This window comes from Mucilaginibacter pankratovii (assembly GCF_014773265.1).
GTDB lineage: Bacteria > Bacteroidota > Bacteroidia > Sphingobacteriales > Sphingobacteriaceae > Mucilaginibacter > Mucilaginibacter pankratovii.
Genome location: NZ_JACWMY010000002.1, coordinates 402801 through 460471, shown reverse-complemented (window position 1 = coordinate 460471; position 57671 = coordinate 402801). Strand labels below are relative to the sequence as shown.

The following is a 57671-nucleotide window of genomic DNA, read 5'->3' as shown; positions in this document are numbered from 1 at the left end:
GCTTATGACTTTGACGGTAAATACTTCATTTCGGGATCTATCCGCCGCGATGGTTTATCTGTATGGGCACCCGGCCATAAGTACCAAAACTTCCCCGCTGTTTCTGCAGGCTGGAAAATTGACAGAGAGGATTTCCTTAAAGGTGTTACCGCTATAACAGAATTAAAGTTACGTGGAGGATATGGCGTTACTGGCGTAAACGGTACCGCATTGGGCCCAAACCCTTACTTACAGCCTATATCCAGCAACCAGGCAACTTATCCTTTCGGCGGTTCACTTTCTGATCTGGGGAACGCTTCCTTCTACAGTGGCTTAACCAACCTTTCGCTCGCATGGGAAACTACCAAACAAACCAACGTTGGTGTAGATCTGGGGCTGTTTGATAACAAGATAACTCTATCTGCCGAGTTGTACAAAAGGAAAATGGACCGTTTGATCATCAACGTACCAACAGCACCAAGCCAGGGTTTTGGTGGTGCAGGAACGGTTGCAAACGTGGCATCTTTAGAAAACAAAGGTTTGGAGCTTACCATTGGGTATCATCAAAATAAAGGCGATTTTAAATGGGATGTTACCGGTTTATTAAGCGTTGTGAGGAATAAGGTGATAAATTTAAACAGTCCTAACGCTTCTATCGTAGCCGGCGGCGATGCGGATTTTGGTGGCGGTGGCCCTATTACCAACACTATCGCAGGGCAGTCTATTCAATCATTCTATGGCTATGTTGTAGAAGGTATCTTTCAAACGCCTGCCGAAGTAACCGCGCATGCAACACAACCAGGTGCTAAGCCCGGCGACTTGAAATTTAAAGACTTAAATGGGGACAAAATTATAAATGATGGCGACCGTACCTTCCTCGGAAGCTACCTGCCTAAATTCACGTACTCTTTAAACTATTCGGCGAGCTATAAAAACTTCGATCTGAGTATCTTTTTCCAGGGTGTACAAGGGAATAAAATATTCAACGCTGAAAGGATCATACTGGAAGGTATGCCACGTTTGTTTAATGCCGGCGTAAATGTTTTAAACGCCTGGACACCAACAAATACAAATACCAATATCCCAAGAGCCTCCAAAGGCGATCCTAACGGGAACGTCAGGCCATCCACCCGTTGGATAGAAGATGGCTCTTATCTGCGCCTAAAGAATGCAATGATAGGTTATAACGTGCCATCAAGCTGGCTTAAAGCAAAAACCAGCAATGGTTTAAGCAAATTAAGGTTGTACGTTTCCTCCCAAAACCTGTTAACGTTTACCAAGTATTCAGGTCTCGACCCGGAAGTTGGATCTAAAAACGGAACACTGACCAACGGAATTGACTACGGACAGTATCCAACGCCAAGATCATTCCAGTTCGGTATCCAGGCAACCTTTTAATCAGTATTCACTAATAATTTTATAAATTATGAAAAAGAAAAATCTTTATATCTGGTCTGCATCCACCATACTTTTGGTGATGGCCACCACTTACTCGTGCAAGAAAAGCGACCTTGATACCACTAACGTTAATGCGGTAACTACCGATCAGTACTATAAAAACGCAACCGAGCTTACCAAAGGCGTTAACGCTGTATATAAAGCCGTGCAGAGCATTAACCTTGTAAACAGGGAGTGGTTTTTTATACATGATCTGCGAAGCGATGAGGTATCGCCGGGTGGAAGCCAGTTAGAAGTACCCAGGGCGCAAATGTTAGCCGGAACTTTCGATCCGACGAACAGCGTGTTAAACTCTGTTTGGAATGGTTGGTATACGGTTATTTTCCGCGCAAATGTTGTTTTAGATAACGCCGGCAAAGTAACGGACGATGTGGCAATAAGAGACAGAAGAGTAGGCGAAGCAAAATTCCTGCGTGCATGGGCTTATTTCGATCTGGTAAGCCAATGGGGCGCTGTACCTTTACATACAACTACCATTAAAAGTCCAAACGAATTTAAGCCAAGGGCTGCGGTGGCAGATGTGTATGCACAAATTATTAAGGATCTGCAGGATGCTGCGGCTGTTCTACCGGGTAAATCGGGTACCGATAAAGGAAGAGCTACCAATGCCGCGGCCAACGCCTTGTTGGGCAGGGTATTGATGCAAAATGGCGATTATGGTGGTGCGAAAGCAGCTTTGTTGAAAATACCAACATCAGGTGCCGATGGATATTCACTAACCGCCCGTTTTCTTGATAATTTTGAAGAAGAAACAGAGTTTAACTCAGAGTCTATTTTCGAAATGGTGTATGTTGACAAAGGTGACAACGGCTTTAACTGGGGTGGTGATAGCCCTACCGAAGCGCAGTCGACTGTAAGGAACCAGGAATATAACCCGGTTGCCTGGAGGAATTTAATCCCATCCAATAAACTCTTAAACGAATTTGAAAACACAGCTACCGGTGCTGCTAAAACAGATCCGAGATACAAATTTTCATTTTATGAAACCGGAGATGCATACAACAATGGCGCCTCTGTTTTACTTGCAAGCGATCAAAACGGCGAATCTTCAACGGTGAACGGCGTAACAAAAAAGGTAGGTTTCCGCAAATTTATGATTATCTACAAAGAAGGCTTACCTGCTGCATCCTTCCATCCGGGTGGCAACAACCAACGCATTTTACGTTATGCTGAGGTATTGATTAACCTTGCCGAGTGCGAGAATGAATTGGGTAATATAGGCGCCGCCGCAAGCTACTTAAATATGGTAAGGGCGAGGGCGAGTGTTGCTATGCCGCCTTATCCAACAGCGCAATTTCGGGTTGCATCAAAAGCGGATGTAACAAAGGCCATTATGCACGAGAAAATGGTTGAGATGGCTGATGAAGAAGTAAGAAACGTTGATATAGTAAGGTGGAGGAAGAAAGGTTATTTCACTACCGATCCATTATCATATTTCAAAGCAAACAGAGATGAGCTATTACCTATCCCTACTGCAGAACTGGATAATAATCCTGAAGTAAACGGGCACCAAAATCCCGGTTATTAATTGATAAATTATTAAATTACAACCGGGAGCCATCATGGCTCCCGGTTTTTTTATATGCTAATTGTTGCACTATATGAAAAAAATTTACTTCTTCCTTATTTGTTGTTATTTAACAACCGGCTGCAAAAAACCTGCTATGTTCAACCAGGTGTCCTCTGCGCATTCGGGTATCCACTTTAATAATTTAATAACCGAAAACGATTCTATAAATCCCATAGATAACGCTTACATATATAACGGCGGCGGAGTAGGGGTGGGCGATTTTAACAACGATGGCTTAGCAGATCTTTATTTTACAGGAAATATGGTGTCTAATAAGCTCTACATAAACAAAGGCGATTTTAAGTTTGAAGATGTAACTATCCCGGCAGGCGTAACCGGATTGGGCCGTTGGGGAAGGGGCGTTGTTGTGGTTGATATTAATAACGATGGGCTGGCAGATATTTACGTTTGCAATTCCCTCGCCGGCGACGCTCAAAAACGACAAAATATACTATACGTTAACAAGGGCCTTAATAAGGAGGGCGTACCCATCTTCCGGGATGAAGCTAAAGCATATGGGCTTGATTTGCAATATCATTCAACCATGGCGAGTTTTTTTGATTACGACAACGATGGCGACCTGGATATGTATCTAACCGTAAACAGGCCCGAACCGTCAGAATATCCCAATAGTTTCCGGCCGGTTAGCAGGGATGGATCCGGCAGAAGCACAGGCAAGTTATATAGGAATGACTGGGATAAACAACTTGGGCACGCGGTGTACAAAGATGTTTCGCAGGCTGCAGGTATTACCATAGAAGGCTACGGGCACGGCGCTACTATTGCAGATATAAATTTGGATGGATGGAAGGATATTTACGTAACAAACGATTTCCTTTCGAGCAATATTTTATACATCAATAATCACGACGGCACCTTTACAGACCGGTCCAAAGAATATTTTAAACACACATCCTTTAACGCGATGGGGCAGGATATCCAGGATATTAATAACGATGGGCTGGCCGATGTATTTGAACTGGACATGAACCCGGCGGATAATTATCGCAAGAAAATGATGCTGATGCCAAACAGTTATCAAACCATCCAGAATTTTAACCATTATGGTTATCAATTACAATATGCACGCAATACGCTGCAGCTAAACCAGGGGCCAAGCATTGGTGAGCAAGATTCCATTGGAGCCCCTGCGTTCAGCGAGATTGGTTTTATGAGCGGGATAGCTCAAACAGATTGGAGCTGGACGCCTTTGATAGCTGATTTTGATAATGATGGCTACAAAGATATAATAGTGACAAATGGTTATCCAAGGGACGTAACAGACCATGACTTTATGGTTTACCGGTCTCAGCCTTATCTAAGCGCGTCCAAACAAGAAATCCTCAAACAGATACCCGAAGTTAAAATCCATAATTATGCTTTCAAAAATGGCAAGGGCTTACGTTTTTCCGACGAAAGCAGCAATTGGGGGCTTACCACGCCGTCATTTTCAAACGGCGCCGTTTATTGCGATTTAAATAACGACGGAAAGCTGGATTTGATTGCCAACAATATTAATGATGAGGCCTTTGTATATCAGAACACTGCCTCGGAGGATACTTATACCAATTTTTTTAATGTTAGGTTTAAAGGAGATAAGCAGAACCTGAATGGCCTTGGAGCAATGGTGCGAATTTATTACGGCAAGGGATTAACACAAGTTTATGAAAACAACCCATACCGCGGCTATTTATCCAGCATACAACCAATGGCACAATTCGGTTTGGGTAATTGTTCGGCGATAGATTCTGCTGTAGTAGTTTGGCCCAATGGCGCAAAGCAATTGCTCAAAAACGTTAAGGCAAACCAAACCTTAACGGTAAATATTGCAGATGCACACAATATAAATGATGGGGCGCGGCCGTTGAAAGTAACGAAACCAATATTTACCAACATCACATCGGCAAGCGGAATAAACTATGTGCAAAAAGATTCAGATCGGGTCGATTTTAACATTCAAAAGCTTTTGCCGCATAAACTATCAGGTTATAGCCCGGCTTTGGCAGCCGGCGATTTAAACGGAGACGGAACAGATGATATTGTAGTCGGCGGAAATTCTACTCAACCGGCGCAAATATTTCTTCAACAAAAAAATGGCAAATTCACACAAAAGCCCCTGGCGATCAATACCCCAAACGCTGGGTTCTATCAAGACGGCGGAGTGCTTTTATTTGACGCTAATGGAGATAACACGCTGGATATTTATATTGCCCGGGGCGGATATACCGCAAAACCAAATTCGGGCAATTATCAGGATAAACTATACATAAACAATGGCAAGGGTGAGTTTACGCTACAGTCATCTGCGCTGCCAGTAAATTTCACCAGCAAGCTTTGCGTAAGGGCGTTTGATTATAACCATGATGGAAAATTAGACCTTTTTGTATCGGGCCGTGTGGAACCATGGCGGTACCCCAAACCCGTTAGCAGTTTTATTTTAAGGAATGACAGCTATAACGGGAAAGTTAAATTTACAGATGTAACTGCTGAAATTGCCCCGGCGCTAAAGGATATTGGTTTGATTTGCGATGCGCTGTTCACCGATTTTGACGGAGACGGAAATTCCGACCTCTTACTCGCGGGCGAGTGGATGCCGCTCACCTTTTTAAAATATCAAAATGGCAAGTTTATAAACACCACAGCAACGAGTGGTGTGAATGGTATCCCTGGTTGGTGGAATTCAATCGTGGCGGGCGATTTCAGGCACACGGGGCGTACAGATTATATTGTGGGTAACGCTGGCTTGAATACACTTTACCAGGCAAGCACAAGGCAGCCCGTTTACATTACGGCAAAGGATTTTGATAAACGCGACAGGTACGATGCCTTCACGTCACTTTACCTTCCGGGGAAAGATGGCGTTATGCGTGAGTACCCCGCAAATGTGCGCGACGATGCCTTTAAGCAAATGATAAGCCTAAGAACCAAATTTACAAATTATCATAGCTATGCCGAGGCAACATTACAAGGCCTATTTACCGATGAACAGCTTAAGGGTGCCTTGCGGCTTAAAGCAACTGAACTTCGATCATGCTATTTTAGGAATGATGGTAACGGGAAATTCACAGCGATCCCTTTGCCCGAACAGGCACAGATATCTGCACTAAACGGTATGGCGGCAGATGATTTGGATGGGGATGGAAATACCGACCTGGTAATTAATGGCAATGATTTTTCTACCGACGTATCCATCGGCCAATCAGACGCTTTAAACGGAATGTTCTTGAAAGGCGATGGTAAAGGTGGTTTTTATCCGCTAAGGATAGCGCAAAGTGGTGTATACCTGCCGGGCGATGGAAAAGCGCTGATAAAACTTCGTGGGCCCGATAATAGCTATTTACTTGTAGCAAGTGAGCATACCGGCCCGTTAAAACTGTTTAAATTAAACACAAAAACAAAGCTGATAAATGTTTCGCCGCAAGATAAAAGCGCGGTGATAACAGACAAGAACGGCAAAATTACCCGCCAGGAATTTTATCATGGAGATTCCTTTCTGTCACAATCTGCAAGGTTTATTTCAATAAGTAACCATGTAAGCAGCGTGGCAATAACGGATAATAAAGGGAACGTGAGAAGAATGCAGTTTTAAAACCCAGCCTCCCGTATAGTTATTTAAGCGATCGGTTGTTTAAGCAGCATGCAACAATACTTGGTTATTTATCAATAAATTAATTGTCTGAACGTGAAATCATCCGTCTGTTACCGGCAGACGGATGATATCCGTCGGGGCGCAGCCTTTCCGTAAATTTTGATAATAGACCAATACTCGCCGTGTAATTAATTGTTTTCCAAAACTTTACTTTGTCCGAAAGTTGTTTTACTCACCAACTCATTACAAGAAATTGGATGAAATGAGAATGACAGATTTTCAACCCGCCATGATATCCTCAACTTTTTTTAGTACTCTGTTTATTTGATTTAATATGTAACTACCTTATTTGCAAACCATTGCAATGGTTTGCACATATGGTCTATATTTTTAATCATCCCTGCCCCATCCTTATTTCCTGGTTACCATAGTTTCAGCCTCCGGAATAACATCTCAACGCCGCGTTTTTTTGCGCTACTTTTTGAGCAATGTTCTACCACTATCAATTAAACCGACAATTAATTTATTTTTTGATTTAGTAAGCAGCTGAGCGCTGTTTAAAGTTTGATGCAATGGCAGAAATACATGCTAATGGATTGTGTTATAGGCCTTTTATATCACAATTAGGCAATCGATTGCAGGCTTATAATCAATGTTTTTGTATCCCTCATCAAAAGGTACGAGGGGTACAGGATATAAACAATACCAGGAAGAACTCAGCTACAAATATAACTACTTATGCATCAGGACCTTTCGCCGCCAACTAACCTATCCTTAATTCAATAATAATCTGCAATTATTTCACTTAAATTTTAAATTCATGAAAAGAACACTACTCACAAAATTCCTGATTTTTATCGGGATGACCTTATCAACTATGATGATAAGTCTGCCGGGCTTTTCCCAAACGGGGAAAATTACCGGCAAAGTTTCAGACAAGGGCGATGGAGGTCCACTGCCTGGCGTAACTGTTAAAATTAAGGGCACGATCGAGGCCGTAAGCACCAATATTGATGGGGTTTATTCCATCAATGCTGGTCAGGGAAGCACGTTGGTTTTCTCATTTATTGGTTACGATTCAAAAGAGATCGTAGTTCCGGCATCGGGCACAATTGACGTAGCCTTAACTAAAAACACGAATAACCTTAACGAAGTAGTAGTAATAGGATATGGTACCGCGCGCAAAAAGGAACTGGTAGGTGCTGTTGATGTGGTGTCTGCTAAGGATGCCGGTGCTAATACATCGCTAAGCCCTGCACAACTACTCATAGGAAAAGCCCCCGGCGTTCAGGTAGTGCCCACGAATGGTGTGCCGGGTTCAACTGCGAAAATTATTGTACGTGGCGTCGGTTCTTTTACTGATGTTAGCCCGCTGTACGTGGTTGATGGCATACAGGGTAATGAAGGGTTGTTCAATCAAATTAGCCCACAGGATATTGAGAATATTACCATATTAAAAGACGCAGCTTCCACGGCAATATATGGCGTTTCCGGTGCTAACGGTGTTGTGATCATTACAACAAAAAAAGGTAAATCTGGCGCCACCCAAGTATCGTTCACTTCGCAGGTAGGTTTTGCAACCATACCTAAAATGTTCGACCTGCTGAAAGCTGCTGATTATGTGAAGCTCCTAAAAGATATTGACGTTACCAACAACAACCAAACGCCTGCAAAGCTTAACACACCTTATGTTTTGGTTGACAGGACCGATTGGCAAAAGGAAATTTTTAAAACCGCATTATCAACGCAAAATAATGTAAGTATAAGCGGCGGAAGTGATAAGGTTATCTATAATTTTTCGGCAGGATATGTAACGCAGCAAGCTACGATTAAGGATTATCAATTAAAAAGGTTTACTAACCGGTTTACGTTAGAAGAAAAATTAGGCCGTTTTCGTTTCGGGCAAACCTTAAATTTGAGGTACTCCAAAACGGCGGGCCAGGTAGCAGGCATAGGTAACGCGCTTACATACGCACCTTATCAACCCATCTATGATGCTTCAATTCCGGGCGGTTACTCCATCCTTACCAACGTTGATGATGACAGCAATGCGGTAAACCCGTTATCAGACTTAGGCATAAAAACCCAAAGCGGCCATGAATTGGTATTGTTTCCACAAGTATTTGGCGAAGTGAAAATTATCGATGGTTTAACCTTCAGGTCACAAGCATCAGCACAATATGGCAGCAGTGTGAGTGATTCTTATAGTATACCCTATGTAACTGCCAATAAACTGGCTTTCGACCGGCAAGCAGGCCGTAGTTTTAACAACAACTCCAGTTACACCCTTGAAAATTATTTTTCCTATAATCATAACTTTGGTAAAAACAATGTTTCGTTAACAGCAGGTACAAGTTACAAAGGTGCGGGCAGCAGTAAATCTGTTGGTTTAACAGGTACTGGTATGCTAACGGATGAAGTAAGGGACATATCGGTAGCCACAAAAATTACCGCCGCCAGTTTTTCAGGTTATGCCAATGGAGCTGGCATAGAACAATCTTATTTCGGACGTTTGATCTATTCTTATGACGATAAGTATATTCTTTCAGCCAGTTTAAGGCGCGATGGGTCCTCCAACTTTCCCAAGGCAAACCGTTACGGTAATTTTCCCGGCGTGGGCTTAGCATGGCGTTTCAGTCAGGAAGATTTTATAAAATCAGCCCTGCCATTCATCAGCGATGGTAAACTTCGCGTGGGATGGGGGCGTACAGGTAATAACCGGATCTCTCTTACTGCGAGTGATGTTTATACCTTTAATGGATCGACTGCGGGAAACCTGGTGTATTCCTTCGGGCGTAATGAGCAATTTATTAGCGGCACAACACTAATTACTATCGGAAACGGATTATTGCACTGGGAAACAACAGACCAAACCGATGCCGGAATTGACCTGGCATTTCTTAACAACAGAATAACGTTTAGCGCCGATTACTACAATAGAAAAAGCAGCGGGTTATTGGTTGATATACCTGTGCCCCCAAGTTTAGGTATAGGAATAAATACAGGCGGTAGCAGCCAGACCGTTAACGCGGCAGATGCCCAAAATAAAGGTTTTGAATTTCAGTTAGGCTACCGTTCTGAGGTTAAAAATGACTTTAGCTATAACGTAAGTGTTAACGGTGCTTTTAACAGTAATAAAACAATATCGTTAGGCACTCAATCGCCAACGCCAATATTGCGGGGGGCCAGTGTGGCAAATACTTTAACCCAGCCGGGCACCCCTATCGGCGCATATTATGGTTATAGGGTTGATCACGTGGCCAAGGACCAGGCCGAAATTGATGCATTAAATGCAGCAGCATTGGCTAAAAGCGGCAATGCAAAATACCAGGACGGCTTACTCCCCGGCGACTTTATTTTTAAGGACCTGAACGGTGACGGGGTCGTTAACGACAAAGACCAGCAGTTTTTGGGAAGCCCAATTCCAAAGTTTATGTATGGCTTTAACCTGGGGGCTACTTACCACAATTTCGACCTGAATGTAGTACTATCGGGAGTGCAGGGTGTGCAAATTGCAAATGCGCTGAGAGCCACTTTGGAGTTTGCGCCAACGGGGCATAACGCCTCAACTGCCATACTAAACAGGTGGCAAAAGCCGGGCGATATTGCTATCCTTCCACGGGCCGGGCAGAATGGCAACGGATCTGGTAATTTGAGGTCATCAGATTTCTTTGTAGACAACGGAGCCTATCTACGCGCCCGTAACATTACCCTGGGGTATACTTTTACAAAAGCGGCTTTACGATCGTTTTCTGGTAATGTTTTAAGCAGACTGCGTATGTACGTTGCCGCGGAAAATTTATTTACCATAACCGGCTATAAAGGGTATGACCCCGAAATAGGCTCGGATGGGGGCGACCTTATTTTTAACCGCAATATTGATAATGGCCAGGTTCCGCAGCCGCGCACAATTTTATTCGGCATACAAGCAGGATTTTAAGTAACATTTTTAAAAATACAATGATGAAAAAATATATAAAATTCTTTATGACGGGAGCGTTGTTGGCTCTCTCAATAGGGTGTAAAAAAGATTTGAGTTTAATTAATAAAAGTGCGTACACTTCTGACACGTATTTCACCAGCGATGCTGCTTTAAACGAGGCCGTTGTGGCCACTTACGCGGGTTTGCTGCACAACGGTATGTGGGCACGCGAGTGGTATTTTACTTTTGATTTGCTTGGCTATGATGCCAAAAATAATCAGCCCCTGGTAGGTGATCTTCTGCAATTGGCCCAGTATAACTACGGTCCGGATCAGAATCAAATGGGGCAAATATGGTCGGCATTATATCAGATAATAGCGCGCGCCAATGTGGTTATTGATCGTGCGCAGGTATGGAAGCCGGATCCGAATAAACCTATAGAGGCAACGCATCAAACGCAATATATTGCCGAGACCAAATTCCTGCGGGCCTATGCTTATTTTCAATTAGTTAATTTGTATGGCCGGGTACCACTCCGTACCAAGTATATAACCTTGCCAACGCCTGCAGATATTAACCTTGGCAGATCGCCTGTTGCCGATGTATGGGCATTTATTGAAAAGGATTTGAAAGATGCTGAAGCTGGCCTTCCGGTTTCCTATTCTGCTTCTGAAAGCTACGGACGTGCTACACAAGGTGCTGCGGTGGCACTTTTGGGTAAATCTTATTTATATGAGAAAAAATGGGCATTGGCACAAACCGAACTTACTAAGTTAACCCAGGCGCCTTTTAGTTATTCGCTTGCGCCGGTTTATAATGATCTTTTTGATGATCCCAACCAGAATAATCCGGCTCTAAATCCTGAAACCATTTTCCAGGTGATGAACCAGAAATGGACAGACTGGGGCGTAGGTAACCAATATTACGTTTTCGGAGGCCAGGAAACCTGGGGAGGCAAAGCAACACACTCCGACCGTGCGCAGGAATACGGCTGGAATGATTGGAATAACGTACTTGTAACTACAACCGCTGTTAAGGCTTTTACCTATCCTAACCCAGTTACCCCTGCTGTGAATTACGTAGATCCCCGCGCAGCCTTCACCTTTTATGGCGATGCTGCAAGTGGCGGGCAAACACAGTATTGCCAGCAATGTACCCCCGGAGTGCCGCCTATAGCTTATCCCTATGCTTCAAAAGGGTACGCATGGCTTAAATATGAATATTATAACAAACAATCGTCTTTTGGCGGGCCGCAAAGCGGTATAAACGGCCAGGTAATACGCTATGCCGATGTATTGCTTATGCTGGCAGAAAGTTATATACAGCAGGGTAATACCGGTGCCGAGCCATTGGCCTTAATTAACAAGGTGCGCAGCAGGCCAAGTGTTAACGCTCTGCTTTATCCCTCGTTGGGTAGCCAGGCAAATGCAATGAGCATCTTAATGCGTGAAAGGCAGTTAGAGCTAACCGGCGAACAAAGCCGTTATTTTGACTTAATACGTTGGGGTATTGCAAAGCAAACAATAAATTCTGAAAGGCAAATTGAGGATGGTACACAGCCCTTTCAGGACAAAAACTTACTGTTTCCAATACCTTTAGCGGAAAAGAATGCTAATTCTGCAGTTGCTGCCGATATTTCGGGAGACTGGAATTAATATACAATAATGTAATTTATAAAGGGCCTGTGGCAGTAGTGTCGCAGGCCCTTTTTATTTAAAACTTATTATATACCTATTCAAAAACTTGTTTTCAGGTCATCCGCTTAAGAAAACGGCCAAACAACCTCGTGGCCTATATGGAAGTACTGATAAAGCAATGCCCATTAACGATCCCAAAAAGGCTGGTTATCATAATTAGGGATTTCAAAATCAATCATTTAACGTAGCTTTGGTAAGCCAATACCGATAATATTTATGAGACATCTAATCTTATTGCTTGCTTTATTGCTTACTGCTCCATTTATGCAAGCTCAACCTTCTCCTGTTAGGGTGAAAGAAGGGTTGTTACAGGGGACTACTGAAAATGGCCTGACCATTTATAAAGGCATTCCTTTTGCAATACCCCCGGTAGGAGAACTGCGCTGGCGCGCTCCGCGACCCGCTGCAAAATGGGATGATGTTCGGCAGGCTGATAAATTTGCTCCCGAACCTATGCAGGGTGGCAACCCCGTTTCTGGAAAAAGCGAAGATTGCCTGTATCTGAACGTTTGGACACCCGCAAGGTCGCCGGCGGACAAAATACCGGTGCTGGTGTGGATATATGGCGGTGCTTTTAACTTTGGGGGAACGGCTGAACCATCTTATAACGGAATGAAGCTGGCAAAAAAAGGTGTGGTGTTGGTAAGCATCGCCTACAGGGTAGGACAACTTGGATTTTTAGCGCACCCTGAACTTAGCGCCGAGAACCCTAATCATGTTTCGGGAAACTATGGTCTGCTGGACATGATCGCGGCCCTTAAATGGATCAGGGAGAACATCGCCGCTTTTGGCGGTGATCCTGATAAAGTTACAATTTTTGGTGAATCGGCAGGTGGTATAGCGGTAAGTATGTTATGCGCAAGCCCTTTGGCAAAAGGCCTTTTCCATGGTGCAATCTCTCAAAGCGGCGGTTCATTTGGGCCTACGCGTACTACAACATTTCCGGGCGAAAATATGAAAAGCTTGCCTTATGCGGAAGCCGCAGGTGCAGCGTATGTTAAAGACGCCGGCTTTACTTCGATTGCTGATTTGCGAAAGGTTGATGCAGATAAGCTACCAGCGATACGCGGATTAGCATGGCCTATTATAGACGGCTGGGTTATATCGGGCGACCAATATAAGCGCTACGAGGAAGGTAAATATAACGAAACCCCTGTCCTGGTAGGTTATAATTCCGATGAGGGTGCCAGTTTCTCACCTCCAAAAACTCCGGAAGATTATGTTGCCGCGGTAAAAGACCGATATGGCAAATTTGCTGATGAACTTATTAAAGTTTATCCTGCCGGCGCAGTTAATGTTGCAAAAACCGCCCGCGACCTAATGCGGGATGCCGCGTTTGGTTGGCATACCTGGAGTTGGGCAAGGTTACAGTCAAAGGGTAAATCGAAGGTTTTTTATTATTATTTTGATCAGCACCCTGATTATCCGGAGGGTTCGCCCCTTGCAGGATATGGATCGGCCCATGGGCAGGAAGTAGCTTATGTATTTGGGACACTTAATGCTTCAAGCCCGCAAACCACTAAAACAGACTTGTATATTTCAGATACGATGGGTACGTATTGGACAAATTTTGCGAAGTATGGCGACCCAAACGGTGCCGGAGAGCCTAAATGGCCCGCTTTTGACGATTCTCACCCTATTGTAATGTACTTCTCACAAACCGCACATACCGGCCCCGTACCGGGTGCCGCAGCGTTAAAGGTGTTGGATGGTTATTTCAAATGGAGGCGTTCGCCTGATGGCGAAACCGGGCTTAAATAAAAATCTGTATTATAAACTAATGTAAATGGCTTTATGTAATGTATCCGCTATTTTAAACTTTAACGGGTGCTGTTTAATAAAAAAATCATTTCTGAGCCCTTATAACACTCAGGGTTTGTTGCGTAATCCCTAAATAGGAAGCAATATGCCCAAGGGGGACCCGCAATAAAATATTTGAATAATTATCTGTCATCGACTTATAGCGTTGCTCCGCAGTTTGAAATTGCAACGAAAAAAGTTTGTCCGAAAATCGTTTTAAAGTCTCTATCGATACCATAAAAAAGAATCCTTTGAATACGTCGATATTGTTAAATAAATCATTAAATTCCTTAAAGTGTATAGTCCTTAATGTAGTGTCTTCAAGGACCTCCCTGCCATAAGGGTCTGTTTTATTAAAATAGTTACTCTCTAACGACATGGTAAAGGCATTTTCGTCAAAGAAGAAATGAGTGATATCTTTCCCGTCTTTGTTATAAAATGTCCGGATCATTCCTTTTTCAATAAAATGAACTTTTTGAGAACGGTTGCTGGGTTCTGCCAATATAGTCCCTTTGGAATAAAATTCCCGTTTGAAGGCGGCGTCAATTACGCTGCGTTCCTCTGCACTAAGCTTTATTTTAGTGTTTATATACCGGGTCAATTCCATATACTCTTTAAAGGGATCTTAACTAAGTAATTGAAAGGCAAATATACCATATATGTATAAGTTTATCTGTGCGTTTGCCCATGAGATTAAAAATGTCCAAGCCAGGTTCACCCCTTTACCCAGGGCACGGGAAATTTCGTCAATTTGAACATTTCGTGCCCTATTTATTCACTTTTGTACCCCTTCATCCACTTTTCCGGTCTATATTTTTGGCCAGCCCGATCAATAAACCTGATAGCATTTTAAAAAAAGAGATAGTAGTTTCTTTGTCTTCGGATAGGAAGCGAAAGTACCGGCATTTATGCAGGGACGGCTTTATCAGCTATCATTTTATAGCCGGGAACAAAATGTAATTTATTACCAATTAGATAAACCTATATTCATGTTGAATAAAACACAAGTGCTGAAGCAGGGTCGCTTCAAGCTAATGACCTCTTTGTTTTTGCTTTTCATAAGCATATCTGTAAAGGCATCTGTTATATCGTATAAAAAAGATGCAAACGGATTGCTATTTAAGCTGGATAAAGGCTTAATGTATATCGCCGTTTGTAAGGATGATATCATTGAAGTTAAATACACCACGTTTAACAGTTTCAGCAACAAATCCTCACTCATTGTCAATAAAAAATGGGGGCACACCGTTTTTGATGTACGGGACAATAAAGACCAGGTTGTTATCACAACTGCCAGGTTAAAAGTACTAATTAACAAAACCACCAATGCCATAACCTATGCCGACCTTAACGGCAAAGAGATTACTTCTGAGGATGAGAAAAGCATTACACCGGCTACCATTGCGGGCATAAACACCTGGAATATAAGCACCCGGTTCAATTCGCCAAAAAACGAGGCACTTTTTGGCCTGGGCTGCCACCCGGTTGATACGGGTGCCATCAACTACAAAGGCCGAAACCAGGATATGGCCATCAAGTACCTGACGGGCGCAATACCGGTATTATTATCTACCAGGGGTTATGGCCTGATGTGGGATAATTATTCGGCATCCAACTTTTATGGCGCTGAAGAAGGCAATACCAAATTCAAATATGTATCTGAAAGTGGGAGGGAGGTTGATTATTATTTTTTCTACGGCCCCGGTTTCGATCAGATCATCAATTCGTATCGCACGGCTACCGGCAAGGCCCCCATGTTTCCTAAATGGGCATTTGGGTTGTTCCAGTCGCAGGATAGGTATATGAGCCAGGACGAAGTGCTTTCTGTTAAAGATAAATACCGCAGTAATCATATTCCTGTAGATGTCATTGTGCAGGATTGGTATTATTGGGATCCATTCCCGATAGGGGTACACGTAATGAACCCGGCCCGTTATCCCGATCCTAAAAAGATGGTTGACGAATTACACAAGGCAAACATCCATGCAATGATATCCATTTGGCCCGTATTTGGTAAAGGAACAAGGAACTTTGACACTTTGAAAAAAATGGGTGGATTAACCAGTATTACCTGGGACAATGTTGTTACGCACACCTTCGATACCTATTATGATGCCCATAACCCCAAAGCGCGCGAATTATATTGGGACATGGCACGCGACAGCCTGGTTAAAAGATACGACTGGGATGCATGGTGGGTTGACCAATGCGAACCTGATAACGGCGCACTGTTAGATGAGCGGCGCAAAAGCGATTTCTGGACAGGGAAGGGGATCGATTACTTTAATACCTATGCATTACAGCATTCTACAGGCTTATATAAGGGCTGGCGCAGAGATATTCCGAATAAAAGGGCCTTTTTCTTACTCAGGCAATCCTTTGCAGGCGAGCAGCGAAATGCCGGCACACTTTGGTCATCCGATATCTCCTGTTCTTTTGAATCTTTTAAAGTACAGGTACCCCAGGGCATTAATGCCTGCACATCCGGTATACCCTACTGGACGTCGGATATCGGCGGATACCATTACAACTGGACCGCGCCGGATTGGTCGAAACCGGAATTCAGGGAGCTGTTTACCCGTTGGTTCCAGTTTGGTACCTTTTGCCCCATTATGCGGATCCACGGCAAGGGTGAGCGGGCGATATTTTCGAAAAACTGGGATGAAGATACCCGCGCCATACTTATGAAATTCGATAAACTTCGTTATCGCCTGCTTCCATATATATATTCTCTTGGAGCAAAAACCACCCTGGAAAATTATACTATGATGCGTTCGCTCGCATTTGACTTCCGGAATGATGCCAACGTTTATAAAATACCCGACCAGTACATGTTTGGCCCCGCATTTTTGGTGAACCCCGTGACAGCCAAAGGCGGAACAACAAGAAATGTTTATTTACCCGGGTCTGATTTATGGTATAATTTCTGGACGGGCGAAAAGCTATCAGGAGGTAAATATATTGATGCGGATGCACCAATAGACATGATGCCATTGTATGTGCGCGCCGGCTCTATCGTTCCAATGGGGCCTGACGTTGAATACGCTACACAGGTAAAAAATAAAGTTATTGAGTTGCGCATTTACCCGGGTGCCGATGGGCGGTTTACCTTTTATGAGGACGAAAATGACAACTACAATTATGAAAAAGGCATGTATACCACCTTTTCATTAACCTGGAACGACAAACAGAGAAAACTAAGTATTTCCGGTACCAAAGGGAGTTTCCCGGGTGCTTTGAGGCAACGTACATTCAACGTTGTTTTGGTTAATGGCAAGCACGGATCTGGGCCGTTGGAAGCTATTAAAACTGATAAAAGTGTAGTATATAACGGAAGTGCGGTAGTGGTGAAATTATAACATAACCACACTACAGGCATTATGGATGTACCCGGATGCAGCCGATTATCTGATTAGGCAACTCAGTAAATATGTTACATCCGTAATGCTGGCGCGTTCTCGTTGTAGGCTTTTCACAAGAAACCAATTTTACCTTCAATATGAGAAACTTAAACTATTTTTTCGGTATCGTCATCATGCTGGTGGCGTCGGGGTGCCGCAAACAGGAAATTGCCGCCCCGCCTGTTAAACCGTTAATTAAAACCGCGATCAGTAATTCATTAATGGCAACCAGCTATCCAAGCTACAACCTTTCACCACTTCCGCCCGATCAATCAGGAGTATCCAGTACGGCGGTTCAAATCGCATCAAGGATACAGTTAGGATTTAATATCGGCAACACAATGGAGGCCCCTAATGATGAACAGGGATGGGGAGCGCCCATGATCACCCAGGCGTTCGTCGACAAGGTAAAACAAAAGGGCTTTACAGCTATACGGATTCCTTGCCAATGGGATTATTCACATATCATAGATCCGGCAACCGAACAAATAGACCCGGCCTGGCTTAATCGTGTGCAGCAGGTAGTACAATACTGCGTTAACGACGGTTTGTATGTGATATTAAATATACATTGGGACGGCGGGTGGCTGCAGCAGAATTGTACAGTTGCACAACAGCCGGCCGTTAACGCCAAACAAAAGGCCCTTTGGGAACAAATTGCAACAAAATTGCGTGGTTTTGACGAACATTTGCTTTTTGCCAGTACTAATGAACCTGGCGTTGCGGATGCTACACAAATGAGCGTTCTACTTTCTTATCATCAAACTTTCATCGATGCGGTTAGGGTAACCGGTGGGCGTAACAGGTACAGGACTCTTGTTGTGCAAGGCCCTGATACTGATATTTCAAAAACAAACAATCTGATGAACACAATGCCTTCAGATTGGGTGGCCGATAAATTGATGGTTGAAGTTCATTACTACACCCCCTATAATTTCTGTTTGATGGAAGGAGATGCATCATGGGGAAACATGTTTTATTATTGGGGTTCGGGGTATCACTCCTCCACCGATCCTACCCGCAATGCAACCTATGGCGAAGAGGCTGACCTCAATGGATATTTTCAATCGATGAAAACGAAGTTTGTTGACCATGGCATCCCGGTTGTACTGGGAGAATTTGCGGCAGGGCGCAGATCTTCCCTTACGGGCGACGCCTATGATCTGCATGTTGCTTCCAGGGCGTACTGGTATAATTACCTCACGCACCAGGCATTGGCAAACGGTATCCTTCCATTTCTTTGGGACACAGGGTCGATCATCGACAGGTCAACATATGCAGTAAGCGATCAGCAGCAATTAGCCGCGCTTGTGCAAGGAACGCAAACTGCCGCATCCCCGGGAATTCAGGTTGGAAGTGTATATCAGATCTTCAATAGAAATAGTTTTAAAGCTTTAGAATTTGCCGGCTGGGGTGCTGCCAATCAAACATCGGCAGATCAATGGGATTACTTAGCAGGAGCAAACCAGCAATTTAAAGTGGAAGATGCCGGAGGGGGCTACTACAGGTTAACGCCTATGCATGCCAACGGAAAGTGTTTGGAAATGTATGGCTGGTTTGGTGCTAACGGTGGCCAGGCAGATCTGTGGGATTATACAGGTGGAAATAATCAAAAATGGCTCATTCAGGCCACCGACAATGGATACTATAAGATCATCAACGTAAATAGCGGAAAGGCCCTGGATGTTTCAGGATATTCGCTCCACAATGGTGGCACTGTATATCAATGGGATTACATGGGCGGCAAAAACCAGCAATGGGCTTTTGTAAAAATATAAAGATAATTTGCTAAAAGCTCGCTGCAAACCTGCTTTAACGGCATTTAAGCGTTCGTAAATAGTTAGTTGATTAAAATGCAAGTGAATGCGTTCCGGGTTGAGAGCCGGACGCATTTTTTATTTAATAACTCACCTGCTGAAGGCTTCGTATAAAATTGAAAAATGCATGCTTTATTAAGTACGAATGTGTAGTTATGTAACATTTATACTACCTTAGTGTACTGACTTTAAAAAGTTAACCTGGTGGATTTGTGCTTTCCAATGATATTCCGATGCAAATAAAATTTTATTATCTTCTTGCGGTTACGTTAATTTTTGCATGTAATAATTCGTTAGGGCAAAGCAGTCAGTACCGGTTTTCACAACTCGATGTAAGTAACGGGCTGTCACATAACCAGGTTAACTCCGTATTCAAAGATTCGGGGGGCTTTATCTGGTTTGGGACTGCATCTGGTCTTAATAGATTTGATGGTTATACGTTTAAGGTATTTAGGCATGATGTTAATAATAAAAACTCCATAAAAGGCGATTTTATATATAGGGTTTTTGAAGGCCCTAACAAAAAACTATGGATATCAACGCGTAGCGGGTTTTGTTTTTATGATCCTGATACAGAGCAGTTCAATGATGATATGTCATTGTTGTTGCGTCCTTTAAAACTTCCGGTTAATCTGTCGGTCACTAAAATAATGCAAACCAGTGCTGTGGATTTTTGGTTTTTGTCTCCAGACTCAGGTATCTACCGATATAATACCCTAAGTAAGCAAACAAAACACTATTACCATCACAATAGTTCCAACCCATCTTTATATTCAAATTCCATTACAGATATCACCGTTGATAGTAAACGTAATATATGGATAGTATACAGCAACGGCACAGTTGAAACGTTGGATATTAAGGCCGATAAAATCACCTACCACACAGATGTTTTTAGTAAGATAGCAAAGAGTAAAAACGGTCAGTACTCTTTAATTATCGACCGCGATAACGATCTTTGGTTTTACGGGTCATATGTTGAGTTGGGTGTATATTATTATAAGCCGTCAACAGATACTTTCCGGCATATTGATAAAGAATCGCCGGGGCCAAGGTTAAAGGCGAACCTCATCAACAATATCATACAGGCCGACGATGGGCGTATATGGATCGCTACCGACCATGGCGGTATCAGTGTGCTGGATAAAAAGAAATTTGAAATTACCACGCTGCTAAACCGGGAAGACGATGCCCAATCATTAAAGCAGAATAGTGTATCACTCTATAAGGATAACTTTGGTATTATTTGGGCTTTCACCTTTAAAAAGGGAATAAGTTATTATCATAAAAACATTATTAAATTTCCGCTTTACAAACACTTTGCCTCAGACCCCGGCAGCTTGAGTTTTGAAGATGTTGACAAATTTGTTGAAGACAAACTCGGAAATCTGTGGATTGGCACCAACGGAGGAGGCCTGATTTACTTTAACCGGAAAACGGGTAAGTTTACACAGTATAAGCACGATGCCGGGAACCCGAATAGCTTAAGTAATGACATTATTGTTGATTTATGTATTGATCATGACCAAAAATTATGGATCGGTACCTATTTTGGCGGCCTGGATTGTTTTGACGGGAAAACCTTTATCCATTACAAACACGATGACAAATCTGCCAACAGTATTGCTGATGATAGGGTATGGAGCATTCTGGAAGATTCTTCAAACCGTTTATGGATAGGGACCTTTGAGGGCGGCCTTGAGATTTTTGACCGATCGAAAAAAACATTTTATCATCCTTTTAAACAATCCGATATAAGGTCCCCAATGGTATCATCAATTTTTGAGGATAAAAAAGGGAATATATGGATTGGGGGATATTTGGGGGTAGATGTTATATTAAAAAATAACGGGCGGGTGATCCATTATACCTCAAATGGAGAAGCCCCCAATAGTTTAATAGATAATAACGTAAGCAGTATTAACGAGGATAGCCGCGGTTTAATGTGGATAGCTACAGCGGGCGGATTGAGTATTCTGAACCCTAAAACAAATACTTTCACCACATTGACAAAAAAAAACGGGCTTCCCGCTAATTCAATATTAAATATAGTGGAGGATAGCAAGGGAGCGATGTGGTTGAGCACGTCGAACGGACTAAGCCGCATTACCCTAACACCAATAGCTAAAGCTTTTACTTTTCACTTCGAAAACTTCGACGAAATGGATGGTTTGCAGGGCCGGGAATTTAATATAAACTCCGCTTTGAAAACACGCAACGGTGAACTGATATTTGGGGGTGGTAATGGCTTTAATATTTTTGATCCGGCAAGTATAGAACCCGTAACAAATAAGCTCCAACTGGTTTTTACCGATTTTCAACTGTTCAATAAAAGTGTAACAGCCAATGAGGACATTAACGGCCATGTAGTGCTGTCGAAAGCTATAGCTGTAACCCATGATATTACGCTTAATCACAGCGAAAATGTATTTTCTATAGAGTTTGCAGCCCTTGATTTTTTGAATCCCGGTAACGTTAAACATCAATATATGCTGCAGGGGTTCGACAAAGGATGGGTAAACGCAGATAACAGAATACGAAAGGCAAGCTATACCAACCTGGATCAGGGCGATTATGTTTTTAAGGTGCGGGCCTCTAATTCAGAGGGAGTGTGGAACCCGGATCAAATTTCGCTAAGGATCAAAGTACTGCCGCCATTTTGGGAATCTACGCTCGCTTATATCATTTACCTGGTACTGTTTCTTAGTATTCTTTTGCTTATACGGCGAAGAGGGATACAAAAAATAAGAAGAGAATTTGTAGCAGAAAAAGAAAAACAGGAAGCAAAACAAATAATTGAGCAGGAGCGCCAGGAAGTTAGGCGTATGCAGGAGCTCGATCAACTGAAAACCAAATTTTTAACAAATGTAAGTCACGAGTTCAGAACGCCGCTATCATTGATCATGGCGCCGGTAGATAAAATGCTTACCCGTGCCGACCCGGAACAGAACCAACAGCTGAACATGATACGAAAAAATGCCAGGCGATTATTAAACCTGGTAAACCAATTGCTGGATTTCCGTAAGATGGAAGTTCAGGAATTGAAATTGCACAGCAGACCAGGAGATATAATCAGGTTCATTAGCGAGGTGAGCCTGTCATTTACAGATATTGCCGAAGAAAAAAAGATCGATTTTGTATTTGATACTACCGTTGAATCGATGTTTACCAGCTTCGATCATGATAAGATAGAAAGGATATTGTTTAACCTGATATCCAACGCCTTTAAATTCACCTCTACCGGCGGCCAGGTGAGCGTACTGCTTAATGCAGAAAAGGGGGCATGTAGCGACGCCTGTCTGGAGATTAAAGTAATTGATACCGGGATAGGTATTCCGCTGGAAAAGCAAAGTAAAATTTTCGAGCGGTTTTTTCAGAACGATATTCCCGCATCGATGATCAACCAGGGCAGCGGCATAGGTCTTGCCATAACACGGGAGTTTGTGAAGATGCACGGAGGGGAAATAACTGTTGAAAGTGAGCCGGACCATGGCAGCAGTTTTATTATCAAACTGCCGGTAACTATTTCTGCCGACAAGCAAATTGTTACGTTGGTAGACGAAGAAGCAGACCATGAAAATCTGGCTGACGTTCTCCATCTTGAAAGTAAAGCTACTGCCAAACAGGAGCGTACAAACAAAATACCGGTCGTTCTTTTGGTGGAAGATAATGACGATTTTCGTTTTTATTTGAAAGATAATTTAAAGGACATATTTTTTTTAATCGAAGCCTCAAACGGCAGAGAAGGCTGGCAAAAAGCCCTTTCGCAACATCCGGATATCATTGTAAGCGATATCAGCATGCCGGAGATGACTGGAATTGAATTGTGCCAAAAATTAAAAAATGATAAACGCACATCGCACATACCCCTTATTTTGCTCACCGCCCTGACGGGTGAGGCAGAACAAGTGAAAGGTTTGGAAATTGGTGCGAATGATTACATGACAAAACCATTTAATTTCGAGATACTTCTTTCAAAGATCAAAAACATCCTTACACTACGGGATACCTATAAACGCACATACAAAAAGCAAATGGACGTGCAACTGCAGGAAATGCCATTGCAAAATGAAGATGAGAAACTGTTAAGGAGTATAGTTGAATATATAGAACTTAATATTGTAAACGATAGCCTGTCGGTAGAAGAATTAAGCCGCCAGATGAATATGAGCCGTGGGTCGCTTTATAATAAAGTGTTAATGCTTACCGGTAAATCACCCGTTGAATTTATCCGTTCCATAAGGCTGAAAAAAGCAGTATATCTGCTCGAGAACAGCCAGATGACCATTAGTCAGATCTGCTACGAAGTGGGCTTTAACACCCCCAAATATTTTACAAAATTATTTAAGGAAGAGTATAATACGCTTCCTTCTGCCTATATCACTTCTATTCGCCAAAAGAAACTATCCCAGGCGGAAGGCGGAGAGGGGTAACGTCCCGATGGTTTTGCAATAAAACACTCAGGGAAATGAGTAACAAAGGCGGCAAATATCTCAATATTTCTTCTGTCTAAAGCATCGCCACCGTGCTCCAAAAGGGACATCGCTTTTAAAACAGAACGACTAACAGTACGGATTTTGGCAATAATTTCAATTGCTTTTCAGGCTTGTTCGCGTTCGGCACGGGGCGCGAACAGCCCGAACAAGCCCGAACACGTGTGATTTTAAACGAATCTTTACTGAATATGCCTGTAAAAATGCTAAAAGCGATTTCCCACCGTGCCCCAAAAGGATAGTTTAAGGTAAGTTGGCCATTGGTTGTAGGTGCTGATTATTAGCAGATGGTACAAAGAAGCATAGTCCCCGGAAGTCTGCCTACTATATTATTTCTAAAATTTCCATAGCCATATAATGCATTAAAGGATATTGAATATGTATTTAATATCCTCATTTAAAGCTTATTGTGATTGATTGAACATTTGGTCTATATTTTTACTCAACTCTGCCACCCCTCCTTTTTTTAGTTATCATAGTTTCATCCCTTAGAATATAGGCTCAAAGTTGTCTGTTTAAGATTTGCTTATGAACTATGTTCTACCAATAACCAATTAGACCAACTGTTAATATTTTTTTGAATTAGGAGCCTGCGTTTGGCTGTATCTGAAGTTTTTTACTGCTCGTTCGGGCGGTTGTAAATGGGCACTTTAGGGTATTTGTTTATCCAAAAGGTATGATAACGAAAATAATTATGAATGAAATAAAACCAATTAATTACTAACCAACAAACAATGAACCAATTATCAAACCTTAAAATCCTTTTATAAGATGGATAAAAATTTACAAAAGAGAGTGAAATATCGAATTTCCTTAATTATCATGGGCATGTTCCTTTATATTTCGGCCCATGCACAAACCCTAAATATCACCGGAAAAGTAACAAGTACCGACGGTGGCCAGCCTATACCAGGTGTAAACGTTAGAATTAAGGGCACAACCATCGGAGCCGTAACCGGCGTTGATGGTAACTATTCTATAACGGCTGCCCCCGGAAACATACTTGTTTTTAGCTTTTTAGGTTTCTCCACCCAGGAGATAAACGTTAAACAAACCGGAACAATAGACGTTAAGCTGAGTTCAACCTCCAGCAACTTAAATGAAGTGGTTGTTACCGGTTACGCCCGCACGAGAAGAAAAGATGTTACCGGGTCGATAAGCTCGATATCGGGCGACGAACTCCGCAAATCTCAACCAACTACTTTTGACCAGGCCCTGCAGGGTAAGGTTGCCGGGGTTGTGGTTCAACAAGTGTCAGGTCAGCCTGGTGGTGGCGTATCCATTCAAATACGTGGTGTGTCGTCAATAAGTGGCTCTAATTCGCCGCTGTATGTTATAGATGGCGTTATTATTCCTCCGGTAAACGACCCGGGTAGTGGTTCCAATCCATTAAATACCATCAACCCTGCTGAAGTAGAATCAATAGATGTATTGAAAGATGCTTCGGCAACAGCCATATACGGTTCGCAGGCAACCAATGGCGTAGTTGTTATTACTACAAAAAGGGGCAAAGCCGGACCACCGCGGATAACTTATGATTTCTATGCCGGTTACCAGGAACTGGCCAAGCGACTCCCAACAATAGATTTGCAACAGCTTGCCACTTTCATTAACGCCCGGGCCGTTGCCTGGGGCTTCGATTCGAGGCCCGAATTTGCCAACCCCCAATATTTAGGTAAGGGTACCGACTGGCAAAAAGAATTATTCCGGAAAGCTCCGATGAACAGCCACACAATTACTGTAAGCGGCGGAGATGCCAGAACCCAATATTTGCTATCAACCTCGTTTTTTAACCAGCAGGGGATAGCCCTTGGGTCTGATTTTACCAGGTACTCGGTACGGTTGAACCTGGACAATAAAACCACCAATTGGCTAAAAATAGGAACCAGCCTTCAATTGGCCCACGTTGACGAAAATGTATCTTCAACTAACGGTAATGTAATTAGGGCCGCGTTAGACAATACCCCCGATATCCCGGTAACAAACGCCGACGGCTCCTGGGGTGCGGTTACCAACACCAGCGGTTGGGTGCAACCCTCTGCCAACCCGGTGGCATTAGCCTCTATCCTCAAAAACCTGAGAAAGAGAAACCAGGTATTCGGCAATGTATATGCCGAAATACGATTTGCTGAAGGTTTAGTGCTTCGAAACGAATTATCAGGTAATTTCGATTTTAGTACAGAAAATCATTTTTCGCCATCTTATACTTTTGGTAAAGGTACTCCCAGCCAAAACAGCGGTTCTTCATCCGCCGGCCAAAACTTTTATACAGTAATACGCAATTTTCTAACCTATAACCACAGTTTTGGGAAATTTAAATTCGATGCTTTAGCAGGGCATGAAGCGCAGGAAAGCTCTTTCGAAAATGTTAGTGGCGGGCGGAGAAATTTTGCTTCAAACAATGTGCAGGGCGTTAGTGCCGGGGATCCTACCACGGCCACAAACGGAGGCGATAATTCATACTCAAACCCTCCGGGGGGCAGTGCACAGGAATCCTATTTCGGCCGTATGAATTTTTCCTGGGATGATAAATATCTGCTCACCGGCAATATACGAAACGATGGTTCTTCAAATTTTCCGAGCGGAGATCGTTGGGTTACTACCTATTCTGGTGGATTTGCCTGGAAAATTAATAACGAGGCGTTTTTAAAAGGTATAAAAGCTATAGATGAATTGAAGTTGAGGCTTGGTTATGGGCTTACCAACAATCAGGGCATACCAGGCAATACCTTTGTAACCCAACTTACATCGGTGTCTAATAGCCTGTCGGGTACAGCACAATTTCAAAGCAATTTGGCAAACCCTGATGTGAAGTGGGAAAAAACCGATTATTACAGTGCGGGGATTGACGGAACGTTTTTAAACGGACGGTTAAGTTTTTCATTTGATGTTTACGACCGCGAAACACACGGACTTTTATTAAAGGTACCGCTTCCGTTGTATACCGGTACTGCTGCGGGTTATTCGCCGGGAACCATGGTGGCGCCCTATGCCAATGTGGGTTCGGTAAGCAATAAGGGTTTTGACTTCCAAATCAATTCTACCAACATTAGTTCTAAAAACTTTAATTGGAAAACCAGCCTTACCCTATCGCGGAATGCTAACAAAGTGCTTGATTTAGGTTCCGGTGGAAGCCAGGCTAACTTAAGTTCGACATTTGGTAACGATGTAATTCAAACAACCCGGGTGGGCCAGGCCATTGGCGAATTTTATGGATACATATTCGATGGGGTTTATTCAACGCCAAGTGATTTTGTAACACATGCACGCCCTGTTAACTCAACCGGCGTCCCATATCCAATTTCTTCGTCGGGCGGGGGTATTTGGTACGGCGACCGTATGTTTAAAGACCTGAACGGCGACGGTATTATCGACTCAAGGGACGAGACTTTTTTGGGTTCTCCGCTCCCGAAATTCCAGTATGGTATCAATAATACGTTTAACTACAAAAATTTTGATTTGAATATCTTCTTCGCCGGTAGTTATGGCAACAAAGTGTTTAATCAAGTGGGTGTATCGCAAACCGATTCGCAAAACAATACCAGCTATTATACAGACATATTAGGTTATGCAAGATTGGCTTTGGTAGATCCTAACGGCTCTGCATCTGATATTAACAATGTATATGTTACCAACCCAAACACAACGGTTGTAGGATTGAGAAATGACAATACCAACGGTAATAATCGTCCTAATAATTTGTTTATCCAGGATGCTTCATTCCTGCGGTGCAAAAACATCACATTAGGTTACCGGGTACCAGAAAAAATTCTATCAAAAATCTCTGTAAGTTCTTTTAGAGTATTTGCTACTGTATCCAATGCCTTTGTAATCACAAACTATAAGGGCACCGATCCTGAAATTGGCTCATGGAACCCGCTTCAGTCAGGATGGGATGGTGGTTATTACGCGCAGCCGAGGGTATTCACTTTTGGTGCAAACATAACCCTGAAATAAGATACGATCACCGATGTTAAAATATATGTTTATGAAATCAATTAACAAAATAATTATCATCCTGGTATTTGCAGCAGCAATTGCCGGATGTAAAAAGAGTTTCCTGGACCGTCCGTCCAACTCGCAGATCAGTTCAAATAATTTTTACAAAACCACCTCCGATTTACGGTTGGCTACGGCAAGCCTGTACGCCGGCGGGCAGTGGTGGCGATGGAACAGAAACGGTATGTTACCCCTTGGCGACGTACTGGCCGGCACGGGTAGTTTCGGATATAGTAACGATTTAGTACAGCTTTTTACACGCACCATTACCGCGCAAAATAGTTATGTAACAGAGGGTTGGACCGGCTTGTACAGTCTTATTGCGCAATGTAATACAGTTATTATTGCCATAGAGAAACAAGCTCCTGCATCCATCCCGCTGGCAGAAAAAAATGCGGCTATAGCAGAGGCGAAATTTATGCGTGCCGTAGCTTATTATCATTTGGCAGTGTATTGGGGCGCTGTGCCCATTGTGGAAGATAACAGTAAACTAATAGAAAACCCGCTGCTTGTCCGTAATATTACTTCGGACGTTTATAAATTCGCTGCCAATGACCTGACCTACGCAGCGAAATATCTCCCCATTACAGACGAAAAAGGCCGGGTAACTACCTGGTCGGCGCAGGGAATGCTGGGCAAAGTATATTTAACGATGGCGGGTTTGGGCAAAAGCGGCAGCCGCGACCAGGCCTTGCTTGACAGTGCCAAAAAGTATGCGGGCAATGTGTGTAGAAATAGTGGATTATCGTTGCTTCCCAACTATGCCGACCTTTTTAAGGCGCAAAACAACGATAACCAGGAATCATTATTTTCCCTTCAATGGGCCGCAGGTGTGGGCTATGGAAATGGCAACGATTTGCAAACCTGGTATGCGCCAACCAGCGATGTGCTTCCTCAAAAGAGCGGTGGATGGCAATCATTATCACCAACTTACGATTTATACCGGATGTATTCTGCTAAGGATACCGTAAGGCGCAAAGCCACTATTATGCTCAACGGAGATTTTTATCCCGAATTGAATCAAGCCGCTGGTGGTTATAAGGCCACCGGTACCGGTATGAAAAAACACGTTATTGGCAACGAAAAAGATAACAATGCCCCAACAATGGATACCTGGTCGTCCATTGAACACAATTCATATCTCAGATTGGCCGATGTGTATTTGATATATGCCGAAGCTGTTTTGGGTAATAACGCGAGTACGAGCGATGGTAATGCGCTGGTCTATTTCAACGCTGTACGGAAAAGGGCAGGCGTGGATCCTGTAACTGTGCTGGACGCCGCTACACTGCGCGTTGAGAGGAGAGTTGAGCTTGCCTATGAAGGACAATATTGGATAGACCTTGTTAGGTATTCTTATTATGATCCGAATAATGCCGTGAAGTTACTTAATGATCAGGATGCCACTCACGGTCGTATCGGGTTTACTTATGATCCGGTAACAAAAACAGCTACAAGGGATACTACTGCCACTCCAACTGCGCTTCCGGCTACTATCAGTTCATTTACGTTACCTATTCCGGCATCAGAGTTGGTTAGCGACCCCAAATTGACACAGCCACCAGTACCATATTATTAATTAAAAACATTTTAAATATATTGTTATGAAAAATAAATCATACTTACACCTGTTGTTTTGTTTGCCGCTTCTGTTGATGATGGTGGCTTTACTGCCAGCTTGTAAAAAAGATGCTGCATCCGGTCCTGCTCCTGTTATTTCGAGCATCAAGAGTTATGTAGCCTCGCCAAACGATACGGTTTTGCATAGCGCCGTGGCAAATGGCCAATGGGTGGTAATAACCGGGCAGAATTTGCAAAATGCAACTCAAATAAATTTTGATGGTGTACCGGCCTCATTCAATACCGCATTATTTGCGCCTAACAGCGCGGTGGTACAAATACCCGCCATACAGTTTTCACAAATTGATACTGCTAAGCTTTATACCGTAGAGTATGCTACAGCAGGCGGTTCAACAACGTTCTCGTTTAAATTGGGTCCGGCGGCACCTACTATTGTCGCTATTTCTAATGTGTTTGCTGCCCCGGGCGATTCGGTTTACTTATATGGTGCAAATTTAGTTTTGGTTCAAAGCTTCACTTATGGGGGTACTAAAATCAATTCGTTTAAATCAAACCTTTCTGGAACTTCGCTTGGTTTTCTTATGCCACCGGCAACGCCCACCGATCAGATATCGCTAATAACCAAGAGCGGTGCAGTTAATTTAAAAATAGTAGCAACGCCAACCATAAGCCGTGTTTCTAACGAAAATGCTAACCAAGGCGATTCGGTTTATGTTTACGGTACCTACCTTAAAAATATTGAAGCGCTGACTTTTGCCGGCACTACAGTTACTTCTTTTAACGTGGCGGCCGATGGCAGTTCCCTTGGGTTTGTTTTACCTAAGCTAACGCAAAGCGGCCCGGTATCAGTCACTACAAAATTTGGCACAGCAACCACCGTGTACAAAGTAAATGATGTACAAACCGGCAGGATATCAGATTGGGAGTGGGATGGTAATTTTAATTGGCAATGGTGGGGTGGAGCCAGCGTTTACAGCGGCAATCCCTCGGCGGGGTGGCCTCCTTATAACCCTGATTTTCCTGGTAATTTAACGCAGTTTATGACGCTGAAAAACAACATCCTGTCGGCTGGCGAAGGAAACACATACTCTAATTATGCAATACGCATGAATGGAGCACAATGGGTGCCAACAGCCAACCTTAGCGACCCTGTTGATAATTGGGCATTTAAATTTGAAGTAAGTATTCCGCAAGCTACAAATGGCGTTACCGTGGATATTATAGGTGGAAACGACAGCCCATTGGCCAGATGGGAACCATGGCAAAAGTCTGCGACTACAACAGCCCCGTATTCAACAAAAAAATGGGTAACTGTAACTATTCCTTTATCAGCGTTCCGTTCAAAAGATGCTACGCTGGGCGAAGGGAAAGGGGTTTCCATAGCCAAAATTGCCGATTTAACCGGGCCTTCGGGCAATACCGCATGCACAGTGTATTTACATAACTACGGCACCGGGGCAACAGCAACCGGCTTTTATGGTGCTTTTGACAACTTCAGAGTTGTAAAAATTAAATAAGGTAAAGCCCCACGGCAGCATATCGCTGTGGGGCTTTACCAATAATGGATGAATTTTTAATAAAAAATGAATATGAAGATAATGAAAGTTGATACAGCATATAAAATTGCAATTGCGGCGATATTTTTGGCAATTATAGTTTCGGTTTCCTGTAAAAAAAACGAAAAATTAACACCGCAGCTTACACTTACGAATTTAACAGACACAATACCCGAAGGTGGTGGTACCGTGTCTTGGGCCTTTACTTCTAATGCTGCATGGAACGTTGAGACCAGCGGGAGCGGATGGCTGAAGTTAAGCCAAACATCGGGCAATGGCGGCGATGCAACTGTTGATTTAACGGCCGAAGCAAATAAAACAGGCGCCACCCGGTCTGTGATTTTAGTTGTAAATTCAGCCAATGGCCAGAGCAGGCGCATCACTGTAATGCAGGATGCCATAATTTATCCATCGTACAATGTATCGCCAAAGGCGCCTGATGCCACCGGTATGGGCAGCACAGCTGCGCAGCTGGCCGCAAAAATGACAATGGGATGGAATATTTACAATACTTTGGATGCGCCCGGATGGGAAACCGGATGGGGAAACCCGAAAGTTACCCAGCAACTGATTGATCTGGTAAAATCAACCGGTATGAATTCCATAAGGATCCCCTGCACCTGGAGTAACCACATCATAAATAACCAAACTTCAGAAATAGACCCACTCTGGCTCGCCCGCGTAAAAGAAGTTGTTCAGTATTGCATTAACGACAATATGTATGTGATACTTAATACCCACCACGAGGGTTATATCGACTGCACACTTACAGGTGCTAAACAGGATAGTGTTAATGCCAAGCATAAGGCAATTTGGCAGCAGATAGCCACATCGATGCGCGATTTTGACGAGCATTTGATACTTGCCAGTACCAATGAACCCAATGCGAATGATGTACCGACAACCAATACTTTAATGCGCTATCACCGGTCATTTGTTGATGCAGTGCGCAGTTCCGGTGGTAAAAACACTTATCGTGCGATAGTTATTCAGTCGCCTTCTACCTCACTTGATTTGCTTACTTCCTATCTTGATCCGGCTAATGTGTATAAAACATCGTCACTACCTACCGACCCTACGCCTAATAAAATGATGGTAGAGTTTCACTATTATAGCCCGCCGCAATTTTGCATATTAGGTGGCTACGGTAGTACTACACCTATGGACGCAAGCTGGGGAAAAGAATTATATTTCTGGGGGAAAGACTTCCATACAAAAAACCCGCTCTTCCTGGATCGCAACTGCGTAGCCTCAACAGAAGAAGCTTATATGGATAACGCATTTAAAGCCGTTAAAACAAAATTTGTCGATAAGGGCATTCCTGTAGTTATGGGAGAATTTGACATACAATATCACGCTCAGAGATTAACCGGACACCCGGCTGATTCGATATTAGCACTAAAATCGGGTTGGCATTACTATGCTTATATTACAAAGCAAGCCAAAGCACATGGCGTGCAGCCCTTTTTATGGGCCAGCGGTATATTTCAACGGCCAAATACCGGTCCCGCATATATAGGCGACCAGAACGCATTAGATTCGCTAAAAAAAGGCGCAGGCTTTTAGGCAACTCATAATTTATATAAAACCTTTCGTTAATTCACCTATGTGGGTGGTAAAAAAGATCATCTGAACAGAATTCTGTTCAGATGAATCTTTTAGGTAAAGATGAGGAGAAAATGAAAATAAAGTATTCTTTTAAAACATTAGTATTTCTTATTACGGTAATATCTTTTTTCTCCAGTAAAAAGGCCAGTAGCGCGGCACCGGAATTAACAGTTGATCAGTCTGTAATAACATTTACTCCTGAAGGCGGAACCCAGGATCTATCGCTGGTATCTAATACTGATTGGAGTGTGAGCAACCCGGCTTCTTCGTGGCTTAAATTGAGCGCTGCATCAGGAAGTAGCGGCAGTGTTGTTATTTATTTAACAACATTGTCTGAAAATGGTACAGGATCAACCCGCACCGAATATTTAGTAATTAATTCCTCCAATGGACAGGCAAGAAGGGTAAAGGTGTCGCAAGACGCCACCATCTATCCCACTTATAATACTTCACCCCAACCCCCAGATGCCACAGGTATGAGCAGCAACGCTGCTCAGCTTGCGGCTAAAATCAGCTTGGGGTGGAACATCGGCAATACCTTTGAAGCTCCTGGCGGAGAAACAGGCTGGGGGAGCCCTGTTATTACAGAGGACTATGTAAAATTTGTAAAGCAACAAGGATTTAATGCTATTCGTATTCCCTGCGCCTAGAATTGGACGCATTTAAGCAACCAGGCCACTGGTTCGTACGGAACTTTAAGCAGTTGTGGTTTCATTTCAATAAATATTCCTTAAAAATCAAAATTGTAATATTAAATGATAAAATTCCTTAATACATGGATAATTACATCTTACCATACATAATAAAAGCTACTTTCTTTGAGCAACCAATTATTATACCGGTTCCTACATATGTGAAACAGAAAGCGCAAAATACCTTGTTCCCGGTGATTTTAATAACATAGATTTTTTTATGAGAATTTGCCCACAATCTCGACCCATATTTATACTGATTATTGATAATCCTGAATAAAAAATTATTGTGAAACAACCTATAACATCTTCTACAGTTAAGTGGCATCGACAGATGCGAAAATTTATAGCGATATTATTATTAGGCTTCTTAATTCCCCCGGCAGCGTTAAAGGCACAGCAAGCCAACCACTTTTTCCCGGAAAAAGATCTGGTAACAACCGGTATTTATTATTACCCCGAACATTGGAGTGAAGCCCAATGGGAAAGGGATATAAAAAAGATATCGGAGATGGGTTTTGAGTTTGTTCACCTGGCCGAATTTGCATGGTTTAAAATGGAGCCCGAAGAAGGACGGTTTGATTTTACCTGGCTCGACAGGGTGCTGAGCCTTTGCGCTAAGTACCATGTAAAAGTATTGCTATGCACGCCTTCTGCAACCACCCCAACATGGATGCGGATAAACTACCCGGAGACTTTTGTCACGGATGGTCATTATATCCGTGCAGAGAATGGTACCCGGGGATTAGAATCGATGGTGAACCCCAAATTCCGTGGCTATGTAAAAAGAATAGTAGCGGAAATGGCCAAACGATACGGGCAAAATAGCAATGTAATTGGGTGGCAAATAGATAATGAACCTGGTGCTGTTTCCGATTATAGTCCTTCATCGCAGGAAGCATTCAGAACCTGGCTGAAAAATAAATACAAAACAGTTGATGCCTTAAACACAGCCTGGGGGGCCGCCTTCTGGAGCCAGTGGTTTAATAATTTTGATCAGGTGATCATCCCCAATACCAACCTGGTAGGCTGGTGGGGTAACAATCCTCATGCCTTGCTGGATTTTAAAAGATATTCGGCAGACGCGCAGGCCGGTTTTCTTGATTTTCAGGCCGACGTTTTACGCAGTTATGTTTCAAAGGCGCAATTTGTTACAACCAACTATACTGCCGTTTGTACCGGCTCAGATCCTAACCGTACCGGGAAACTGGATTTTGCTACCTATACCGCATATCCAAACGGAGGCTCCGATAATATTGGCGATTCTGGTTTCCGTTTAGGCAACCCGGATCTCGTTCTTTTTGTTTCGGAATATTATAAATCTGTAGGCGGTGTGTCGGGGGTTATGGAGATTCAGCCCGGGCCTGTAAATTGGGGAAGCTACAACCCCCTGCTTTTGCCTGGGACCGTCCGCTTATGGCTGTACCATAGTTTTGCTGCCGGAGGAAAGATCGCCTGTTCTTACCGCTTTCGTCAAATTTTATATGGTGCCGAACAATATCATTCGGGTGTGATACAAACAGATGGCGTAACACCCTCGCAGGGTGGTAAAGACTATATGCAGTTTATGAAAGAAATAACCGAACTGCGGAAGAAATTTACTACAGGCTCGAAGACGCCGGCAAAACTGGCCGCACGGTCCACAGCGCTGCTCTGGAATGTGGAAAACTACTGGAGTATCGACAGGCAAAGGCAAACAGGGCAATGGAATACATGGGACTATCCGGTAAAGTTTCTTAAAACGGCAAGGTCATTAGGGGCCCCGGTTGATGTAATTGAAGAAACAGCCGATCTATCCAAGTATAAATTCGTAATCGTTCCCGCCTATGAAATGGTTGATTCTGCACTGGTGAAGAAATGGAACGACTATGTAGCAAAAGGCGGCCATCTGATTGTTACCTGCCGTACCGCTACTAAAGATCGCAGAGGTCATTTTTGGGAAGGGGAGACCGCCACGCCAATTTCAAACCTGATAGGCGCCCATATCGGCCAAACGGATATGCTTTCATCATACGGTAAAGGCGATATATTGATGAATGCTAATCATTATCCATGGCATAGCTGGGCGGATTTGCTCGTGCAGGATAGCTCAACGGAGGTGCTGGCCACCTATAATAATCAGTTCTACAAAGGAAAAGCTGCTGTTGTAAAACACAGGATAGGCAAAGGCGATGTAACCTATATCGGCGTAGATACCGATGATTCTAAATTGGAAAAGGATCTGTTGAGGCAGATCTATAAAGACGCCGGTGCTACAACGGAGGACTATCCACCCGGTGTTTTTGTTTATTGGCGAGATGGCTTTTATACAGCATTAAATTATTCGTCAGAAAATTATACGGTGAACCTACCGGAAAATGCAAAATTTTTAATTGGGGAAAAGACGCTAAAACCGGCAGGTGTGCTGGTGTGGACAGAATGATTTTATTAAGAATAACAAACAAATGAAAAAGATAATTTGGGTATTGGTGGTTTCGCAATTCGTGTTTTTGGCGAATGTAAACGGCCAAAGAACGATCAGTGTGGATTTAAGCAAAACCTCGGGTAAGCTTAATACCATGTTTAATACCTGTGTGGGCGCAGGCCGGGCAAATGAAGGGCTGCGTGCCGACTGGCAACAACAACTGGAGTATGTAAGAAAACAATGTGGCTTTAAATATATCCGCATGCATGGACTGCTGACAGACGATATGGCCGTATATACCGAAGACGCAAAGGGAGTTCCTCAATATAACTATATGTATGTAGATGCGCTTTTTGATTTTCTGCATAAAATTGGGATGAAGCCTTTTGTAGAACTCGGCTTTATGCCAAATGCCCTGGCAAGCGGTAACCAAACCATTTTTTGGTGGCGCGGCAATGTTACCCCACCGAAAGATTATAACAAATGGCAGGCACTCATTAGCAATCTTGTTGAGCATTTTACAGAAAGATATGGTGCCGAAGAGGTAAAAACCTGGTATTTTGAAGTATGGAATGAGCCTAATTTATCTCCCGGATTTTGGACGGGGACCCAGGAAGATTATTTCAAACTATACGATTATTCTGCAAAGGCGGTTAAAGGCGTAAATCCAGCATATAAGGTTGGTGGACCAGCCACTGCAGGAGCAGCATGGGTTCCTGAAATGATAGCCCATTGCAGCAAAAATAACATCCCGATCGACTTCGTCAGCACCCATTCTTATGGCGTTAATCAGGGTTTTTTGGATGAGTATGGAAATTCGGGCACGGTATTAAGTAAAGATTCGATGTCGGTAAGTGGCGATGTGTTGAATACCCGTAAACAAATTGCTCAATCTGCTATACCCCGCCTGGAACTGCATTATACGGAATGGAGTGCGTCCTACACGCCGGCTGATCCCGTACACGATAGTTATCACGAAGCAGCTTATATTTTGGAGAAAATAAAACAAGTTGGTAACGCGGCCAACTCCATGTCGTACTGGGTTTTTACCGATGTATTTGAAGAGCCCGGCCCGCGATATACACCCTTTCATGGGGGTTTTGGTTTGCTCAACATCCAGGGCATAAACAAGCCCGCTTTTTATTCTTATCAATTTATGAATAAACTCGGGAGGACAGAATTAGCTAATACCGATACACGTTCATGGGCTTGCAAAGATGATAAAGGGGGCGTACAGGTCTTATTGTGGGACTATACATACACGCTGCCAGATTCTGTTAATAACCAGGCTTATTATATTAAAGACCTGCCCGCAAAACCAAAAGGAAAAGTGAAATTAAACTTATCGCATGTGCCTGCCGGAAGGTATACCATGGAGATTTATAAAGTAGGTTACCGGGTGAACGATGCGTATACAAGCTACGTGGATCTGGGCCGGCCAAAGCAGCTGAAAAAGCAACAGGTTGAAAAATTAAAACACCAAAACGGCTCTCCCACCGCCATACGGCAAATTGAGATCAAACCGAACGCCAAATATTCCAGCGAAGTTGATATCCGGGAAAATGATGTCATCCTGATAAACCTGATCAAGAGATAACCGATGAATGTATTGATATTAAAGTTGAAGATAATGATGAAGACATGCTTCCAGATCCTTTCTTTTATTCTGCTGACAGCAGGAATGGCCAATGCACAGCAAACTTTGAATGATAATTACCAGAAAGAAAAGATCCGTTCCCTGATCAGCCAGATGACTTTACAGGAAAAAGTGAGCTTATTGCACGCGAACTCAAAGTTTTATGTATCCGGGGTAAAGCGACTGGGTATTCCAGAATGGGCGCTGAGTGACGGGCCGCACGGCGTACGTGCCGAAATTAACAGGCATGACTGGGCCTATGCAGGCTGGACCACTGATTCGGCAACTTGCTTTCCTCCGGGGACAGCCCTCGCTGCAACATGGAACCCTGCCCTCGCTGTAAAGCAGGGGCTGGTATTGGGCGAGGAAGCCCGGTTTCGGAAAAAAGATGTTTTACTGGGGCCGGGTATCAATATTATCCGTTCGCCACTTTGCGGCCGAAATTTCGAATACATGAGCGAAGATCCTTTTCTCATTTCAAAGATGGCCGTTGCCTACATTAAAGCTCTGCAATCTAAAGATGTGGCCGTGAGCGTTAAGCATTGGATAGCCAACAACCAGGAAACGCATCGCGATTCTGTTGATGTGCAAATGAGCGAAAGAGCTTTGCGGGAAATTTATTTGCCGGGTTTCAAAGCCGCTGTAACCGAGGGTGGTGCTTATACGGTAATGGCAGCGTACAATAAGTTCAGGGGCGATTGGTGTTCAGAAAACGAGTACCTCAACAGGCAAATTCTAAGGAAAGAGTTGGGGTTTAAAGGTGTATTAATGACCGATTGGGCCGCAGCACATACAACCGTAAAGGCTGCATTAACCGGCCTTGATCTGGAAATGGGCACCGATAAAAAAGACTACAACGAATGGTATTTTGCCGATCCGTTAATAAAAGCTGTTGAGCGGGGAGAGGTACCGTTATCTGTAGTTGATGAAAAAGTAGGGAATGTGCTTCGCGTAATGTTCAAAACAAAGATGTTTGACGAAAGTAACCGCGAAAAAGGAAAAATGAATACGCCTGAGCATCAAAAGGCAGCCTACAATTCAGCAGCCGAGGCCGCGGTGCTGCTTCAAAATAAAGGCAACATTCTTCCCATTAGTTTCAACAAAATAAAATCGGTTGCCATCATTGGTGATAATGCAACCCGCAAACAATGCGGAGCGGGGCTTAGCTCAGAGATAAAAGCATTATACGAAATAACGCCCCTGGAAGCAATTAAGCAGAAGTTCGGCGCTAACGTAAAAGTGAATTTTGCCCGGGGGTATGAAAAACAATCTACTTTTAAAGAAGGGAGCAACCGGGGGCAGTCAAATTCAGATAATGTTGATTGGAAATTGATTCAGGAGGCTGTAAAGGTTGCTAAGGAATCAGATGTGGTTATCATTTTCGGAGGGTTAAACCACGATTTTGATACGGAATCTTTCGACAGACAAAATATGGATCTGCCCTACGGACAGGAAGTTTTGATGCGGGAAGTAGCAAAAGCAAACCCTAAAACTGTTGTAGTAATAGTAGCCGGTTCGCCTGTAAAATTAGCAGGCATTGTTAACCAGGTGCCTGCTATTTTATGGTCGTGGTATGGTGGCATGGAGGCAGGCAATGCAGTGGCAGATGTATTAAGCGGCAAGGTAAACCCATCCGGCAAATTGCCTTTCACCATACCCGTTGCGCTGGATCAGTCGCCTGCTCATGCTTTGGGCAATTTTCCCGGAAAAGATTTAAAAGTAAATTACGAGGAAGATGTTTTAGTAGGATATCGCTGGTTTGATACTAAGAAGATCCAACCCCAGTTTCCTTTCGGATACGGGCTCTCTTATACAGGTTTTGCGCTCAGTGGTTTTTCAACAGACAAGAATATCTACGAAAAAGATGGTATCATCCATGCAAAATTTGCAGTTAAAAACACTGGCCGCCGTTATGGTGCCGAGGTTGTGCAGTTGTACGTAAGCGATCCCGTTAGTTCGGTTTTGCGTCCCGAAAAAGAATTGAAGGCTTTCGAGAAAGTTTTTCTGCAGCCTGGCGAAACTAAAACGGTCGAACTGCAGGTAAAGGTTAGTGATCTGGCTTTTTACGATGAAACAAAAAAAACATGGAAAGTTGAGGCCGGGGAATTTGTACTTCAATTGGGCAATTCCTCACGCAATATTTCAAAAACAGTAAAAATTTCAGTTAAATAAATTCATTTCAGAAACCGGGCGGGTTTCAATAAATAGGGTGAAAGTTTATGGGACATCTGTGAATAGAAAACACAAGCCATCCTGATAACCCTGCACAAAAGATAAATACAATAATGAAAATAGAAATCAAAAAGCTTTTGATAGTCTCAACGCTTTTGCTTGCCGTGTTATCGGTTAAAGCTCAGGTGCTATACGTTGGCACCAACTATCATCCACATGATGATAAAGACCAGGAAAAAATAAAAAAGGATATTGCCTTAATGAAGGCTGCCGGATTCAAGGCAGTTAGGATGGGCCACCTGGCCTGGGACAGTTATGAACCCTCTGAGGGTAAGTTTGATTTTCAATGGTTTGATGCTGTGATGGATATGATGAACGAGGCGGGGATCAAGGTGATCCTTGATATCGCTATTCGCCCCGCACCTGTTTGGCTGCACCATAAATACCCATCTATTGATGTTACCAGTCCGGGCGGCGTTGCGCAATATCCAAACCATCGCTACATGGATGATTTAGGCGATCCGATGTATCAAAAATATGCTGTGCGCTATGCGGATACACTTACAAAGCATTACGCCAAACACCCGGCCCTCTTAGCTTTTGGTGTTGATAACGAATCTGGTGATGGCCCCATTTCATATTCAGAAACGGTGAGGAAAAGATTCGTTGTTTGGCTGATGAAAAAGTATGCTACCCTTGATAATTTTAACAAAGCCTGGGCTACACAGCGTTGGTCCAGAAGGGTCAACGATTTTGATGAAGTTGGCCTACCCGTAACGGGCGAAAAGAACGGCGCCCCGGAGAAAATATTGGATTTCAGGCGTTTTATTTCAGACGAGGTAAACCACATCTTATTCAAAGTGCTCGACAAGGTTAACACAAATGCCCCCGGTGTGTTGACAAATACAAATGCCTGGTATTACAGCGCCTTAAAATATTTTGACTATTCACAGATTGCTTACTCAGGCAAAATGACTCGTGAGGGAGCTGGCTTTTATCCCGGTAACTCTTTAACAACGAATTGGGGTGTGATGAACGCCTTGTTTGGGATTTCCCGTATTCAGTTTGAAAGCTCTAATCCTTTTTGGTGCAGCGAGTATACAACCATGACGGCAGTGCCCAATTCGATCAGGAAGTCGGCTTATGCCACACTGATGTACGGCAATCAGATGATTTGCGGATGGACCTGGCAAAGTATGTGGTCGGGCGAAGAACAATACCTGGAAGGGATGCTTGATTGGGACGGAGTCCCCAACCGTAAATATGATGAATACAAAAAGATAGCCACCGAATTTAAAAAGATAGAAAAATTCTTCCCTTACAAGGCCAGCCCAGAAGTTGGCTTAGCATTCTCCTTTCCCAGTCAGATAGCCAGCAGCGCCTTTCCCGAGACGCAGGACCAACAGTTACAGAGCTGTTGGAATTTGTTTCATTTTCGTAATATGGATTCCCGGATTGTTGAGATCGGCAAAAGTACATTAAAGTACAAATTACTTTTTGTGCCCGGTGTAACGGTAATGGATGAAATAACCGGCAACAAGATCAGGGAGTTTGTAAAAAATGGCGGCACTGTTGTTATGACAAGTAATTCCGCGGTGGTTGACGAAACCGGGAAAGTATTTGCGTCCACCCACCCGGGGCGTTTAGATGATGTTTTTGGTATAAGGGTAGCAAGTTACGAAGAGACAGAAAACCTGAATGAAATATCAAGAAAGTCTTATCGGGGAAAAAAATTAGAAGTAAACTATAAAGGGACATCTGTGAATGCAGAGTCGGCACGGTTTGATGTTATAGATCCCAAAGGTGCCCAGGTTTTGGCCAGCATCACAAGTTTGGACAAGGACTACCCGATCATAACTTCTAACAAATACGGCAAAGGCAGGGCAATTTATGTGGGGTTACCTGCGGGTAGCAATGTATTGAACCCATTGGTTGACGAGCTGATCAACGAACTTGGCATTAAGAAAGGGCCGCAGGTTCCCGATGGTGTAATGGCAAGGCAAATTGACAAGAATCACTTCTTATACCTGAATGTAACGGGTGAACCAAAGGAAATTTCAATGAATGGAAACTCAAAGAGTATTCTTTTTGATAAAAGCTATACAGGCAATTTTACTATCGCGCCGTACGAGCCGGAGTTTATAGAAGTGAAATAGATTTAGTATTTTTCATCAAATAGCCAAAGGTGAAAAATAGCACAAATTATATTGGGAATTTACCGGCAAGTTCACAGTTCACTTGGCGGCGTATTACTTAAATTTTAAAAAATGAGGGGAATTAAGAACCTGATCATCATATCTGTAATTTTCTTTGCTTCGTTCCTGCGGCCGGCTGGCAGCAACGCACAAACAAATCTATATGTTTCTGTTAAGGGTAATGATCGTAATCCGGGTACTAAAAACAAACCATTTGCTTCCATAAACGGGGCAGTGAGCGCTGCGCGAAAAATTTCCGGAGCGGTTTTTATCAGGCTTTACGGCGGTACCTATTATTTGAGCAAGCCCGTAGTGTTTACATCGGCCGACTCCAGGAAAGATAATGAACCGCTGACTTTGACCAATGTGGACAACCAAAAGGTCATCATAAGCGGCGGGGCTTTATTGCGCGGACTGAATTGGACAGCATTTAAAAATGGAATCCGGCAGGCTAAGATTGCCCAAGACCTTGTTTTTGATGAACTGCTTGTAAACGGAAAATTGCAGCATATGGCCCGCTACCCCAACTACGACCCTTCGGCGGAGATCCTCCGTGGTACAGCAGCTGATGCCATGAGCAAAGAACGCGCTGAAAGGTGGAAGTCCCCTGCGGGCGGGTATGTGCATGCATTGCACAGCGCAAAGTGGGGCGATTTTCATTATATCATTACGGGGAAAGACACCAGCGGCACGCCTGTTCTGGAAGGGGGCTGGCAAAATAACCGGCGGTCGGGTATGCACGAAAAATACAGGTATACAGAGAATGTTTTTGAAGAACTTGATACGGAAAACGAATGGTTTTATAATAAGAAAACGAAAATCTTATATTACTATCCGCCCGCAGGCCTTGATTTAAAAACTGCAAAGTTGGAGATACCGCAACTTGCCCATTTATTTGAATTCAGGGGCACTGAAGAGAGGCTGGTCAAAAATATTATTATCTCCGGCCTCACCTTAACACAGACGGTACGCACCTTTATGCAAAACAAAGAGCCCTTGCTGCGCAGCGACTGGACAATTTACCGGGGCGGAGCAGTATTCTACGAAGGGGCGGTACGTTGCCGGCTCGAAAAATGTGTACTCGAGAATTTGGGCAGCAACGCGGTGTTTTTTAGCAACTTCAACCGCAATTGTGAAGTATCCGGGTGCCGGATCTCCGACATTGGCGCAAGCGGTATTTGTTTTGTAGGCGACCCGGCTGCGGTGCGTTCACCCAGTTTTGAGTATAACGAGTACATACCACCAGCGGAAATAGACCTTACACCTGGCCCTAAAACAAACAATTATCCTAAAGACTGTAAAGTTTATGATAACCTGATGTTTAACCTTGGTTATGTAGAAAAACAATCGACCGGGGTAGAGCTATCAATGTGTAGCGATATTGTGGTAAGCCACAATACCATTTATGACGTGCCACGTGCAGGCATCAACGTGAGTGAAGGGACCTGGGGAGGGCATATCATTGAGTATAACGACGTGTTCAATACTGTAAAGGAAACAGGTGATCACGGTTCTTTCAATTCCTGGGGGCGCGACCGCTACTGGCAGGCAGATAAAAAGAAGCTTGATTCAATTGTTGCTGAAAGACCCGGTTTAGCTCTCCTTGATGTTGTGAGACCAATCGTCCTGCGCAACAACCGGTTCCGCTGCGATCATGGTTGGGATATCGACCTGGATGACGGATCCAGCAATTATCATATTTACAATAACCTGTGTTTAAACGGAGGTATTAAGTTGCGGGAAGGTGTGAAACGCATTGTTGAAAACAATATCATGGTTAATAATACCTTTCACCCCCATGTTTGGTTTAAAAACAGCCAGGATGTATTTCGCCATAATATTGTTGGCACGGCGTACCTGCCTATCGGTATTGCCGACTGGGGCCGTGAAATTGATTACAACACTTTTCCCGATTCCGTTTCACTGGCCGAAGCCCGTTCGCGCGGAACAGATAGCCATTCTGTATACGGCCCTTTAACTTTTGAAAATCCTGAAAAAGGAGATTTTCGGATTAAAAAAGGGGCTGCCGCCTTGTCCGCCGGCTTCAAAAATTTTGAAATGGATAACTTTGGTGTGGTTTCCGTGGGGCTGAAGAGGATCGCCAAAAAGCCAATTTTTCCGACGGTCCTAGTAATCAATAATTTAACCAAAGATGAAACCATAGATTTTATGGGTGCGAGGATAAAAAACCTTACCACCGCCGGCGAGCAGTCCGCAACAGGCATGGACCGGATAAGGGGTGTTTTAGTCCTCTCAGTTGCTCCAGGCTCTGCTGCCTCAGCATTCCTTCAGGCTAATGATGTAATTCTAACTTTTAATCGCAAACAAGTCGGCAATCTTAAAGACCTACAGGAAGCCCGGAACGCGGTTGCCGGGAAAAATACCGAAATAGTGATCTTTCGTAATCAACAACAACTGAAACGAAAGATTGAAGTAAAAATGTAATAATGTGAATTTTATGAATAGAAATTTTTTTTGGGGGATTGTTTTTTCTCTGTCTCCAACGTTGTTTTGTAACGCTCAAATCAGTGCGCCAAAGCCATTTGGCCCGGTACCAAGCCGTAACCAAATGCGCGTGCAGCAGATGGAATCCTATGCATTTGTGCATTTTTCGTTGAATACCTATACGGATCAGTCATGGGGATTTGGTAATGAAGATGTGAATTTATTTAACCCAAAGAACCTGGATTGCCGGCAGTGGGCACGTACCTGTAAAGAAGCGGGTATGAAAGGAGTTATCATTACCGCAAAGCATCACTGCGGTTTTTGCCTTTGGCCATCAAAATATACGGAGTACTCCGTTAAAAATTCGCCATGGAAAAATGGCAAAGGAGACGTGGTGAAGGAAATGGCCGACGCATGTAAGGAATATGGTTTAAAATTGGGCATTTATCTTTCTCCATGGGACAGGAACGATCCGGATTATGGTAAGCCGGAATACATTACCTATTTCAGGAACCAGCTGACCGAGCTGCTCACTAATTACGGGCCCATCTTCGAAGTATGGTTTGACGGTGCTAACGGAGGCTCGGGCTATTACGGTGGCGCTAACGAAAGCCGTACCATTGACCGCACCACCTATTACGACTGGAAGAATACCTATGCGCTTATCCATAAACTACAGCCAAATTGTGTGATCTGGAACGATGGCGGCGATAGGGGCGATCTGCGCTGGGTAGGAACCGAAGCCGGTTATGTAGGTGAAACCAATTGGAGCCTGCTCAACGCTACCGGCGATGTGCCCTACAATATGCTGCATTACGGTTTGGAAAACGGTAATGCCTGGGTTCCCGCCGAAGTAAATACATCCATCAGGCCGGAGTGGTTTTATCACCCGAGTGAAGATACTAAGGTGAAAACGTTGCCTCAACTGATGGACACTTACTACAACTCCATTGGCCGTAATGCTACTTTCCTGCTTAACTTTCCTATCATGCCAAATGGTTTGATCAATAATAGAGATGAAAAAGCAGCCCTGGAATTTGGCAAAGCGGTTAAGGACGCGTTTGCTGTAAATCTTGCTCAATTGAAAAAAGCAACTGCTTCCAATGTTCGGGGCAACAGTAAACAATTTGGTGCCGGTAAAGCGATTGATAACAATACAAATACATATTGGGCAACAGACGACAAAGTAAAAACCGCTTCGCTGACCATCGATTTGGGTAAGGCCACTTCATTTAATCGGTTTTTGGCTCAGGAATATATCCGGTTAGGCCAAAGGGTAAAAGCATTCAAAGTTGAAGCATTGGTTGGTGGCAGTTGGAAGGAAGTAGCAACTGCAACCACTATTGGGTATAAACGTATTCTTACTTTCCCGAGTGTGAAGGCCACAAAAGTGCGGTTGACTATTACCGATTCGAAAAGCTGCCCTGTTATCTCCAATATCGGTATTTACAACGCACAGCAGATCTTAACCGCTCCGTCTGTTATCAGAGATCAATCCGGTAAAATAATAATAACACCTGCCGATAAAGAATCGGTAGTCTACTATACATTGGATGGAAGCACGCCTACCCCCGGTTCAAAAAAATATACCGGCCCTTTTGAAACAGTTGGAAAATTAGAAGTAAAGGCGATTGCCAGTGACGGAACTACTGGCAAAAGCAGTTCCGTGGTGGAAGAAAAGTTCGACCTGCCCCGTAAAGATTGGAGAATTTTGGGCGTAGATGTGGAAAAGGCTAAAGCAATTTTAGATGGCGACCCTGCTACGGTATGGCACCAGGACAAGGACAAAAAAATGCCGGTTGACCTGGTGATAGACCTGGGGAAAGAAGAAAGCCTGTCTGGCTTCCGATACTTACCCGATCCTGGTTTATGGGGGCCGGGTATTATTACTACCTATCAGTTTTATGTTTCGCCCGACAATAAGGAATGGAAATTGGTTGATGAAGGCGAGTTCCCGAACATCAAAAACAACCCATTGCTGCAAATTAAAAAATTTGCGACTGTACAAGCACGCTATATTAAATTGAGGGCTTTGAAGAATACAGAGGGCAACGATAATATAGGATACGCCGAGGTAGATGTGATCACAAGCCAGCCCTGATGTTACCATTCGGTAATTCAGGAGTTGCTTATCAATTTAAATTATGAACAGATATACACACTTTAAAAATCAGGTGCTTAAAATATTGCTTTTTGGGATCTCATCCTTCTTGCTTTCGGCTTCATCATTTGTTGATGCAACAGCGCAAAGCATATTAACTGCTTCATCGAAAAGAATAAGAGAAAAATTTGACTTTAACTGGCAGTTTCATAAAGGCGATATAGCTATAAAGCGGGCAGTGAAAGCTGCTGGTTATGGAGGTTTAACAGATATCAATGTAAAAGTTGAAACCAACAAAGATGCCATTGTTGCTTATACCGATGTTGATAAAGCAGCTACATTTAAACCCGAAGATTGGAAGGAAGTAAACCTTCCGCATGATTGGTGTGTTGAGGGGACTTTTGTTAATGATAAATCAATCGGGAGCTCGCCGGCTGTCAGTGGATATTTGCCCGGTGGGATAGGCTTTTATAGGAAAGAGTTTGAAATACCGGAAACCGATAAAGGGAAAAAAATATCCATAGAATTCGACGGTATTTTCAGGAACAGTTCTGTTTGGGTTAATGGTCAGCTCATGGGCAACCATCAAAGCGGCTACACTCCTTCAAACTATGATTTGACTGATGTTTTGCGCTACGGTAACGAGGGCAAAAATGTTATTCTTGTAAAGGTTGATGCTACCGACTATGAAGGCTGGTGGTACGAAGGCTGTGGAATTTACCGGCACGTTTGGCTCAATAAAACCGATAGGCTGCATGTCGACCGCTTTGGTACCTATGTTACTACCCCTGTAGTTTCGCCTGATGAAGCTTCGGTAAACATAAAAACCAATATTAAAAACGAATACGGCGTAATTAAAAACATTACACTCGTCTCTAAAATTGCCGATAATAAGGGAGTGATAATTGACACAAAAACTTCATCGCAGGTAATTGAGCCCTTTAGTACAACGGAGATTTCGCAACAAGGGATTATTAAAAAACCATTGCTTTGGACGCCCGAAACACCGGGCCTTTACAAACTACTCACTGAAGTTTCTGAAAATGGGGTTGTTGTAGACAATTACGAAACCACTTTTGGGGTGAGAACCGTGGAAGTAAACCGGAATGGGGTGTTTCTGAACGGAAAGCTTTACCCGGTGAAGGGTACTTGCAACCACCAGGATTTTGCCGGGATTGGTGTAGCACTCCCCGATAAAATAAATGAATACAAGTTAAAATTACTTAAAGAAATGGGTAGCAACGCTTATCGTTGTTCCCATCATCCTCCCACTCCAGAATTGCTTGATATGTGCGACAGGATGGGTTTGCTTGTGCTGGACGAAAATCGCATGTTATCGGGTTCTGAAGAAGGGATAAAGGATTTGAAAGCCATGTTATACAGGGATCGTAACCACCCGTCCATTTTTATGTGGAGTATGGAAAACGAAGAATGGATACAAGGTACGGTGACCGGGGCCAGGATACTAAAAACATTGGTTGACATAACCCATCAGATAGACCCTACGCGCCCTGTGACGGCTGCCATGAATCACGGACGGAACGAAGGCGGGTATAGCGATGTGCTGGATGTTGTGGGATATAATTATGGAGACAAAGGGCTGGCGTATGTGAAGGACCATGAAAAATATCCCAACCGGGTTGAGTTTAATACAGAGACCACAAGTTTCATTTCAACCCGCGGTGAGTATAAGAACGATTGGGGAAAGGGTTATGTTTCAAACCTCGGGTTATGGCAACCAGGCTGGGGGCCACTGCCCGGCGAAGATTGGGCAGACGTTGTTAAATACCCCTACCTGGGCGGATTATTTGTTTGGACAGGTTTCGATTACCGTGGTGAGCCTACGCCATATCAATGGCCATGCGTTACATCACATTTCGGGTTTATGGATATATGCGGCTTCCCTAAAGACGGGTACTACGCGTACAAGGCGGCCTGGACAAACGAACCGGTGGTCCATATTTTCCCGCATTGGAACTGGCCCGGCAAAGAAGGAGATAGCACGCAGGTGCATTGTTACACCAACTGCGACGAAGTGGAGTTATTCCTCAATGGTAAAAAAATAGGCCGGCAGAAAACAACTCCCTATACCAAGCTGATATGGAATTTGATATATAAGCCCGGTAAACTGGAAGCCAGGGGATATAAAAACGGTAAATTGGTTACTAAAGATATTGTTGAAACCACAACCGCTCCGGCACACGTAGCCTTGAACAGCGATTGTACCGTACTTAAGGCCGACGGTACCGACGTGGTTATTATCCGGGTTGCTATTAAAGACGCCAAAGGAAGAGTTGTCCCTACAGCGGGGGATTTGGTAAAGTTTTCAATTGAAGGCCCCGGAAAAATTATTGGCACAGGTAACGGTAACCCCAGCAGCCATGAGCCGGATAAAGCCAGCCAGCGGATGGCCTTTAACGGATATTGCTTAGTGCTGGTTCAATCAAATAAACAAGCCGGGGAGATCCGGTTAAAAGCATCTTCCGAAACCCTTAAGGGAGATGAAGTTATTATCAACGTCCAATAAAACAAATATTGCTATAAGAAGTACACCCCTATGGATCTGCGTAAAACCTATATTATTACCCACTATATTAAAGCGATAGTTGCAACCGTTTTGATTTTGGCTGGTAACCTTGCATGCCAGGCTCAAAATCCCGGTGAAACGGAACGAAAGCAATTGTTTGATTATCAATGGAAGTTCTTCCAGGGAGATACGGCCTCGGCCAAATCGAGGGATTTTAACGATAAGGCCTGGCGAAGCCTTGATCTGCCGCACGATTGGAGTATAGAAGGTAAAGTAAGTCCTAAAAACCCAATGGGCGGTGCCGGCGGATATTTCCCGGCGGGTATTGGCTGGTATCGTAAAACCTTTAAAGCTCCGGGTGAATGGAAAGGTAAAAAAGTCTCCATTTATTTTGAAGGGGTTTATATGAATGCTGAGGTTTTTATAAATGGGAAATCGCTTGGAATTTACCCGTATGGCTATTCATCCTTTAGTTATGACCTTTCGCCTTATCTGGATTTTAACAGTGAAAACGTTATAGCGGTGCGGGTAGACAATTCGCAACAAGTAAACAGCCGGTGGTACAGTGGTTCAGGGGTCTATCGCCATGTTTGGATGATCGCTACCGAAGCTGTACATATAGCCCAGTGGGGCGTTGCCATTACAACCCCTGATGCGTCTTCCAAAAAGGCAACCGTTCAAATTAAAACACTGGTAAAAAACGAAACCGATCTGCCCAAGAGTATTGTTTTAAGTACCTGGTTAAAGGGCGCAGATGCTAAAAATGCCGGGAATGGTCAGATAAAGGTGGAGCTGGCTGCTCATAGTGAAAAAGAAGTTGCCCAAACTATACCTGTAACAGCCCCCCGGCTATGGACGCCGGAAAGCCCTGCATTGTACAATGCCCGGATACAAGTACTACAAAATAAAAAAGTAATCGATCAAACGGAGACGAGTTTTGGCATACGTTCTGTAAAATTCACTACCGAAAATGGATTTCAGCTTAATGGCAAAACCGTAAAGCTGAATGGCGGTTGCGTGCATCATGATAACGGTTGCCTGGGCGCCGCCGCTTTTGACCGTGCAGAGGAGCGTAAGATAGAGCAACTCAAAGAAGCGGGATTTAACGCTGTAAGAACCTCTCATAATCCCCCTTCCGAGGCTTTTTTAAATGCTTGCGATAGGTTGGGTTTATTGGTTGTTGACGAATCGTTTGATTGTTGGAAAACAGGTAAAAACAAATATGATTACGCCCAATATTTTAGCCAGTGGTGGAAACGTGACGTAGATGCCATGGTTTTGCACGACCGTAATCACCCTTCCATTATCATGTGGAGCATTGGTAACGAAATAGTGGAGAGGGGTACCCCCGGAGCGGTAGAAACAGCCAAAATGCTTGCTGATGCAATAAAAAAGATAGATAACCTTCGCCCGGTTACATCCGCAATTGTGGATAATGGTAAGGAGTGGGCTACGCTCGATCCGCTTATGGCGGCGCATGACATTGCCGGTTATAATTATCACTTGTGGAGTGCGGCTGCCGATCATCAGAGGGTGCCTTCACGGATGATTATGCAAACGGAGTCGTATCCTAAGGATGCCTTTGCAAATTGGAAGTTGGTAAAAAACAACAATTATGTTATCGGAGATTTTGTTTGGACTGCTATGGACTATCTTGGCGAATCGGGGATAGGCCGTTGGTATTACTCTGGCGATATGCCGGGTGAACATTGGGAGCATGACTTTTTCCCCTGGCATGGCGCCTATTGTGGCGATATCGATTTGATCGGATGGAGAAAGCCGATCTCCCACTATCGTAGCCTTTTATACAATAATACCGAAAAGCTCTACATGGCTGTTCGGGAGCCCGAGCCGGATCCAATTGAGATTAAAACAACGTGGTGGTCCGTATGGCCTACCTGGGAAAGTTGGACCTGGCCGGAATATTTTGGAAAAGCTATTAAGGTTGAAGTTTATTCAAAATATCCCGGTGTGCGTCTTTACCTCAACAACAAACTTATTGGCGAGAAGCCAACAACTGAAGAGCAGGAACATAAAGCCGAATTTACCGTACCTTATGCGCCCGGCCAGCTTAAAGCAATGGGTGTGGATAATGGTAAAGAAATTGAAGCTACTGTTTTACAAACCGCCGGGGATGCTGCAAAAATCGGGGTAACTGTTGATAGGAAAGAGATAAAAGCCGATGGGCAGGACCTGTCTTATGTTACTGTGGAGGTAACCGACAAGGATGGTATACTTCAGCCAAATGCCGCAAACCGCCTAAACTTTAAAATTGAAGGGCCAGCAACAATTGCCGGAGTTGCCAATGGTGATTTGAAAGATACCGACCCATATGTTGGCAACGCGCACAGAGCATGGCACGGGCGTGCTTTAATAGTAATTAGAAGCACCCATGATGCCGGTGATATTAAATTAACGGTTAGTTCAGATGGGTTGTCCGCGGCTATTTTAGACATCAAAGCAATTCCAGTAAAGAGTAAGTAAAACCTAACACAGATCAAATACATTTGCTGTATTAAGTATAATAAGACGGCACAATACTTTATCAACTATGAAAAAAACGCAAATCCTTTTTATTTTTTCCTGCTTGCTTATACTGGGCTGTTCTAATACCAAAAAACTGGCCGATACGGGCGATGCCGACAAAGGCTGGAAGAAGCTATTTAACGGGCACGACATTAACGACTGGTTTGTAAAGATCAATCATCACCTGGTTGGCGAAAACTATGGCAATACATTCAGGGTACAAGACGGCATGATCAGGATAAGTTATGACCAGTACGGCGATTTTAACGACCAGTTTGGGCACCTGTATTATAAAACTCCGTTCTCGCATTATAAACTCCGGTTTGAGTATCGTTTTGTTGGCAAACTGCAAAAAGGTGCTCCCGATTACACACTTCTTAATAGCGGTGTAATGTTCCATTCTCAGGACCCTAGGACAATGTTGAAGGACCAGGACTGGCCCATATCCATTGAAATGCAGTTATTGGGCGGTTTAGGTGACGGGAAATCGAGGCCAACCGGCAACATGTGCTCACCCGGCACCGATGTGGTTTATAAAGGGAGCGTGTCGCCCGATCATTGTATCAATTCTACTTCAAAAACTTACGACGGCGAGCAATGGGTAAAGGGGGAATTGATCGTTCAGGGTAATAAATTAATTACGCATATCATCAACGGCGATACTGTGCTACAGTATTCCAGGCCTACCATTGGCGGCGGGATAGCGCATGGCTACAACCCGAAATACAAACAAGACGGAACTTTACTAAGCAGCGGCTTTGTCGCCCTACAAAGCGAGGGGCAGCCCGTGGATTTTAGGAACATTGAAATTAAACAGCTGCCGGATGCTGAGCGTTAAATGGTAAGTAAATTTTTAAGATGAGTAAGGTTTTCAGAAAGTCAACTCACCAAATTACTCGCCCTACAAATGAATTCTAAAAGAGGGGTAAATAGTAACATTTGACTAAAAAACAAAAGCCTGCAATTATTTTATTTGCAGGCTTTTACTCTTTTTTTGGCGTTGAGCTTTGTGGAGAAGGGATTTGTATTTCCCTTGTATTGATCTGATATTCAATATGTTATAATGGCTTATTTTCTTACTCACCACTTTTTCGTTTGCAGAATAATTGCAAATCCTATCATACAAATATAATCATTTTGGTTTAAGCAATTTTATAACTTATTGATATCTTAGACAAATGATTGCCACCAAGGGCGCTAAATGTTAATTTGTCAAAAAAAAATGGAATCTGTAAAGATTTTGTATAAATAGCCACCATATTTGAAATAAATTGATAAAATGGCATCGGAAATAAGTGTAACCTCCTAAACGATAACGTGTAACAACAAAAAAGGTGATGAAGAAACGCGGGGGGTGCTTATTTTTTTTAGCATTTTTTATTATCGCACGGCTTCACGCCCAAAATAACGAGTTCCAATTCTCTAAGCTTGATATTACCAGCGGGCTTTCGCATAACCAGGTAAATTGTGTTTTTAAGGATAGCAAGGGCTTTATGTGGTTTGGCACTTTATCGGGGCTAAATAAATATGACGGCTATAAGTTTAAAGTATTTAAGCACATCACCGGCGATACCACCAGCCTTAACGACGATTTTATACTAAGCATATCAGAAGGCCCAGGGGGCAAGCTTTGGATAGAAACCCGTAACGGTTATAATATTTACGACCCGCAGACAGAGCGTTTTAGTCATGACGCGGGCGGCTTTTTAAGGTCGATAAGTATCCCCTCTCAAAACCTTACCGCGGTAAAAAAAGACAGGAAGGGTAATTTTTGGTTCCTCAATTCGGTCACCGGTGTGTACAAATACACGGCCCTTAGTAAAACAACCACGCACATTAGCAATAAACCGGGCGATGGGCAGTCTATTTACAGCAACACCGTATCTGATTTAGCCACGGATAGTAAAGGCAACATTTGGCTGGTATATAATAAGGGCGTTTTAGAAAGGGTAAACCCTGCAACTCATAAAGTTGATTACCGCAAAACGCTGGTCGGCATAAGCCCCGGCTTAAGCAGTAGTTACTGCGTTTTTATTGATAACCAGGACGATATATGGGCATTTGTGCCTAATTACTCATTGGGTGTTTATTACCTTAACAGCGGGCTTAACTTGTTTAGGCACGTTGATAAAGATAACGGGCATGGCGGGTTAAATACCAATGTAGTTACCAGCCTGATACAGGACGATAAAAACCGTATATGGATAGCAACCGACCACGGTGGCATTAATATTCTAAACAAACAGGATTTTACATTCAAATACCTGCTAAACCGGGAAGATGATAATAAAACGGTTGGCCAAAACAGTATTATATTGCTGTATAGGGATAACACCGGCATTATATGGGCCGGCACCTACAAGCGGGGCGTAAGCTACTACCACGAAAGTATCATCAAGTTTCCGCTATACACGCATCACCTGTCAGACCCGGCCAGCTTAAGTTTTAGCGATGTAAACAAGTTTATAGAAGATAAGTATGGCAACCTTTGGCTGGGCACCAACGGCGGTGGTTTGGTTTATTTTAACCGTAAGAACGGCAGCTTTAAAAAATACATGCACGATGCAGCCAACATCAACAGCCTCACCAACAATATAATAGTGAGCATGTACTTGGATCATGAGCAGAAGCTATGGATAGGTACTTACTTTGGCGGGCTGGATGTTTTTGACGGTAAAAACTTTAAACATTACCGCCATAACGATGCCGATTCCACCAGTATTTCCGAAGACCGTATATGGTCGATCATTGAGGACGGAGACCAAAATATGTGGATCGGTACGCTTGCCGGCGGTTTAAACCTGTTTAACCGTAAAACCGGCAAATTCTCTCATTACAAACCAACTCCTGGCAGCAGCAACTCTATCCATTCTAACTACATTTCGTCGCTTATGGAGGATAAGCGGAAGAACCTTTGGATAGTAACTGCATTTGGCGTGGATGTTTTAAATCGTAAAACGGGGCAGTTTTCGCACTATATCCATGACGATAAAGACCCGCACAGCGTTGCTAATAACAATACCAACAATATTTTAGAGGACAGCCGTGGGTTGATATGGGTAAGTTCGCGCGGGGGGATAAGCATATTTGACCCGGAAACAGGCAGCTTTACCAACCTTACACATAAAGACGGGCTGCCCGATAATACCGTTATTGATATACGGGAGGATAATAGCCACCACGTTTGGGCAAGCACTCAAAACGGGCTATCCAGCATCACCATAAACGATAAAGTGTCGCCTCGTAAATTCAGCTTTGTTAATTATAATGAAAAGGACGGGTTGCAGGGCCGCGAGTTTACGCCGCATTCATCATACAAAACCCGCAGCGGCGAACTCATATTTGGCGGCGGTAACGGCTTTAATATTTTTAACCCGGCGGATCTGCATTCGAGCAAGCATGTACCCGAATTGGCGCTAACCGATTTGCAGGTTTTTAACAAAAGTGTATCTGTGGGCGAAAAGATCTACGGTGAAGTTATCCTGCCTAATGCCATCAGTTATATGAAAAGCATCGAGTTGAAATATAACGAGAATGTGTTTTCGATAGAATTTGCCGCCCTCAACTATTTCGATCCGGATAAAGTTAAATTTGAGTACATGATGCAGGGCTTCGACAGAAACTGGATCACGGCCGATAACCTTAGCCGAAAGGCACCCTACACCAACTTAGATGCAGGCGATTATACTTTTAAAGTACGCGCATCAAACACCGGTTTTTGGAACAGCAAAGAATTGACCTTGCATGTAACCATATTGCCTCCCTGGTGGAAAACTACCTTTGCTTATATCCTTTATGCCCTGGCATTTATAGGCGCTTTATTTTACATCCGCAGGGAGGGTATAAAAAAACTGCGAACCCAGTTCCTGCTGGAGAAGGAGCGGGAAGAAACGCAACGCCTTCATGAGCTTGACCTGATGAAAATCAAATTCTTTACCAACGTAAGCCATGAGTTTCGTACGCCGCTATCGCTGATAATGGCGCCGGTAGATAAGATTGTAAAACAGGTGAAAGACCCCGATGTGAAAAATCAGCTTTTACTGGTTAACCGCAATGCAAAGCGCTTACTTAACCTCGTGAACCAGCTGCTGGATTTCCGTAAAATGGAGTATCAGGAACTGAAGCTGCACAAAAACACGGGGGATATTATAAGCTTCATCCGCGAACTATCACACGCGTTTACCGATGTGGCCGAGCAAAAGGGGATAGATTTTGTGTTTGATACTGAGGTTGATGAGTTTTACACCAGTTTCGACCACGACAAGATAGAGCGTATCCTTTTTAACCTGCTATCTAATGCCTATAAGTTTACGCATGCAGGGGGGCAGGTGAGCGTACTTTTAAATTTGAGGAATAGTGATAGTGATGCCGCCACGCTGCTCGAGATAAAGATCATCGACACAGGTATTGGTATAGGCAACGATAAAATGGAAAAGATATTCCAGCCTTTCTTCCAAAGCGATATCCCGGGTAGCATGCTTAACCAGGGCAGCGGTATAGGGTTATCTATAACTAAAGAATTTGTAAGGCTGCACCAGGGCGAAATTGTTGTAGAAAGCGAACTTAACCAGGGCAGTTGCTTCACCGTGTTATTGCCATTGCAGCAATTAGATAAAAAAGTATTTACAGATGCCTCTGTATTGCTTCCGCATATAGGGGACGAGCCGGTTGATATAGCAGGAAAAAAAGATAAGCGGCCGAAAGAAAACCGGGATACCAAAAAACCTACCGTTTTGCTGGTGGAGGATAATGACGACTTCCGCTTTTACCTCAAAGACAACCTGAAAGATTTCTTCGACATCCTGGAAGCTGATAACGGTAAAAAAGGCTGGCAAAAAGCGCTTGCCCAGCACCCCAACCTGGTGGTAAGTGATATAACTATGCCCGAGATGAACGGTACCGACCTATGCCTTAAAATAAAGGGTGATAAACGCACATCGCACATACCGGTTATTTTGCTAACGGCCATAGCAGGAGAAGAGCAACAGCTAAAAGGCCTTGGAACAGGTGCGAGCGATTACATGACCAAGCCCTTCAATTTCGAGATACTGGTATCTAAAATAAGGAACATCCTTAGCCAGCAGGAACACATGCGCAAAACTTATCAAAAACAGGTAGATGCCAGCCCAACCGAGGTGGGGGTAGAATCGCCTGATGAGTTGTTCATCAAAAAAGTGCTGATATTGATTGATAATAATATCTCTAACATTAATTTTTCGGTAGAGGAGCTTAGCAGCGAGATGTTTGTGAGCCGCTATACCCTTTATAAAAAAATACTGCAGATGACCGGCAAAACACCAAACGAACTGGTACGCCAGATGCGCCTGAAGAGGGCAGCCCAACTGCTGGAAACCGGGCATCTTACTATCTCCCAAATTTGCCACAAAGTAGGTTTCAAAAGCCAGAAGTATTTTGTGAGGACTTTTAAGGCTGAATTTAATACCATCCCATCAAGGTACGTAGATAGTTTTATTGAGGATTAGAAAACGGGCCAATAGCTTCCGCCTCAGAATGCCCGGTACTACGGCTTCTGTTTCCTTTAGGGTGCGCGGATAGATAGTTGCTTCGGTAATCCAAGTCGGCATGCCGCACTTCAATCTTCAAATACCATGTTTGCCGCTGTGCTCATGCAGCGTTATCCGCTCATTTTATGGCGTATTACATAAGCCTTCCGGGTACACATTTGTAATTAGTTGCCTAAAAAAAAGCCGCTCATAAATATTAAGTTATTTATTTTCAGTTGTTTACGAAGGGTTGACATTTGTGCCCCTATTTATCCACAACCGGCTTCGCAATAGCCTATAATTTCATCCCCTGTAAAACAATATCGTTAGCTCCAATTAGCCTAACCGATATTATATAAACCGAGAGTACCATTTTTTTATTTTTTATTGAGCCAGGCCACCGGTAATTTTTACACGGCCTGCGTAAACCGGCGGCAGCAATGTGCTTAACCCGCTATGTTTTTTATGAGCGTTTAAACCATTTATTAAAACAAACCAATAACAACCAACAATTCATTATGAGGAAAATTCTACGAATAGCGCTGCTGTTTGCCTCCTTTTTTATCTGCGTCCGAAGCATGGCGCAAAGCGGGGGCACAGTGGTCAGAGGGACAGTGTCAGACGAAAAGGGCGTTACCCTGCCGGGTGTAAACGTATCTGTTAAAGATGTTAAGATAAACACTATTACAGATATTAACGGTAATTATAGCATCTCTGTACCTGCTACGGCAAAGGCGCTTGTTTTCTCGTTCATCGGGATGGCACAGCAAGAGGTAGCTATAGGAACCAGAACACAGATCAACGTAACCCTTAAATCATCAACCACATCGCTTACCGATGTAAACGTTGTGGCAATTGGTTACGGCAGCCAAAGGCGGCAGGATGTAAACGGTGCCATTTCATCAGTAAAGGCGTCGGATATTGCAAATATCCCGCAACCCAGTATCGACCAGTTATTACAGGGTAAAGCGGCAGGTTTAACCATTACCCAAAATACAG

The 57671-nt window shown here is 43.5% G+C and carries 26 protein-coding genes (2 of these 26 cut by a window edge); 25 read left to right on the top strand and 1 reads right to left on the bottom strand.

Annotated features, from left to right (window positions below):
• The 6 genes from IDJ77_RS04815 to IDJ77_RS04790 all read left to right on the top strand — a co-directional run.
• On the top strand, positions 1-1377 hold the 3' end of the coding sequence (locus IDJ77_RS04815) for a SusC/RagA family TonB-linked outer membrane protein (protein WP_191187796.1). Its footprint begins 1782 nt before the window's first position; only the last 1377 of its 3159 coding nucleotides appear in the window; its start codon lies beyond the left edge, outside the window; the stop codon is at positions 1375-1377.
• A 28-nt stretch (positions 1378-1405) separates the two neighbouring features.
• A complete protein-coding gene (locus IDJ77_RS04810) occupies positions 1406-2965 on the top strand; it encodes a RagB/SusD family nutrient uptake outer membrane protein (protein WP_191187795.1) in 1560 nt (519 codons plus the stop codon).
• Positions 2966-3038: 73 nt separating this feature from the next.
• Positions 3039-6596: a VCBS repeat-containing protein gene (locus IDJ77_RS04805; protein ID WP_191187794.1), complete on the top strand. Its 3558-nt coding sequence runs from the start codon at positions 3039-3041 to the stop codon at positions 6594-6596.
• 820 nt (positions 6597-7416) lie between these two features.
• Positions 7417-10536 carry a SusC/RagA family TonB-linked outer membrane protein gene (locus tag IDJ77_RS04800; RefSeq protein WP_191187793.1) on the top strand — a complete coding sequence of 1040 codons (3120 nt, stop codon included), beginning with the start codon at positions 7417-7419 and terminating at the stop codon, positions 10534-10536.
• Positions 10537-10628: 92 nt separating this feature from the next.
• On the top strand, positions 10629-12173 hold the full coding sequence (locus tag IDJ77_RS04795; protein ID WP_224750963.1) for a RagB/SusD family nutrient uptake outer membrane protein: 1545 nt from the start codon (positions 10629-10631) through the stop codon (positions 12171-12173).
• A gap of 258 nt (positions 12174-12431) precedes the next feature.
• Complete coding sequence (locus IDJ77_RS04790; RefSeq protein WP_191187792.1) at positions 12432-13976, top strand: carboxylesterase/lipase family protein; 1545 nt, start codon at positions 12432-12434, stop codon at positions 13974-13976.
• Between the two features lie 85 nt (positions 13977-14061).
• On the opposite strand, the gene IDJ77_RS04785 is transcribed toward IDJ77_RS04790, so the two are convergent.
• Entirely contained in the window at positions 14062-14622 is a 561-nt protein-coding gene (locus IDJ77_RS04785; RefSeq protein ID WP_191187791.1) for a Crp/Fnr family transcriptional regulator, read from the bottom strand.
• 382 nt (positions 14623-15004) lie between these two features.
• Between IDJ77_RS04785 and IDJ77_RS04780 the strand changes: the two genes are divergently transcribed.
• The 19 genes from IDJ77_RS04780 to IDJ77_RS04690 form a co-directional block, all read left to right on the top strand.
• Entirely contained in the window at positions 15005-17374 is a 2370-nt protein-coding gene (locus IDJ77_RS04780) for a glycoside hydrolase family 31 protein (protein WP_191187790.1), read from the top strand.
• Between the two features lie 140 nt (positions 17375-17514).
• Positions 17515-19194, top strand: coding sequence for a cellulase family glycosylhydrolase (locus IDJ77_RS04775; RefSeq protein WP_191187789.1), 1680 nt, complete (start codon positions 17515-17517; stop codon positions 19192-19194).
• A 272-nt stretch (positions 19195-19466) separates the two neighbouring features.
• Positions 19467-23666: a hybrid sensor histidine kinase/response regulator transcription factor gene (locus tag IDJ77_RS04770; protein WP_191187788.1), complete on the top strand. Its 4200-nt coding sequence runs from the start codon at positions 19467-19469 to the stop codon at positions 23664-23666.
• A gap of 882 nt (positions 23667-24548) precedes the next feature.
• Positions 24549-27683 (top strand): SusC/RagA family TonB-linked outer membrane protein, encoded by a 3135-nt coding sequence (locus IDJ77_RS04765; protein WP_224750962.1) that lies wholly within the window; start codon positions 24549-24551, stop codon positions 27681-27683.
• Between the two features lie 31 nt (positions 27684-27714).
• Entirely contained in the window at positions 27715-29304 is a 1590-nt protein-coding gene (locus tag IDJ77_RS04760; protein ID WP_191187786.1) for a RagB/SusD family nutrient uptake outer membrane protein, read from the top strand.
• 25 nt (positions 29305-29329) lie between these two features.
• Positions 29330-30823 carry a glycan-binding surface protein gene (locus tag IDJ77_RS04755; RefSeq protein ID WP_191187785.1) on the top strand — a complete coding sequence of 498 codons (1494 nt, stop codon included), beginning with the start codon at positions 29330-29332 and terminating at the stop codon, positions 30821-30823.
• A 72-nt stretch (positions 30824-30895) separates the two neighbouring features.
• A complete protein-coding gene (locus IDJ77_RS04750) occupies positions 30896-32428 on the top strand; it encodes a cellulase family glycosylhydrolase (RefSeq protein ID WP_191187784.1) in 1533 nt (510 codons plus the stop codon).
• Between the two features lie 83 nt (positions 32429-32511).
• Positions 32512-33120 carry a BACON domain-containing protein gene (locus tag IDJ77_RS04745; RefSeq protein ID WP_191187783.1) on the top strand — a complete coding sequence of 203 codons (609 nt, stop codon included), beginning with the start codon at positions 32512-32514 and terminating at the stop codon, positions 33118-33120.
• A 376-nt stretch (positions 33121-33496) separates the two neighbouring features.
• Positions 33497-35584, top strand: a complete 2088-nt coding sequence (locus tag IDJ77_RS04740) for a beta-galactosidase (protein ID WP_191187782.1) — start codon at positions 33497-33499, stop codon at positions 35582-35584.
• Positions 35585-35606: 22 nt separating this feature from the next.
• Positions 35607-37163, top strand: a complete 1557-nt coding sequence (locus IDJ77_RS04735; protein ID WP_191187781.1) for a GH39 family glycosyl hydrolase — start codon at positions 35607-35609, stop codon at positions 37161-37163.
• Between the two features lie 33 nt (positions 37164-37196).
• Entirely contained in the window at positions 37197-39374 is a 2178-nt protein-coding gene (locus tag IDJ77_RS04730) for a glycoside hydrolase family 3 C-terminal domain-containing protein (protein WP_224750961.1), read from the top strand.
• A gap of 113 nt (positions 39375-39487) precedes the next feature.
• Positions 39488-41530 (top strand): beta-galactosidase, encoded by a 2043-nt coding sequence (locus IDJ77_RS04725; RefSeq protein WP_191187779.1) that lies wholly within the window; start codon positions 39488-39490, stop codon positions 41528-41530.
• Positions 41531-41641: 111 nt separating this feature from the next.
• The gene (locus IDJ77_RS04720; RefSeq protein ID WP_191187778.1) at positions 41642-44014 is read left to right on the top strand and encodes a PDZ domain-containing protein; all 2373 of its coding nucleotides are present in this window, start codon (positions 41642-41644) and stop codon (positions 44012-44014) included.
• A 13-nt stretch (positions 44015-44027) separates the two neighbouring features.
• The gene (locus IDJ77_RS04715) at positions 44028-46115 is read left to right on the top strand and encodes an alpha-L-fucosidase (RefSeq protein WP_191187777.1); all 2088 of its coding nucleotides are present in this window, start codon (positions 44028-44030) and stop codon (positions 46113-46115) included.
• Positions 46116-46158: 43 nt separating this feature from the next.
• Positions 46159-48642, top strand: a complete 2484-nt coding sequence (gene galA / locus IDJ77_RS04710) for a beta-galactosidase GalA (RefSeq protein ID WP_191187776.1) — start codon at positions 46159-46161, stop codon at positions 48640-48642.
• Between the two features lie 30 nt (positions 48643-48672).
• On the top strand, positions 48673-51126 hold the full coding sequence (locus IDJ77_RS04705; protein ID WP_191187775.1) for a glycoside hydrolase family 2 TIM barrel-domain containing protein: 2454 nt from the start codon (positions 48673-48675) through the stop codon (positions 51124-51126).
• Positions 51127-51193: 67 nt separating this feature from the next.
• Entirely contained in the window at positions 51194-52006 is an 813-nt protein-coding gene (locus IDJ77_RS04700; protein ID WP_191187774.1) for a 3-keto-disaccharide hydrolase, read from the top strand.
• Positions 52007-52505: 499 nt separating this feature from the next.
• The gene (locus IDJ77_RS04695) at positions 52506-56651 is read left to right on the top strand and encodes a hybrid sensor histidine kinase/response regulator transcription factor (RefSeq protein ID WP_191187773.1); all 4146 of its coding nucleotides are present in this window, start codon (positions 52506-52508) and stop codon (positions 56649-56651) included.
• 539 nt (positions 56652-57190) lie between these two features.
• Positions 57191-57671: the 5' end (the start) of a SusC/RagA family TonB-linked outer membrane protein gene (locus IDJ77_RS04690; RefSeq protein WP_191187772.1), read on the top strand. Its footprint extends 2684 nt past the window's final position; only the first 481 of its 3165 coding nucleotides appear in the window; the start codon lies at positions 57191-57193; its stop codon lies beyond the right edge, outside the window.

Excerpts from the sequence above, each read along its gene's own strand:
- IDJ77_RS04810 (WP_191187795.1), top strand. The coding sequence starts at position 1,406 with ATGAAAAAGAAAAATCTTTATATCTGGTCTGCATCCACCATACTTTTG.
- IDJ77_RS04805 (WP_191187794.1), top strand. The coding sequence starts at position 3,039 with ATGAAAAAAATTTACTTCTTCCTTATTTGTTGTTATTTAACAACCGGC.
- IDJ77_RS04800 (WP_191187793.1), top strand. The coding sequence starts at position 7,417 with ATGAAAAGAACACTACTCACAAAATTCCTGATTTTTATCGGGATGACC.
- IDJ77_RS04790 (WP_191187792.1), top strand. The coding sequence starts at position 12,432 with ATGAGACATCTAATCTTATTGCTTGCTTTATTGCTTACTGCTCCATTT.
- IDJ77_RS04785 (WP_191187791.1), bottom strand. The coding sequence starts at position 14,622 with ATGGAATTGACCCGGTATATAAACACTAAAATAAAGCTTAGTGCAGAG.
- IDJ77_RS04780 (WP_191187790.1), top strand. The coding sequence starts at position 15,005 with ATGTTGAATAAAACACAAGTGCTGAAGCAGGGTCGCTTCAAGCTAATG.
- IDJ77_RS04775 (WP_191187789.1), top strand. The coding sequence starts at position 17,515 with ATGAGAAACTTAAACTATTTTTTCGGTATCGTCATCATGCTGGTGGCG.
- IDJ77_RS04770 (WP_191187788.1), top strand. The coding sequence starts at position 19,467 with ATGCAAATAAAATTTTATTATCTTCTTGCGGTTACGTTAATTTTTGCA.
- IDJ77_RS04765 (WP_224750962.1), top strand. The coding sequence starts at position 24,549 with ATGGGCATGTTCCTTTATATTTCGGCCCATGCACAAACCCTAAATATC.
- IDJ77_RS04760 (WP_191187786.1), top strand. The coding sequence starts at position 27,715 with ATGAAATCAATTAACAAAATAATTATCATCCTGGTATTTGCAGCAGCA.
- IDJ77_RS04755 (WP_191187785.1), top strand. The coding sequence starts at position 29,330 with ATGAAAAATAAATCATACTTACACCTGTTGTTTTGTTTGCCGCTTCTG.
- IDJ77_RS04750 (WP_191187784.1), top strand. The coding sequence starts at position 30,896 with ATGAAGATAATGAAAGTTGATACAGCATATAAAATTGCAATTGCGGCG.
- IDJ77_RS04745 (WP_191187783.1), top strand. The coding sequence starts at position 32,512 with ATGAATCTTTTAGGTAAAGATGAGGAGAAAATGAAAATAAAGTATTCT.
- IDJ77_RS04740 (WP_191187782.1), top strand. The coding sequence starts at position 33,497 with ATGCGAAAATTTATAGCGATATTATTATTAGGCTTCTTAATTCCCCCG.
- IDJ77_RS04735 (WP_191187781.1), top strand. The coding sequence starts at position 35,607 with ATGAAAAAGATAATTTGGGTATTGGTGGTTTCGCAATTCGTGTTTTTG.
- IDJ77_RS04730 (WP_224750961.1), top strand. The coding sequence starts at position 37,197 with ATGATGAAGACATGCTTCCAGATCCTTTCTTTTATTCTGCTGACAGCA.
- IDJ77_RS04725 (WP_191187779.1), top strand. The coding sequence starts at position 39,488 with ATGAAAATAGAAATCAAAAAGCTTTTGATAGTCTCAACGCTTTTGCTT.
- IDJ77_RS04720 (WP_191187778.1), top strand. The coding sequence starts at position 41,642 with ATGAGGGGAATTAAGAACCTGATCATCATATCTGTAATTTTCTTTGCT.
- IDJ77_RS04715 (WP_191187777.1), top strand. The coding sequence starts at position 44,028 with ATGAATAGAAATTTTTTTTGGGGGATTGTTTTTTCTCTGTCTCCAACG.
- galA (WP_191187776.1), top strand. The coding sequence starts at position 46,159 with ATGAACAGATATACACACTTTAAAAATCAGGTGCTTAAAATATTGCTT.
- IDJ77_RS04705 (WP_191187775.1), top strand. The coding sequence starts at position 48,673 with ATGGATCTGCGTAAAACCTATATTATTACCCACTATATTAAAGCGATA.
- IDJ77_RS04700 (WP_191187774.1), top strand. The coding sequence starts at position 51,194 with ATGAAAAAAACGCAAATCCTTTTTATTTTTTCCTGCTTGCTTATACTG.
- IDJ77_RS04695 (WP_191187773.1), top strand. The coding sequence starts at position 52,506 with ATGAAGAAACGCGGGGGGTGCTTATTTTTTTTAGCATTTTTTATTATC.